The sequence below is a fragment of the Planctomyces sp. SH-PL14 genome (assembly GCF_001610835.1).
In the GTDB taxonomy this organism is placed as follows: domain Bacteria; phylum Planctomycetota; class Planctomycetia; order Planctomycetales; family Planctomycetaceae; genus Planctomyces_A.
On the sequence record NZ_CP011270.1, the window covers coordinates 3,895,489 to 3,953,159 of the forward strand.

The following is a 57,671-nucleotide window of genomic DNA, read 5'->3' on the forward strand; positions in this document are numbered from 1 at the left end:
CTCAGAATGGGTTTAACTTCAGTACTCCTCAAAGCGGCAACCGGCTCGCTATCTCAGTTGCGCATCGTCCAATTTATTTGGGGCTCAGAAGCCGCCAGGGGACTCCGTCGTTGCGACTTAAACCGAGACCACAGACGGTCGGTTCGAAGTGCTGATCTGAGAGCAGAATTGCAGCACTGCATCGGCAAAGTGTTCGTGATGCTCGAAGAATCCGTAATGTTTGGCAGGATCCTGCGTCTGCGACGTCGAGGCGGAGATTCCTTGTGCGATGACATCGCTGGCAGACTTTGGAGTCACGGGGTCTTGCTTCCCGGCGACAACCATTGTCGGAATTCTGATCTCAGCGAGCGTTGCCTTCGCATCATACGCCAGCATCCCAAGACACCCGCGGGCGAGAACGGCCGGGGAGCTGATGAGTGAGTAACGCGCGACAAAGTCCAACTTCGCGGCTGACTCCGTGCCCCCAAAGCCGCTCCACGCGATGGACCAATGGGTCGATCCGTTCAGGTAACTGAGACAGTTCGAAAGCCACACGAGGGGTGACAGAACGATCTGCAAATAGAGCAGCGGCACGATCACCGGCCGCTCGATCGCTGTCAGCAACCCGCTCAATGGCATGGTCCGAACGGGGTTTTTGTAGGTCGTGTGGACGAGGATCAGGCCGCTCACTCCCGCTCCCAGCATTTCGGGGAACAGCCGGCAGAACGTCAGGATGGTCATGCCGCCGATGCTGTGTCCGATCAGCGTGACCGAAGCGGCTCCGCTGATGTCAATCACCGCTCTCAAGTCCCGAGCGAATTTCTCCAAGCTATAGTCGTTGTTCGTCGGCCGTGTCGATCGTCCCGACCCTGGAAGGTCCCAGACCACAAGCCGAACAGCCGGGCACCGCTCACGCAAATAGGCCCACTCACGGCGATCGGTTCCCCAACCATGAGTCGCGACGACCGTCGGGCCGTCAGGAGGGCCGAAGGTTTCAATGAATAGCTCGGTGCCATCGTCCCGCTTAACACGATGTGATTCGCCTCCAACCATCGTTGGGACCGATTGGCCGGTTGGGCGCCAGAGCCGCGGATTGATCCATGAGCCAGCGACCGATAGCAGGAGTAGCAGGCATCCTGCGGTCAGGAGAGCAGTTTGTCGGTTCCATCCCGGCGTCCACCCCTTCGGAGGGCCCGGGGCGATCTCTCGCATCGGCATATCGGCATCGAGAACCGTTCCTTCGACAACGCGCACCTGGGCCGGCGAATTGATGTCGCGATACCACTCGCGCAATGACCAGGCGGCCAAGCCCACAATGCTGAAGGCCAACATGAGCCGCAGCCAGACGAAGAGAACCGATGCAGGTGTTTGCACGACAACCTCCGTTGCCACTTGAACCAGGAACTGCCTTGCCGGAAAGCACGTCGCGTACCTGGCTGTGCTCGCAATCTATTCGAGACACAGCGATGTCCCGCCCTGCCCCCACCTTCTACGGCAGTTCGTAACCGTCGCTGGCACGAAAACCATGCAAGAGTCGAACCATGGGCTGTTGACTACCATATCGCTTTTATGATGGGGCGCGACGACCTGCCATTCAGGAAGCCACCGAGATTGAAGTCTATGACGAGCTGGCAAGTCGTCCGACGTGATTGTGCTCTCACCCTCGTGAGTCCACTGAAACCGCCGCACGTCGATATCTGGATTCGCTCCCGGAGATTCCCTGGGATTCGAGGACGTTCTCGCGGTGTCATCGCCTTCTTGCGAGTCCACTGCTTGTAACCACCTATGCAGCGTCGACATCCACGCTTGAGGAAGTGCTGATGGTCCGGTGACAGCAGGTTGCTGATTGGCGCGACGGGTATGGCGATTGCTTGCTCGCGAAGCATTGCTCCGTTCTGTGTTTACGATGAGGAAACTGTTGTCATGTCGCTCGAAACTCTCGCCGACGCCTTCCACGACGAACTCCGTGACGTCCTGAGTGCTGAGAAGCAATTGGTAAAGGCTCTTCCCAAGATGGCGAAAGCTGCGAGCTCCGCGGAGCTTCGAGCCGCCTTCCAAAAGCATCATGAGGAAACGAAGGCGCAGGTGGAACGGGTCGAACAAGCTTTCGAGGAGACCGGCAAAGCGGCCCGCGCGAAAACCTGCGAGGCGATGGAAGGATTGCTGGCGGAGGCGGCCAGCATGATGGAGGAGGACGCCGCCCCCGAGGTCATGGATGCCGTATTGATCGCATGCGCCCAGAAGGTCGAACACTACGAGATCGCCACCTATGGGACGTTGTGCACCTGGGCAAAGCAGCTCGGTTACAGGAATGCCCACAAGCTGCTGAAAGCGAATATGGCGGAGGAAGTCGCGACTGACGAAGCGCTGACTGGCCTGAGCGAAACCGTCAATTCGGAAGCAGACGCTTAAGAAGCGGTTTCATCCGGTTCATCCTTGGCTGGGCTGGCAACCGGGGGAGTCGTGTTACCGGCAGTATTCATGGGGCTAGCCGCCGCCCGGTCACGCCTCCCCTTCAGCTTCCATGGAACGTCCCGCCGTTGGAGCGATAGTGGGGCGTCCAGTCCGCTGTGTTGTTGACGCGGGGATAGATCACGCGAAGGCACAGTGACAAAGCAAGGGTGTCGGGCGTATTCAAATGTTCGGATTACCTCAGTCCTGGTGTCAGGCACCAAGCAAAAATGGATGCTTCCGCGCCGGCCAGAAGCAGTAGGAGTTGCGAGGTGGAGTCGACGATGCGAGTCTGGCGCGGGCGGCCTTATCCCCTGGGAGCGACCTGGGACGGTAACGGTGTCAACTTTGCGATCTTCTCGGAAAACGCCGAGGCGGTCGATCTGTGCCTCTTTGACTCCGCGGACGCCACCGCTGAGTACCGCCGGATCCGGCTCACCGAGCGGAAGGATATGGTGTGGCACTGCTACCTGCCGGATGTCCGGCCGGGGCAGCTCTACGGCTATCGGATGCACGGCCCCTTCGATCCCGCGAACGGGCACCGCTTCAACTCGAACAAGGTCCTCCTCGATCCCTACGCCAAGGCGATCGGCCGCGACGTCCGCTGGGCCGACGAGCTGTTCGGCTACAAGTTCGACGACCCGAAGGCGGACCTCTCGATGGACGAGCGGGACAGCGCCCCTTTTGCGCCTCTCGGCCGCGTCATCGACACCGCCTTCACCTGGGGGGACGACCGCCCGCCGCGGACCCCCTGGCACGAAACCATCATCTACGAGGCCCACGTCAAAGGCTTCAGCAAACTCAATCCGCACGTTCCGGAAGAGATCCGCGGGACGTATGCCGGTTTCGCCTCCGAGGCGGCGATCCAGTACCTCAAATCGCTCGGCGTGACCGCGGTCGAGTTCCTCCCGGTCTTCCACCGCCTGGACGACCGGCATCTTGTCGAAAAGGAGCTGACGAACTACTGGGGCTACAACACGCTGGCGTTCTTTGCCCCCGACACGCGGTACTCCTCGACCGGGACGTCCGACGAGACGATCCGCGAATTCAAGTCGATGGTCCGCACGCTCCACACCGCCGGGTTCGAGGTGATCCTCGACGTGGTCTACAACCACACCTGCGAGGGGAACCAGATGGGGCCGACCCTCTCCTGGCGGGGGATCGACAACGCCTCGTACTACCGGACCGCTCCGGACGCCCGGTACTACATGGACTTCACCGGTTGCGGCAACACCTTCCTGATGCGGCAGCCGCGGGTCCTGCAGTTCATCATGGACAGTCTCCGTTACTGGGTCACGGAGATGCATGTCGACGGGTTCCGCTTCGACCTTGCCAGCACCCTGGCCCGCGAGCTCTATGAAGTCGACCGCCTGGGGGCGTTCTTCGACATCATCCACCAGGACCCGATCCTCTCGCAGGTCAAGCTCATCGCCGAGCCGTGGGACCTGGGAGACGGCGGCTACCAGGTCGGCAACTTTCCCTCCCTCTGGTCGGAATGGAACGGGAAGTACCGCGACAACGTCCGCAAGTTCTGGAAGGGCGAAGGGGGAACGGCGAGCGAGTTCGCGACGCGGCTGTGCGGGTCCGCGGACCTCTACGAATGGAGCAGCCGCCGGCCGTATTCCAGCATCAACTTCATCACCTGTCACGACGGTTTCACGCTCAATGACCTGGTGAGTTACAACGGCAAGCACAACGACGCCAACGGCGAGAACAACCGCGACGGCTCTGACAACAACATGAGCTGGAACTGCGGCGCGGAAGGGGCAACCGACGACGCCGCGATCAAGGCCCTTCGCGAGCGGCAGAAGCGGAACATGCTGGCGACGCTTCTGCTCTCCCAGGGGGTGCCGATGCTGCTGGCGGGGGACGAGATCGGCAACACGCAGAGCGGCAACAACAACGCCTACTGCCACGACTCCGAGCTGACCTGGATCGACTGGAGCCTGACCGACTCGCAGAAGGAACTCCTGGCGTTCACGCAGAGCGTCATCGCCCTGCGGAAGATCAACCCGGTCTTTCAGCGTCAGAAGTTCTTCCAGGGGCGTTCGATCCGCGGCCAGGAACACCGCGACATCGCGTGGTACTCGCCCGACGGCCAGTCGATGACGGACGAGGCGTGGAACGCCGGCTTCGTGCAGTGCCTGGGCCTCTATCTCGACGGCGAGATGATCGGCGAGATCGACGCCCACGGCGAACCGATCCGGGGCGAGAGCCTGCTGGTGCTGCTCAACGCCTACTACGACCGCCTCGATTTCACGCTCCCCGCCGTCACCGGCGCGTGCGGCTGGAAGACCCTCCTCGACACGAACAAGCTTCCCGAAGGGGACGAGCCGCTTCCAAGCGGCACGAAGTACATCCTGGGTGGCCGGTCCCTGGCAGTGCTGCGGCTGGTTCCGCCGCCGCAGGAACAGGAAGAGAAACGCGAGCCCGCGACCTATGTGGCGAGCGAAGTCATCGACAAGGTCCCGATTTTGCAGTCTGAACTGCCGCCGTCAGACACTCGCGGGGGGACCACAATTAATCAATAGTCGACTCAAGTCTCTCGCATGACCTCTGATGGCAGTTGAGTGGGAGGCATCAAATTGGGGCGTTGCTTGAACAAAACTGCGATCTGGACGTCCTCTCCGTAGCCGAGCACGGAAGTTCCGCTGTCTCCGCCGGCAAACCGTACGGGATGCCTTCGCTTCTGTGGGCGTGTGATCGGATTCGACGGGGATAAGCTGGCGCGCGGCTCATAGATTAGTTAGAGACGTACCCAAAACGTCGGTGTCGTGCCGTTGTTGAGCAGATGGACAGAGTGACACAGGAGAATCCTTGGGAACTGAAATTGCCTTCAAGTGGGGTCGCGGTGGACCTCACCAAGTTTGGCTTATCCATTGATGTCGTGTTTCCATTCGCCCAGGCAGTCACTGTGGCACTCCCTCTCACGCCCACCGTTTTTCGCGCTCCGAATGGCTTCATCGTGATCCGGCAACGGCAGTCCGGAATCGTTGCGACAGAGGTGGGAATCTTTGTCGCCCCTGAAGCCATAGACCAGCTGATCGCTGAGCTGCGAAGGGTGCAGAAAGAGTTGAACGACGATCAGGGCACAGGAGCGTCCAGCTCGTGAGCCGGCTAGCGCGCGATATGCCGTTTCGCAGGTCCTAGAGCCTTTTCACAATTCGTGTTCAGTAGCCGCAGTATCGGATGTAGTTCTGGCATTCGGACGGGGAGAAGCGGTCGAGGGCTTCTGCCAACGTCGTACACAGCGTCTCGAACGTCTTGGACGCCGCTTTGCGGAGCAGCGTCTTGAGCTTCGAGTACGCGTTCTCGATGGGGTTCAGGTCCGGTGAGTACGGAGGGAGATACAACAGCTTCGCTCCCGTCTGATGGACCAGTCTCTCGATCCGTTCATCCTTGTGAGGAGCGACATTGTCCAGGATGACGCATTCCCCCCGCTTGAGCGTCGGAGCCAGGGACTGCTCGACCCACGCGGCAAAGGCATCTCCCGTCATCGCTCCCTCCAAGACGAGCGGAGCGGAGAGTCCAGTGGTCCGGACGGCGCACAGGAACGTGAACGTCTTCCAGTGACTGAGCGGCTGATGGTCGACGACACGCTGCGAAGTCTCTCCCCACCCAGACATCCGCAACAGGCCCGTCTGGACGGCCGTCTCGTCCAGGAACACCAGCCGCTCGGCCGGAATCCGTTTCCGCAACAGAATGTCCCACCAACGACGACGCCGCCGAACATCCGGCCGCAGTTGCTCAGCGGCGTACAGGACTTTTTTTGAGGGTGATTCCCCACCGCTGGAGGGCCGTCCACAACGTCGCCAGGCAACCAGGCAGCTTGAGTTGAGTTCGGAGTTCTTCCAGGGTCGCTCCCGGAGTCGCTCGAATCGCCTGGAGGATCCGAACGCGGTGCTCTTCGAGCTTCAACTTGGGCCCGGTCTTTCCCGAGCGGGGTTTGAGCGTTCCCGTGTTCCGACGAAGAGCCAGGAGTTTGAACACGGTTCTGGTGGTGACGGAGAAAACCTCAGCCTATTTGGCGGGCGGGTCTCCGGCATCGCAGGCAGTCACGATTCTGGCCGCAGATCCATCGAGAGCGGGACGGGCATGGTGGTCCCAGACGTCCAGGTCCTTGACGATTCCTTCTATCGAGTGTGTTGTCTCCGTCACGCATCCGTCGTGCCGTGTCGGAAAGTGCTCGTTACAATGCCGCAAGTACAACATCGTCCTCGGCGTTGAAACCCTATGCCCGCTCGCACGAATCGCTTTCAGGAAATCGTCGGCTTCTTTATGCGGATCAAGTATCCGAACGCGAAGATTTCGATGTCCGAGATGGCCGTCTCAGAGTGCGAGGAACTCTCCGACTACGACAGGGAAATCGACTTCGTCGTCAGAACCACGGAGGGTGAGAAGACGATTCGGAGAGCAGTTGAGGCGACCGGCGCAGCTTCAGCCCTCCATGTGAAAAACTTCGATTCGTTTTTGGCGAAGTACTGGGGGCCATGTCGGCTTGAAAACATCGATCATGTCGTCTTGGTGACTCGGGAGGGGTATAGCAAGCATGTCAGAGACAAGGTGGCCGCAACGAACCGGAAAAGGGCCACGTCGATTACCCTGCTCACTTTGGACGGTGCCATCGAAACCGACTGGGCCAAAGTCTCGAACGGAACTGCAACGAGAACAGGGCCAATGCGGATCGAGCACATCCGAGTTGACGTCCCCATCGCCGGTGAAACGGAAGTCGATCCCGGTCGTATTAGAACCGTCAACACGAGGACCGGGATACTGACTGGGACACTGAGGCATTACCTCGCTCGCGCTTTGCCCGTGGTCCTTTCATCTCAGAGGCATGTCGTTCGACAGCTATACGCGAACGCGCATAGCTCCCCAACAGGCGAAGGACGTGTCCTCATCCTGGCGAACCTAGAACATGTCGGTTTCGTTTCGACCAAGGGAATTCACGCCCTCCCCCGAGCTTGGGTCACGCTACATACTCAGATCGACTCCGGATCGGCTGAGATTCGTGAGTGCGTACTTTCCGCTCCGGATGGCAATCAGGACCAGCTTGCATATCTGGAGATGAACGTCGGTAGGAACATGCTCCGGATTGCGATCCCGAAGTCCGATGGACCTCCACCGGCGATTCATCTGAAGCTTCCGGATTCCCTCCGTAGTCTTGCTGCGTCCTGCAAATGTGGAAGCGGAAAACGCGAATGCGACTGCTGCCGCCCAAGCCTGGATCGGTCTCTTCTCAACACCACGTGGTCGGCCAGGGTGAACACCAGTAGCCATGATCCTCTCCGGTGGAACAAGCATCACAAATCGAGCTGACTCCACGACTCTTTGCATGGCATTCGTAAGTCTCCTGTCCCCCCGGGCCTGGGTTTTCGGCTTGAACCGGAGGCAATAGAATCAGGATGCCATTCGTCCTCCGGACTATCGCATGGTTCTTGATCCTTGGAGGCCTCGCGACCGAGTTTGTTGCGATCTTCGCAATGTCGTGGTATCGGCTCCGACGTTCATTGCCTGGCACGCCCCTCAATTTCCAGACCGCAGGCTGGTTCGCATTCTACGTCGGTGTCGGCCTATTAATTGTTGCCAACGCGTTCGGATAGCCTCGATCACGTCTCAGCCCGCAAATGAGAAGGCCCTTCGACGTTCTCAACGAAGGGCTTATCGTTCCATCGAGTCGGGGTGACAGGGCGCCAATAGAACAGTTCTGGGTCGCCGTCAGTTACTTCGATCCAGTCATTCTCTCCGAATGATGGTCCGTTCCGCCGCTGTCAAATGAGGTGGAGAGCTCAGCTCTGAGCTCGGTATCGAGTCGGGCGGCGGGCCGACTGAAACGCGACCAGCACTCTTCTTCAGACCGTGCGTTCTTCGTCGAGTCGTCCTTGCATCGACCAACAAGTGCGGATGCGGCAACCGCCCAGCGGACTTTCCAAGACCACAGCCGTGCCCCTGTGATTTGTGAGGATTCTTTTGACCAGCGCGAGTCCCAGACCCGCCCCGCGGTCGGTCTCGTTCAGCCGGACGAACGGCTCGAACACCCGTTCGCGATCGGGTTTGGAGATGCCTGGGCCGTCGTCATCGACATCGATCGTCGTTTCCGTGGCCGAGACGCGGGCATCAACCTGGACCTGCCGCTGGCTGAAGCGTCCGGCGTTCGCCAGCAGGTTGCTGAGGACCCGCATCAGTCCGTTGCGGTCCGCCACCATCCGCACATTGCCGCGTGTCAGCTCGGGCCCGATCCGGAACTCCGTCGCGCGGCAGGTGAGGGATGCTTTTTCGATGAGCTCCTCGACCAGGGGGAGCAGTTCGACGCTCTCCGCCTCCGGCTGCGGGACGCCGGTCTCCAGGCGGACGTACTGCAGCAGCTCACCGACGGTGTCGTCGAGGTCCTGGGCCGCGGCGTCGAGCGACTGGAGCCGCGCGTCCCGCTCGGAATCGCTGTGCGCCGTGCGGATCAGATCGATGGCGAAGTGGATGCGGGAGAGGGGCGTTCGCAGTTCGTGCGAGACTGCCTGGAGCAGTTCGCGCTGTGTCCGGAGCAGCGCTTCGGTGCGGGCCGCCATGTCGTTGAAGGCCCGCGCGAGAGTCCGGGCGGAATCAGTCTGATGAACATCGACGCGGGCCGCCAGGTTGCCGTCGGCGATCTCAACCGCCGTCTGCTCCATGAGACGGAGCTGCCGGGCCAGGGGTCGCAGCAGGCTCGCGATCGCAATCGCCACGAGTAGCAGGACGGCCCCGATGGCGATCAGCATGTCGGTCTCGATTGTCCCGTCTCCGACCGGAACCGGCCCGAACTGGAGGGAGCCGGCGTCGCCGTTCCCGTCCCGGCCCAGCGGCGTCAGCACCGACAGCGTCCCCCCGTCCGAGACCACGAGATCGTCGCCGCGGGAGAGCCATTCCCGCACGATCGCCGTGGTCTTCTCGTCCGAAAGGTTCTGGATCGGATAGGGGAACCGCCGCCGCAAGAGCTCCACCGTGGCGTCGGCGGAGCCCCCCTGGAGTGACTTTCTCGCCAGACTGACGCCACCGCCCAGGGCTCTCTCGGTGATGCCGTCAAAGTCCGTGTCCATGCGGTACTTGCAGGCGAAGACCGTGATGCACAGCGCCAAGAACAGGAGCGCGATCACGCTGACGTAGAAGCGGATGAACAGACGGGTCATTGGTGCACCGACAACAGGTAACCGGTGTTGCGGATCGACTTGATCCGCTGCGGATCGACCGGGTCGTCCCCCAGCTTCTTCCGCAACCGCGAGACCCGCAGGTCGATCGAACGGTCCAGCCCGTCGTACTCGACGCCGTGGATCCGCAGGTAGATGTCGCCGCGGCTGACGACCTGGCCGACGTTCTCGGCGAGCAGCCACAGGAGATCGAACTCCGCGGAGGTGAGCCGGATCTCCTGTCCGCTCATCTGGACGGTCCGGCGCCCGGCATCGATCGCCATCGCCCCGATCGCGATGCGGTTGCCCCCCTGCGGCATGGCGGAGGCCGCGCTGCGGCGGAGGTGGGCCCGCAGCCGCGCCAGCAGGACCCGCGGCCGCACGGGCTTGGCGAGATAGTCATCCGCCCCCACCTCCAGCCCCACGACCTCGTCCACCTCGTCTCCCCGCGCGGTGAGGATCAGGATCGGGCCCTTGAAATCGGAGCGAACGGTCCGGCAGAGCGTGAGCCCGTCGAGGCCGGGAAGGTTGACGTCCAGGATCAACAGGTCGTGCGGCTCCGCGCGAATCCGTTCCGCCGCCCGGTCGCCGCGGGCTTCGATCGTCACGGAAAAGCCGTGCGGCGCCAGAAAGTCCGCCACCATCGAGGCGAGTTCCGAGTCATCCTCGACGAGCAGAATGCGCCATTCCATGGGAGACGATCGGCAGGGACGAGTGAAGACGCGGCGCGGATGTACCGCGGCGCGCGACGGAAGGAAGTCGTCATCTCGATACGGGCGAGACAGGACGGAGGAGGCGGGACGGACGAGATCGTGCAGACGACCGCACGGCCCCTCATTTTAGGAGTGAGAGAGATGGCGTCGAGACGGCTCTCCCGACTGGATACAGACGGATACACAACGAGACGCATTCCGAATTGAGCCACCTCTCCGGCACGCATACGTTCCGAATGTGGCACGGAGGCACAGCGGCCTCCTCGCCACGGTACCGGCTTCCCTTCGCCGCGTTGACGCCTTCGCCATCGCGACGGCCCGGTCCCCGGACACGCTCCGCGGGCCGCAAGCGCCGCGCTCAACGGATGCTGAGTGCCGGAATCCCTCCAAGGACGGACCGAATGACTTCTCCTTTGCCACGCTCTTCGCCCAGGCTCGGCCCGGTGCCGAGGCGGATCTCCGTCTGGAGCGTCGTCGGCGCCGCGCTCGTGCTGGCGGGCTGCGCGTCCCTGCGGGAAACGGCTGCCGGCGGCGACCGCGAGCGGAGCCCGGGAGTTGCGATCCCTGACATTGAGTCGATCGAAGAGGCCGACGAGCAGGGCGCCCTGGGAGCGATCCCGACGCGGAGCGCCGTGGCGGAGACCGACGGATCGTCTGCCTCCACCGACCTGCCCGACTTCGGCCACTCGCCCGAGTCGACGGAAGAGACAACGGAAGAGACGGAGCCGGGCGACGACGCTCCGCCCGATTCGGTCGCGTTCGGCGGAAACGATGGGCCGCTGGCCTCCCCAGGCCAGGAGCCAGGGCCTCTCGTCGGGCCCGGCGAGCCGGGACCGTTCTCTCTTCGCTGGCTCCGGAATCCCTTCGCTCCATATCACCCGGCACCCGTACCCCAACGAGGCGGCTTCTTCGACCCCATGGACCAGCTCACCGACTCCGACGGCAGACCGCCAGGCATCGACGGCCCCGATGGGCCTGGCGGTCCCGGTGGCCCGGATGGCGGTCCGGACGGCGGTCCTCCGGGGGGCTTTGGCGGCCAGGACGAGCCGGGCTACGCCGCGACCTGGTACCCCTCGGCGGCAGTCGCCGGACAAGGGACCGAACTGGGGGTCTTCCATCAGCGGCTGGGAGTCGACGTCCCACTCTGGTTCCAGGGGGCCGACGCCCTGATGATGAGCCTCAGCGTCGACGAAACGCACTTCTCCGGCCGCGCGACGTTGCCGGACACCCAGCGGGCGTTCCCCTCCGACCTCTGGAATATCCAGGTCGGCTTGAAGCACATCCACCAGTACGCCAACGGCTGGACCAGCATGCTGATGTTCGACGTCGGCTCGGCCAGCGACAAACCGTTCCAGGCCGTTCGCGACGTCAGCGTCCAGCTCGGCGGGTTCCTGATCATCCCGGCCAGGAACGAGCGGGACTCCTGGATGCTCGGCGTCCTGTACTCGCCGCTCGGCTCCCCCAGCTTTCCAATCCCGCTGATTTCCTATCACTGGAAGCCCTCCGACACGTTCGAGATGAACATCGGCCTCCCGTCCAACCTCAAGTGGCAGGCGACCGACCGGCTCAGCTTCGACCTCTCCTACTTTCCGATCCTGAGCATCGACGCCCTGGCGACCTACAAGCTGACCGAGCAGCTCCATCTCTACGGCGGATATCAGAACATCTCCCGCTCCTGGTTCCTGGCCGACCGCGTGCACAGGAACGACCAGTTCTTCGCCAACGAACGGCGGCTGAGCTACGACGACCGGGGCCGGGTCGTCGAGCAGGTCCAGAACTACCAGGAGTCTCTCAGTTCCAGCAGTAGTTCCTCAGGCGGTGGCTGCAGCGGTTCGGACGACATCAATGTGACAGTCCAGACGAGCTACAACGCCGACGGGAACGTCGCGACCCTGACGGCGGTGAACAGCCAAACGGGAAACCAGGTGACGACATACGTCTACGGGACCACGCTTGACACGTCGGACATCGCCACGAGCATGCTCAAGCGGAAGGAGATCTATCCCGACTCGGAGGATGACGACGACGTCATCACGTTCCGGTACAACCGCCAGTCCCAGGTGACGACCCGCACCGATCAGAACGGCACGGTCCATGCCTACGACTACGACCGCCAGGGCCGGATGGTCCAAGATCGGGTGACAACTCTGGGAGCTGGCGTCGACGGAGCGGTCCGGCGGATCGGAACCACCTACGACATCCGAGGCCTCCGGCACAAGATCACGAGTTACGACAACCCAACGGTCGGGGCCGGAACGGTCTTGAACGAGGTGCTCTCCGAGTACAATGACTTCAGTCAGCTTGTGACGGAGTACCAGGCTCACGAGGGAGCAGTGAACACCTCGACAACACCGAATGTCCAGTACAGCTACGCCAACGGTTCGAACAACACGATCCGGCCGCTGACGCTGGTCTATCCGAATGGTCGGACGCTGACCTACGACTACGGGGCGGCCAACGAGATGTCCGACGCCGCTTCGCGGATCGAGGCGATCGTCGATGACGACGACACGCGGCTGGTCGAGTACAGCTACCTCGGCCGAGGGACGTTCGTGGTGGCGGATGACACGGAACCGCAGGTGAAGTGGACGCTGGTCGACCTCGATGGGGACGACGACCCCGACACCGGTGACATCTACTCCGGTCTCGACCGATTTGGGCGAGTGAAAGACAACCGGTGGTACAACTACGACGCCGAAGAGGACGTCGACCGGCTGCAATACGGGTATGACCGGGCATCAAACCGTCTGTGGCGGAAAAACCTGGCCGCAACCGCTCTCGGGAAGGAGTTCGACGAACTCTACAGCTACGATGGGACCCATCGCCTGAAGGACATGGGACGCGGCCTGCTCAACGGGACGAACACGGCTCTGACGAGCCAGACGTTCGCGCAGTGCTGGACGCTCGACACGACGGGCAACTGGTCGGGCATGAAGGAGGCCGACACGGGCGGAGCTTGGACGTTGGAGCAGACCCGCACAGCGAGCGAGGTGAACGAGATCACCGGCATCACCAACACGGTCGGGAGCGCCTGGGCACAAGCGGTGTACGACCGGGCGGGGAGTATGACCGAGATGCCCCAGCCGAAGACGCCGACGGACGCCTACCAGGCGACGTATGACGCCTGGAATCGCATGACCAAGATCGCCGACGATGAGGAGGTTGTCAGCGAGTACCAGTACGACGGACGGCGGTTCAGGATTGTGACAATCGAGGCTCCCGAAATGCCTCCCTCCTCTTCCAGTTCCAGCCTACCCGCCTACATCACCCGGCACGCATATTTCACGGCTCGATGGCAGTCGATCGAAGAGCGAGTCGAGCCATTCACAACAGCCGTCCGACACCACGTGTGGAGCATTCAGTACATTGACGCACTAATCCTGCAAGACTTCGGCGACAACGGCGCTGAGACATTTGCGGAACGGCTATATGGAAGCCAAAGCGTGGAGTGGGACACATGCGGCTTGTTTGACGCCACAGGCGAGGTTCGAGAGCGGTTTGCATATTGCCAGTACGGATCTATCGACGTATTGACTCCTGAATTTGCCCCTCGTCTATTTTTGCAACCAAGCTGGAATACTCTTTTTCGAGGCTATTCTTTAGACCGCATTACCGACCTATACAGTGTACGGCACCGCAACTATTCCACAGCATTAGGGGGGTGGCTGCAGCGAGACCCTCTGACATACACAGATGGGACCTCACTTTATCGTGCATATTTTGTCCCCTCGGACGTCGACCCATTCGGATTGGCAAAAAACATATGCACACGAGCCACGACCCCTACAGAGGGGGCATGGGGTTCTTTTCGTTCCGTGGGAGCGACAGGCACAGTGCAATTGGCGGGTGTTGTTGATCGCCCTGGGGTTTTGACCCAAGGAGAAGCTGCTGCCACACAGATCGGTTGCGTCGCAGAGAGAAAGGTTACCGCCGAGTACATTTGTCATCCTTGCTGCTGGAGGACTCCACCGAAGGGCAATCGGGTGACTCTTACCCGCATGCAGCACTCACGAATGTATCCTATTGCCGTTGGTCTGGAAGCTGACATCTTTGTTGAAGGAGCGTCAGTCGGAATACCTGTGCCTGGGTTGCCACAAGGAGTGCCAGGCCCCGGTATAACAGTTTTTGAGCACTTTGCAGACAGAGGCCAGATTAACGCCGACGCAAAATGTGGCACAGTGAACAAAGGGATTATTGTGCCACTTGAGCCCACACTGCAGTTGCTTCCGGGCACAATGAGTTGCACCGCGGGAAGTGACAACCTAACACCCGAATATCCGGCAATGGAGATCCCTCAGTAGTGATTTGTGCACAAGCCCCATTTGAGCAGGAGCAGGGTATGCGGCAACGAACACGTGTGATTCTAAAAGTTGCGTGTTGGACATTCTTGGTCACCGTTGCCTACGTCCTTAGTATAGGCCCTGTGTATTGGCTCGGGTTTCGGGGTTTTTTTGGCAAAGGAGCCATATGGTGGCCGTCAGTGTTTTACTACCCGCTCTGGGCAATTAAAAATCATACATGGCAACAATGGTTAAAATGGTACGTGCATGTTGGCATGTGACAGTGAATCGCCAGCGATCTTGTCGGGTACGCGTCATTGTGAGGGCATGTCATCGGTCGGCCGAGTGGCCGAGGCGGAAGACGCTGGTAATGCTCCAGAGGGCCGTAAGGGAAATTTATCGGAAATGAGACGCAAAGGATTTGGCAAACCGATGCAATTTCAGCGGGCGTGAGCGACGCGTCCCGAAGGCATCATGAAAAGTACGGCGATGGATGATACCCTTTCTGAAGGGAGCGTGATCAGCATGCGAACCGATCAAGAACTGTCGTCGCTCTTTTTCTGCCACCGGGGTTAGTTGGGTGGTTTCCTCCCTCGTATCCGTTCACAGGCCTCGACTGACAGCATGGCGTCTGATTCGCCAACTAACGCGGAGACCGACGTCCGGATCAACGGTTGTTGGACCACGCCCGCTCTCCATTTCATCATGGGCCGCTCCCCACCGCGACCCATTCGTCGTGGGAATGGAACCCGGTGTGTGGCGATGAAGTGCATCTCCAGTTGAGGATCGATCCGGATGGAATGGTTTCTGCTGCACATTTCGAGGGCCGGGGCTGCGTTGTCAGCCAAGCGAGCGCATCGATGCTTTGCGAGATGATTCAGGGGCAGGCCGTTTTCGATTTGCAGAAGCTCGATGAACAGCGGGTGATACAGGAGATCGGCATTCCCCTCTCTCCTGTCCGGAGAAACTGCGCTCTGCTGGCTCACCGTGCCCTCCTCTCCTTACTGGCTTCCCTTCGCGAAGGATCGACTTCAAACGATGCTCAGTGAGATTTGCGTCATTGGATTTCCGTCCCGCGTCGGGGGAGCGGATACAGAACTGGACCACCAGATCCGCGCCTGGCAGGCGTTGGACGTCAAGGTCCATCTCATCCATACGGGGCCAGTCGACGACAACCTCCGTTCCATGAAGATGGAGGACCGTGGCTGCGTGATCCATGCCCCCTGCGACTGGGGGGCGTGTCGCGGAATGCACGTCATTTCGTACTGCAACGGCGAGTTTCTCAAGCACCTGGAAACGATCCGCCGGTTCGCGAAATCGACGACATTCGTCAACTGCATGACCTGGCTGTTCGACGCCGAGAAGGAAGCCCACCGCAAAGGGCTGATTGACTGTTTCCTCTACCAGACCGACCACGCCCGCGAGAAGGTCCAGAACGACCTGAAGGGGATCAACGAGAGGTTCCGCTGGCAGAAGGTCCGCCCCTACTTCCACCTGGACGATTTTCCCTACCACGCGGACCGCCCCGACGACCGCTTCCGGTTTGCCCGCGTCTCCCGGGACGACCCCGGCAAGTTCCACCCGTCTCAGATGTGGGTATATGAAACGATGGTCGCTCCCGTCCTCAAAGAAGGGGTGATCCTGGGGATCAACGACCGGATCCGGGAGAAAATCGGCAAAGAACCGAACTGGATCAAAGGGATTCCCGCTGGCGGTGCACCGGCTCAGGAGGTGTACCGGATGGCACACTGCGTCATCCAGATGGCCGAGACCTACGAAAACCTTCCCCGCGTCGGCTTCGAGGCGATGGCGAGCGGCTGCGTCCTGATCGTCGACGACCGCGGCGGATGGCGGGAGGAAGTTCTCCACGGCCAGACGGGGTTCCTCTGCGGCAATGAGCGAGAGTTCGCTTACTACGCCTCGCGAGCCGCATTCGAGCGGGCGGAGCGCCGCCAGATGGCGGAGCGAGCGCGGACTTGGCTGGAAGAGCAATGGGGAATGGAGCAAGCGAAGTTAGGCTGGTCCGAGTTTTTCTCGATGCTTGAGTCTCTTTGGCCGCAAGGAATCTATGCCTCTCCCCTTTGTTTCATGTCTGTGCCCCACGTACCGTCGGCCGAGGCTGCTGCAGAATGCCGTTGCCTGCTTTCTTGCCCAAGACTACCCGTCCGCTTGCCGCGAACTGCTGATTTTGGACGACGCAGACCAACTACCGGACAGCTCCGGCGAAGGATGGGCGATTGTCGCCCTCAAACGCCGCTTCCGCTCGCTCCCGGAAAAATTCAACACCTTGGCCGGTCTGGCGCGCGGAGAGATTCTCGTCGTCTGGGAGGACGATGATATCTACCTGCCGTGGCATGTTTCCTCGCATGTGCGGGCCTTGTCTACGGCGAGTCTTTCGAAACCCTCGCGCGTCCGAAGCCTGTATACCGGTTCGCTGCGTGAAGAGCCGGCGTCGGGGCGATTCCACGGATCGATTGCCTTTACCCGAGCCGCGTTTGAATTGGCAGGTGGTTGGCCGATCACTCGTCGCGGGGATTTTGACATCCAGTTTCTGAAGCGTCTCGATTCGCTTGGGCAAACCGTAGACCCCTGCAAACTCTCGACGCCGTCGTACGTGTTTCGCTGGGGAAGCACACAGAGTTACCACGGCCAGGCATTCATGGCCGGACCACGGGATCCGACATGGTACGACCGCTGCGAGGCGCAGGGGCATGACTTGCAAGGGGCATCGTTCACCCCGAATTTTGACGAAGAGACTCGGGGCATTCTGAACCAAGTCCATGGTGAGACTCTGGTCGCCGCAAACGATTCACTATTGCAACCTTTGGACGACCGTATAGTGAAGAATCTTAACTCTGTCGACCCGTGAGGCCGAGGGATGATTCCGACGAGAGACGCAGGCCCATCATTTATGAGGCGATCGAGAATCGAGCGAGAATTGTTGATCATAGGGCATCCTCGATCGGGAACAGGGTACATGGCCAGGCTTCTGGGAACGCTTGGGCTTGATGTCGGCCACGAAGAAATGCACGAGCATGGCATCTCCTCTTGGATGTTCGCGGCGACAACCGACGGTGTGCCCTTTTCTACCGATGGAACCGCTCGGGCTCAGTTCGACTTTCGCCACGTCATCCATGTTGTGCGTGATCCACTGCGAGTGATTTCTTCGACCGTTTTTACAGAGCTTCCAAACCGGAAAGTCTTCGGCTACATGCGCCGCTTCATCGCTCTGGGATCTTCGGGCGGCCGGATTGAACAAGCGTGCCGGTCCTATCTCGGCTGGAACAAGCTGATCGAGTCGCAGTCGCCCGACATTCGAGTGCAAGTTGAAATGGCGCCTGACGTGCTTCCGGAGTTCCTTCGAAAAGCCGGCGTGGAAATCGTGCCATCGGCCGTCCGTGAGCTTCCGCCAACGAACTACAATTCTCGCCCGCATCCGTCACTCTCCGGTAGCAAAATACGATCCGCAATTCCTCAAGAACTTTGGGAGGAATTGGTCGAGTATGCCCGCATGATCGGATACGAGATTACCGCCGATTGACCGGCACTTTCGTCGTTCGCTTGTCCGACAACTGTGAGCTGTAGTCTATGGCGACGGCACCAATCCCCTGCTTCATCACCAACCGAGATCTGCTGACGACTCCTCAGGACATGGTGGAGCGGCTCAAAGAATGCGATTGCGTTGGAGAGATCGTCATCCTGGATTGTGGATCGACATATCCTCCACTGAAGGAGTGGTACGCTTCCTGTCCCGTGAGAGTCGAGTTTCTTTCAAACTTGGGCAGCCAGGCGCTTTGGCGGTGGGGAGGTTTTCCTGGAAACGGCTTTTACTTCGAGTCCGACTCCGATCTGGATCTTTCAGACGTTCCCAAAGATTTCTTGCTTCGACTGATGGAAGGGTTCGCCAAGTATCCCCATGTCAAGAAGGCTGGGCTCTCACTTCGAATCGATGACCTGCCGGATGACTTTCCTCTCAAGAAGCATGTCGTCAATCACGAAAGACAGTTTTGGTCCAAGCCGTTGGATGAGTTTTGGTTCGAGGCTGACATCGACACGACCGCCGCTTTGTACCGAGGGGGCACAGGTTGGGGCGGATATGGTCCCTCGCTCCGGTCGGCACCTCCATACACCGCCCGGCACGTCCCGTGGTACATGTCCGCAGAAGCGGCGAACGGTTGCCCGGACTGGTGCTGGTACTTGGCGAATCACGATCAACGGATGACACATTGGAGTGGTATTTTGCGACGGATCACTGGTCCGAACGGACAAACCTGACTGTCGCTTGCCCCCCTTTCCGTGTTTTCGAGGAAAGCGCGGGCAACAATCTCATCCCAATCACCTCCAGCCCCGAACGGCAGGGCTCCTCTCTGCTGAAGCTGTTGGCGGCGCAGTCGTCCGCACGTGCCGGTAAAGCTGTTTGTTTCACTCGTGGGTCTGGCCGTCTCCGTCCGTCGCGTATAGGGCTCGCAACCGGGGTTCCCTGTACGCGACGGACGGAGACGGTCCAAACGACGCAGAGATTTCCCTCTCAGCATTGGTTCCGCCTTCTGTTGCGGGAAGAGCGGGCTTCTGGACACGTCGCCCCCGGGTCCTGCTTTATCTCGCGGCACGCGGCATGCTTTCCGAATGACCACCGATGGCGCAGGAGGTTTTTCATCTGCCATACGTGAAAGGATTACACCGATGGGCAAATCGCCGTCGAAGAAGTTGCAAGGGATCGGTACCGATCCGGTCGCCAAGCCGCTCCAAGAGCGAGCGTCCCGAAAGATCGTCGACGAGTCGATCGAGCACTGGGAGCGGCGGGTCTGGAAGAAGGGGGTTCCTGAGATCGTGACCGTGCTCGCGAAGGCCTTCGCCTACATGGCGGAGGACTACTTCAAGTTCTTCCAGATTCAGCGTGAAGGGCACTTCCACCAGCTTCGCACGTTCACGACTTCCGAATGGGAGTCCCTCTACCTGAACCCGAACAGGGCCGGACGCTTTGTCCGCCGGAAGTGTGGTCGGTCAGTTCGCTCACTGCGCACTCTGCAGGTGGGCGTCCGGTGGTTCCTCCATCGCTGGAACCAACTCAATGCTCTCAATCGCATGGTGTTCCTGTTTCGCCTCATGACAGACAAAGCGCGGCACCTCGCCAGCTTGGAGACATGGGGGCTCCCCCTGCGGGTCGAGTTCCAGAAAGGGCTGCGCGAGATCGACGCCGACGACGGCAGTGGGTTCGAGCATCTCGACCGAGCCGAATCTCAGTTCTTCGTAACAGTTTGGCTTCCGTCGATGCTGCTCCTCGGCAAGTGTCCGGCGAAGCTGTACGAGCTGGCAGCGGCGGGGGAGCTGTCGGCTGCCTGTGAACTGCTCCGGCTCGATCCGTTCGCTGTCCAATTGCCGGTGGTCGAGCACTTCTACCGGGAACTTCTCCGAGAGAATAACCCGGCCAGGTTGGAGGCGTTCCGGCTCGCGCAGACTGAGTCTGTCGACCTGCCCAGCGGGCGAGCCAAGTTCAAGGAACAGTTCGCCGCCAAAGTGATCGCCCTCTCCCAACGCTGGTGCGAGATCGTCGGTGATTCCAAGGCGTGTCTCGATCCCGTCGACCTGTGGAACCTCTTCGATCTGATCGCCAAGGAACGGGGAAGAGGGAACGACTCCGTGGATCTGAAGAACTACGAGACGTTCCGCAAACATGTGCGGGACAGTGAGATCGAGCTATCGACAGAAGGCTGGGACATTTTCCGCTGATTCTTGTCCCGGGCTAAGTGGCGGGAGCAGGGCACGCTCCCGCCACGATGGCAAACGAAAAGAAGAGAGCGAGGTCCGAGACCCCGACGCCGGGGGAATGCTTCCACGTCGCCGCGTCCGGTGAGGAGCGACGAGCGTCCAAGCGAGGAGCGAGCGAGCCGGTCGCGGCGAGCCTGTGGGACTATCCGGCTGGTAGAAGCCCCAGTAACACCTACCCCCAGAGTAGTCAGGGGACATCGGGGCTGGTACCTCTGGCCGGTCGTCTTGGCTCGTTCGTCTCCGGGGGATTGGACTGGTTTGAGGGCTCATTCTCAGTCTCCTTCGATCCCATCACCCGAAGTCGCCTGATTCGGGAACTCGACGCGGTCAAGGCCCGTTGCCAGGAAACCGGCGTCCCAGACGAGTATGTCCGATTGCTGGGATGCGTCGATGTCCGAGTGCATCGGCTGGGAATCAACCGCGGCGGAGAGCGGGGAACTCACTACGCCTATCAGATCTCCTACGCCGGGATCACGATCGGCCTGGGCGATTGGAACGCCGAGGAACGTCAGGCCGACAACCTGTTCGTTCGGATGACGGGCGAAACCTGTCTCCTCAAGGGGGCCTGGCAGGGTTACGACCTCGTTCGCGAACTGGTTCAGCAGCTCAGCGGAAGGATTCTCCGAGAGCGTTTGACGCGCGTCGATCTCTGTCTCGACGTTACCAATGTCGCAGCCGCCGAACTTCAGCATTTGGTCGAAGCGGGTCACTTCATCACACGGTTCAAGGCGGTTCATCCACAGACCGAGCTGGTGGCCGGCCGGAGAACCGGATTCACCGCCGGGAAGAGTCCCCAGCGTCTCATCTGCTACGACAAGCTCCACGAGCAACGGAACTCGTACAACGACTTGTACCGCCAGACACTGATCACGAGGCGATACGGGGGTGTCGAACCGGAACATGCTCTTCGCCTGGAAGCCCAGTGCAGCCGGGCTTTCCTGCTGGAGAAGGGAATCGACTCGCCGGCGGACTTGCGAGTCAAAGCCTCCCACCTCTTCCATCACGTCTGCACAGACAAGTTCCGGATTACGGATCGGCCAGTCGACCGGGCTTCCAAGAACCAGTCCCGGGCCGCGATGCACGACCTGTGGACAGCGCTGGTCACAGCCGGGGAAGTGGTCTTTGGCAAGATCGACGGCGAGCTGATTCCCGTCGACCGGTCACTCATCAGTCCTATTCGGGTCTTCAAGCAAGGATTCGGATGCTTCGTCTCCGGCTTCAAGCAGATGGGGGTGCCGATCACCCGCCGGGCCGAGTTGGTAAGGCATGTCGTGAAGGCCGTCGACGGTGTGATGGACTCATCCGAGAAGTGGGCCGATTTCTTTGACGAGTATCGCTTGTTGCTGGAGGAGTGCAGCACATGAGCGCCACGCCTTCGCCTTCTCCGTCGGCTGCTGTTCCGATGCCCGCGGGCGCTCCCTCCTGGGTGACTGCGGATCTCATTGCCCACACTCTGCGAGTCTGGCAACGGTACTACGCCGAACCGTTGAAGCCGGAGGACGCCCTGGCGATGATCCTGGGTGTAACAGAACTGAATCGGGTCATCAGTGAAGGGTCTGGAGCATGAAGCGTTTCGTCGCACTGGCACGGGTCAGCAGTCGCGAACAGGAACGGGAGGGGTTTTCGCTCGAGGTCCAGGAGGAGGCGCTCCGTCGGTACGCCCTTCAGCATGGAGGCGAGATCGTCCGGTTTTTCAAGATCGCTGAGACAGCCAGCAAGACCGATGAGCGGAAAGCGTTTCGCGAGTTGGTCCGGTACGCGAAGCAGAACGCCCCGGGCCTCGACGGGCTCTTGTTCTACAAGGTCGACCGAGCGGCGCGGAACCTGTTCGACTATGTCGAGCTCGAACGGCTCGAATCTGAGTACAACGTCCCGTTCATCTCAGTCAGCCAGCCGACGGAGAACACTCCGTCTGGCCGAATGATGCGGCGGACGATGGCCAATATGGCCAGCTTCTACACCGAGCAGCAGTCGGTGGATGTCCGGGAAGGACTCGCCCGGCGGGTGCAAGAAGGCTGGTTCGTCGGGAAAGCTCCGTACGGTTACCGGAACGTCCGCAAGGACGGCCGCAGCGTCGTTGAGGTCGATCCACACGCGGCCGACAACATCCGGCGGATGTTCCACCTCTACGCCTACGAGCCGCTGACGCTCGACAAGCTCATCGATCGTCTGACCGAGGAGGGCCGAGTCTACCGCCTGCCGGCGATGCCGTTCGCCAAAGGCTCGGTCCACAACATCCTCCGCGACCGGGCCTACATCGGAGAGGTCGAGTTCCGGGGCAATTGGTATCCGGGGAAGCAGGAGCCAATCGTCGACCGTGGAACCTGGGATCGAGTTCAGGCCATCGTCCGCGGCTGCGTCTATCACAGCCACGAGATGACCTACGCAGGCGAGTTCATGACGTGTGGTCATTGCGGACACCCGATCACGGGCGAGCGGAAGACGCGTCAGACAAAGAACGGCACGCGGGAGTACGTTTACTACCGTTGCTCGCGATACACCGCCGTAGGTCACCCCCGCACGCGGGTACCCGAAGCCGAGTTCGACCGGCAGATCCTTGAGCTCTTCCGCCGGATGAAGATTCAGGATCCGGAGGTCGTCGAATGGTTCCGCGCCGTGCTGCGGTCGCAGTCCAAGGACGCCCAGGAGGAGAGCCAAGCGCAGAACTCTGAACTCCAGCGCCAGCGAACGCTCCTCATCACTCAGCAGAGCCGTCTCATCGACATGCGGATCGCAGAGGAGATCGATCAAGAGACGTTCGCCCGGAAGCAGACTGAGCTACGCGACCGACTGGCTTCGATCACACTGCAGCTGGAGGTCGTCGACCGGTCGCGATCGGAACTGGCCGACTTGGCGGTGAAAGTGTTTGAACTTTCGCAAACGCTGTCTGAGAAGTGGCTTACAGCGGACTACGCGACGAAGCGGCGAATTCTCGAAATCGTCTGTTTGAACTGCCGCCTCGATAGCGGAAGTCTTTGCCCGCAAATGAGAAAGCCCTTCGACGTTCTCGCCGAAGGGCTTCTCGTTCCATCAAGTCGGGGTGACAGGATTTGAACTTGCGGGACAGATCGGGGCGCGACGATCTCCGGTCCCGCACGCGTCAATCCGATAACGCTAGTAAGAATTGGCTCTCCAACCACTTCAGACCTCTCGTCAGCAACGTTGTAGGAACGGTGGTGTAGTGCCGATCCGACATCGACTTTGGCGCGTGGTCGAGGAAGACTGCCTCGATGCCATTGAACTCAGCGTTGTCTCGCAGAAGTGAGGCGCTGGTTTTCTTCAGGCTCTTGAAGTCCCCGGTTTGCCCGAGGGATTTCCGAAGGCGTTCGAAGGCGACGCGGATCGGATCCCGTCGAACGAGCTTGCCGTTCCTGAGTTCCTCGCCTCGAAGAGTCTTCCCATTCGAGGAAAGCAGCAAATGGTTCGGATCGTCAGATCGTAGCTTCTTCAAGAAGCTGAGCGTGATGCCCCACAGCTTGTACGTGACCGTGGGAACCCGCTCGAAGTGGATGGTCTTTCCTCGCTTGCGAGTCAGTGTTCCGGCGTCCCAATCGACGCTCTCAGGCTTCAGCGTGCTGATGTCAACCTGCGTCATTCCGCAATTCAGGGCCAGGAGGATGTAAAGCTTCAGGTCCTCGGGAGCCGCTGCGAACAGTTCGCGGATCTGTTCCACAGTGTAGGTTTTGATGACGGGCGGTTCCCGAGTGATCCGCAGAGCCCGGGACGTCAAGTTCTTCGGGAGCTGGGTAAGAACGTCTGTCTCGTGGAGCCAGCGAATGAACATCTTCGCCGTCTTGAAGATGTCCGCCGCATATGTCTTCGTGAAGCGTTTTCCTTCGCAGTCCTGCAGCAACGCCTGATGGAGATCATCGACATGCTTGCCCCCGACTGTCGAAGTATCAAGGCCTGGGCCGAGCTTTCTCTGCATGTACTGCAAGTGCCGGCGGATGTTGTCGGCAGCTGTGGGAGTGATCCCCGACTCACGCCGCTTGATGACGTATCTGTCGACGAATGCCTTCAAGGTGGACTCGGGAGGCGTCTCTTGCGCGGGCTGGACGCTGGCGGCGGCGAGGCGATCCTTCCAGATCACACTGCTGATGTACCTCTCGACAATTCGTTCCAGTTCCTCTTCGCGATCCTCGGCAACGCCCAGTTCGTCAACGAGATCGACTGCAGTTGAGCGCGCAACCTTGGCCACATCGGACTGGGCGAGCGGTGCCTGGATCTGACCAATCCGCAGCCCAAATCGACGAACTGGGTAATCTGTCCGCCTGCTGACTCCCGGTGGCTTCCGGCTGTTCATTCGCCGATGGAGGTCATCGATCTTTGCCGCAGCGACAATCGCTGCCGATTGGTCTTCCACCGTTCGTGCGGCAAGAAGAACTCGCTCCCACTCCGCGATGGCTCGTTCGTACTCCGCTCGATGTGGTTTTTCGAATGCCATGTGAGCGTCAATCAGTAGCTTCTGACGCTCAAAGTCCGCCAAGGCCTTGGAGTAGGCCTCCGCGTCAGACTTTCCATTCCCTCCATCGAAGTACAGGATCCGCCCCTTGTACATCTTCTTCCATCGCCCACGTCGTGCCGCTCCAGTCTGCCACGTCAGCTTGAATCTCTTTCGTGCCATCTCCCCGTGTTCCCCAGCGCGAATTGATACAAAACTCGGATACAATTCTTCGCAGGAAGTGCCAGCTTCTGTATCACTGACCTCAAGAATCCCTGACGATTTTTGCATTTCGCACGCCGTTGGCGTGCCCTGCTTCGGACGGCCCGCTGCCGGGGGCTGCGGATTTCTTTTTCGCCGATGCGGCCGCTGTTGGCCGTTCTTCGAGCGGGTGTGCCCATCGGAAGACGACATCGCACTGAACAGAACAGCCCGCTTTCAGAACTGGAATGTGACCGTTCCGCCCGGGCCGGTCAGGAATTCGAACTCATCGTCGCGCCAGCCCCGTGGGGGATGGGGCTTGAGGATGCTGCCGATGAAGGCCGAACGGGAGACCTTGAACCGGGCGTCGCCGGGACCGGAACGCCGGTTTCCTTCCGCCGTCGTCGAGAGCGTGACCTGGTAACGCGAATCGGTCGCCACGACGTAGACCTCGATGGCGTTCATCGGAAACGTATTCTTCACGCCGAAGGAACTCGACGGGAACGGGATCCGGATCTGGGCGGTGCCGGAACGCTTTCCCTGAACCAGCGCGCTCGGGAAGTCGAGCGACGTGCTGGGGAGCAGGATCCCATCGGGGCGGGAGATCCCATCCCTGTCCTTGTAGGAGTAGACCACGAACTGCAGTGGCTGCAGCGAGTCCCCCGCATCGACGACTTCGTAGTCGACCGCCAGCAGCTTGTCCCCGGAGTAGTTGCTGGGATTGGGAACCTCCCGCGGCTGCGAGAGCCGGATCCAGGGGTCGGAATAGCGTCGGCGGTACGGCAGGAGGAAGGTGGCCGGGCCCACGGTCTGGATGATCGTCTCCCCCTCATGGTCGCCGAACAGGTTCTCACGCGGGCCGCCGGGCGCGACGGGCCAGCGGCGGGGTGTCGCCCGGGGACGAACAACGGCCGGCTCGGGCTTTTCCGCGGGGGTTCCTTCGGCCCGGATCACGACGGGAGCGGGCGGGGGTGCGGAAACCGGACCCGGCTGCCGGAGCCACTGCACCAGTCCGCCGATGACCACAATCGCGACGACAATTCCCAGTCCGAGCCAGCTGTTCCCCCCCGACCGGGAGCCGGAGCGGGAACGGGTGGTGGAAGAGGAACTGCGGCGCTTCCGGGTCTCACGGCTCATGGGAACTCGCGACAGACGAGGCGGCTGGACGGGTGCGAGGGGACGGAAGGAAGGGTTGCTGTCGCGCGAGCATCCGGAACGACCGCGATCGAGTCGCCGCTCCATCGCGGAAGGGGGCACGGTCGTCGACGAGTCCCAACCGGTGGCTGAGGGCGGTATAGTGTAGCGGTTTCTTGTCGCCGGTTTTCTCTTAGCGCGAGTTTCATGTGTCCCGACTGAACACCCTGTGTTGCCTGCTGTTCCTCGCCGCCTGGGGATGCGAAAAGCCCGTCTCGCCCCCGCCCCCTCCTCCGCCGCCCCCCGAGCCGGTGGCGGCCGCTCCCGCCGCGCCGATGCCGCCGGCCGAGCCGGCCAAGGTGATTCCCGACATCCCGTGGCGGATGGTCGACAAGAACAAGGCGATGGCCGAGAACCCCAAGCTGACGGAGGCGGAGAACAAGATCGTCGTCGGCGATCCGGTGACCGTGGCCGGGAGCGCCTACTTCACCGCGATCTCGCAGTTCACGATCACCGCCCTCAAGCACGACATCGACCTCTGGAAGGTCCAGAACGACGACAAGAACCCGACGTTCGAGGTCTTCAACGGCATGCTCAAGATGCACAACGTGCCGCTGAAAGGCCTCAAGCCGTGGCAGACTTATGCCTACGACGAGAAGGATGGCACGATCACGATCTTGTCCGATCCGGATGTGAAGGCTGAGGCGTACAAGAAGGTGGGGCTGCCGGTGGAGTAAACGCCGGGAATCGCCCGCCTCATGAAGCTGTTCCGTCTGGAGCAGCCACATCACTTCCAAGGGGCGGACGATCCTGAGCAGCGTGACTCTCTTCCGCGAAGTGGCTCTCGCCCAGTGCGTCCGCCGCCTGTTGAAAGGGGTGCGTACAGGGGATGTCGTTTCTCCGCCTCCTTTGGTTTTCGAGAACGGTCGAGCCAGCTTTGGCGGCGAGCCGGCGGACTTTTACGCCGTTGGAAGCGACCTCGAGTTCTTCGTTCCCCAGGTGGTCTGCGAGATCCACCCGGAGTTCGGCCCGCGGCCCTTCGACGGTGTGTTCTGCTACGAGATGAGGAAGACGGCCCCGCTGCAGTTGTCCTACATCGGTTCGGTGATCTTCATCGACAGTCAGCGGCTCGCGGCTTTCCATACGGAACTGCGGGTCGCCCGGCATGCCGATCTCGTCGACTGGTGCCTCTGCCGCGTGGGCGAAGTCGACTCGCGCGGACACATGAAGGACTACGACTACCACTCCGGTCCCACGGCGAAGATTGCCCAGACCATTATCAATGCCGGACCACAGATGCGGTGGCGGTGGTCGGTCGAGTATGGCGAGCGGCAACCGTCGAGCGTGTCGGAGGAGTCGTAGCCGCGTCCTCAGAAGAACGGGAAGAGCGTCCTGGCGTTCGCTTCGGTGAGGGGTGAGCCGTACTCGCAGGGCTCGAAGGCCTCGACGTAGCGGATCGCTTTCCCGCGCTCGGAGCCGTAGGTCTTTACGAGCAGGTCACGGTACAGGTCCGCCATCGGGGCGATCCGTTTGCGGAACTCGCGGCCGAGGTAGGCCTTTCGCTCCGCCGGATCGGTCGGGAGCGGCTCGCTGAAGAAGCCGGTGTAGGGGAGCCACTCGTAGAACTGCGAGACGTGGCAGTCCATGGCGTCGACCATCTGGTCGAGGACCGGCTCGACGTCGACGACGACGAGGGGGGAGAACGGGTAGGGCCGCTGGAAGTGGTCCGCGAGGTAGGCGATGACCGGGTTGCGGCGGAGGGCTTTGACCTCAGGGACGATGGGCGGGACGGTCACCATGTAGGCGGCGTCGCAGACGAGCTGGGACGTGGCGCGGTGATCCGGGTGGTAGTCGTTGGGGCGGTGGGTGAGGATCAGGTCCGGGTCGTAGCCGCGGATGAGGGCGATCATTTCGAAGCGGGCTTCCACGGTGGGTTGGAGGTAGCCGTCGCGGAAGCGGAGGACGTCGTAGGAGATGCCGAAGACGTTGCCGGCGTTGGCGGCTTCCTGTCGGCGGCGGGTGGCGAGGGGTTCGCCGCTCATTTCGTGGTGGCCGGATTCGCCGTTGGTGACGCTGATCCAGCGGACGTCGTGGCCGAGTTTGCGATAGAGGGCGGTGACGCCGCCGGCTTTGAGGTCGCAGTCGTCGGGGTGGGCGCCGATGATGAGGATCTTGAGTCGCGAAGCAGGCATGTCTGGCGGGGATGATGTGGGGGGGAGCGAATGAAGCCGAGCGACCGGGTCCGATCCGCGGAGGGAAGCGAGCGCATTATTGGGGATGAAGAGAAGGAGTGAAAGCCGGGTCCAGGGGGTACCCCTGGTGGGGAGTGCAGAGGGGCAACGCCCCTTTGCCCGCCGGAGGCCCGTCTCGTAGGGGCCTCTCTGAAGGAGCACATGCCCAGGCGCAGACAACGTGTCGGATGCCAGGCCGAGCGGTGAGTCCTCAACGCCGGTACCACAAAGGGCTCGTCCGTTGCCTACCACGGTTCCTCACAGGAGTGCCTCCGGCGGCAAGGGGTTACCCCCCTTGACCCCGGCGGCCGTAGCACGTTGGGTTTGAGGTGGCACAGCCGTGCCGGCAGGCGCACGGTTTGATTTGACCCACCGACCGACCACAATCGCACGGACACCCCCATCCGCCCTCCCCGGCTGACACGGTTCATGGCTGAGAAACGCGACTTCGACGACTTCCTCGAAAAGTTCCACCGCCACCGCGAGGTCATGGTCGAGGAACTCGGCAAGGTCGTCGTCGGCCAGGAAGCGGTCGTCGAACAGATCTTCGCCGCCATCTTCACCGGCGGACACTGCCTCCTCGTCGGCGTCCCCGGACTCGCCAAAACCCTCGTCGTCAGCACGATCGCCAAGATCCTCGACGTCCAGTTTCGACGCATTCAGTTCACCCCCGATCTGATGCCCTCCGACATCACCGGGACGAACGTCCTCGAAGAGTCCGACACCGGCAAACGGGAATTCCGCTTCGTCAACGGCCCGGTCTTCACCAACATCCTCCTGGCCGACGAAATCAACCGGACCCCGCCCAAGACCCAGGCCGCACTCCTCCAGTCCATGCAGGAACGCGAAGTCACCGTCGGCGGCGTCACCTACGCCCTCCCGGAACCGTTCTTCGTCATCGCCACCCAGAACCCCATCGAGCAGGAAGGGACCTACCCCCTCCCGGAAGCCCAGCTCGACCGGTTCATGTTCAACATCAAGGTTGACTACCCCAAGCTCGAAGAAGAGGAACGCATCCTCGCCTCGACGACGAGCGGCGAGCGACCCGAAGTCCGCAAGGTCCTCTCATCCAAAGCGATCCTGTACCTGCAGAAGCAGATCAACCAGATCGAGGTCGGCCCGCTGACCATCAACTACATCGCCCGGCTGGTCCGCGCCACCCGCCCCGGCGACGGAACGGCTCCCGCCTTCGTGAAAGAACTGATCGACTGGGGAGCGGGCCCCCGAGCCGGACAATACCTCATCCACGGAGCCCGGGCCTTCGCCGCGATGGATGGCCGGGCCGCGGTGTCGTTCGAGGACGTCCGCCGCGTGGCGATCCCGGTCCTCCGGCACCGCATCGCCCCGAACTTCCAGGCCCAGGCCGAAGGGAACTCGAGCGACGACATCATCCGCCGCCTCCTCGAAGCGGTCCCCGAACCCTCCGTCCCGAAGTACGAACGCCGGTAGACCAAAAAAGAGTTAAACACCAAGACACCAAGGCGGCACCAAGGACACAAAGGGGTTTTATCCGCGTGATCAGGCCTTGGTGCTCTTTGTGACTTCTTGGTGCCTTGGTGTTTAACGAATGGCCCCCAACTGGAGAGGGGACCGGCGTAGAATGAGGCAGAGGTTGTCCTGACGCGCCCCGAGGGACCGCCATGAGCGACCCGTCGTCCGTTTCCACTCTCTCCCCGGCCGAGGCTCCCTGGGTGGAGGGGCTCACGATCGATCTGGTCCTGCGACGGACCGCCGCGGACCATCCGGATCACGATGCCGTGGTCTTTGTTCACTCGGGAGAACGATGGACGTGGCGGGCCTTCGAACGAGTGGTCGATGAGGCGGCGCGGGGGCTCGTTTCCCTGGGACTGCAGCGGGGCGACCACTTCGGCGTGTGGGCTTCGAACGTTCCCGAGTGGGTCATTCTCCAGTTCGCTGCGGCGCGGGCCGGGGTGGTGCTTGTCACGGTCAATCCCGCTTATCGGACGCGCGAGTTGGAGTTCGCACTGGCTCAGTCGGAGGTCCGGGGGCTGGCACTCATCGGCCGGTTCAAGACGTCGGACTTCGTGGCGATGCTCGATGAGATCGACCCGGCGCTGCGTGGTTCGCCCGCCGCGGGGATTCGGAGCGCGAAGCTGCCTCGGCTGTCGTGGCTGATCGGGCTCCGCGGGGCGGAGGTTCCCGGGTTGCTGCCGTGGCGGGAGCTTCTGGCGGCGGGACAAAGTGTCACGGATGAGCAGATGGCCGAGCGGGCGGACTCGCTCGCACCCGGCGATCCGATCAACCTGCAGTACACCTCCGGGACGACCGGGAACCCCAAGGGGGTCCTGCTCACACACCGCAACCTGCTCCTCAACGCCTTCTATGCCGGGGAGCGCCAGCGGCTGACGGCGGCGGACCGGATCTGCATTCCGGTTCCGCTGTATCACTGCTTCGGCTGTGTCCTGGGAACGCTTGTCGCCATGGTCCGCGGGGCGGCGATGATCTTTCCTTCGGAGAGTTTTCATACGCGGGAAACGCTCCATGCGGTCTCGGCCGAGCGGTGCACGGCGCTCTACGGCGTCCCGACGATGTTCATCGCGCAGCTGGAAAGTCCGGACTTCATCGTTGCGGACACGTCGTCGCTCCGGACCGGGATCATGGCCGGGAGTCCCTGCCCGATCGAGCTCATGAAGCGGGTCACGAGCGAGATGGGGATCCGGGAGATCACGATCGGCTATGGGCAGACTGAGGCCTCGCCGCTGATCACGATGACCCGCGCGGACGATCCGCTGGAGCTCCGCGTCAGTACGGTCGGGCGGACGCTGCCGGGAGTTGAGGTCCGGATCGTCGATCCCGCGACCGGTGACGAGGTGCCGGACGGGACGTCGGGTGAGCTCTGCTGCCGCGGGCACAACGTCATGACCGGTTACTACAACATGCCGGAGCAGACGGAGCAGGCGATCGATCCCGAGGGGTGGCTGCACACGGGCGACATGGCGCTGCGGCGGCCCGACGGGTACCTGCGGATCACGGGGCGGCTCAAGGACATGATTATCCGCGGGGGCGAGAACATTTCGCCGCGGGAGATCGAGGAGGTGCTGCATCAGCATCCCGGGATCGAGGACGCCTATGTCGTCGGCGTGCCGGATCACCGCTGGGGGGAGGAGGTGCTGGCTTGTATCCGGCTGCGGAGCGCCGTGAACGGTGCCGCGGCCACGACGGCGGAGGAGATCCGGCAGTTCTGCGGACAGCGGCTGGCGCACTTCAAGGTGCCGCATTACGTGCGGTTCGTGGATGGCTTTCCGACGACGGTTACGGGGAAGATCCAGAAGTTCCGGCTGCGGGAGGAGGCGATCCGCGAGCTGGGATTGGAGGAGGAGGCCGGCGAGGAAACGGCGTGAGGCCTCCTCAGGAATCTCCTATCCGTGTTCATCTGTTTTTATCTGTGGCTAATTCTTTCTGCCACAGATAAACACAGATTAAGGCAGTGCGTCTTCGCTGCGTCTTGAAGGCGCTGATGCAACTCAAGAAGTGGGCAGGTCCAACAGGCTTTTCGCGACCTCGCGGATCGCGGCGTAGTCGTTGTCGCGGCGTTCGCTGAGCAGTTCGCCCACACGCCGGGCCGAGTGCGACAGGAAGAGGAACGCGGCGCGGCGGCCGGACTCTCCCGCCGTGGAACCGTTTCCACTGTGCCCCAGCTCGTGGTCGAGACGGCTCAGGACACAGGCCTGCGCGAAAAGCTCCATCGCGGCGGCGGCGATCGGCTCCTGGGCAAGCTGCCGGTCGACGATCTCCTCCCGGTGATCCATCAGGGCCTTCTGCGCCGCGAGGCCGAACTGCCGGATGAGCCGGCTCAGCGTCCGGGCGTGCGGTACGAGGGCCGGAGCGTGGACCGCCACGTCGGGCGACTCCATCCGGCGGGCGAGCTCGTGCCAGGTGAAGCGGCTCAGGGTCCCCATCTCGCGGAGCGGGTGATGGAGGGCGTCCCACACCGACTTCAGCTCGACGCCCGGGGCCCGAAGACCGACGAGGGCGATGAACGATGTCAGGACTTCGTTGGCCCCCTCGCCGATCTGGTTGATCCGCGCGTCGCGGAGCATCCGTTCGAGCGGCCGGTCCGTGAAGTAGGCGGCCCCGCCGTGGATCTGGAAGGCGTCGTTGACGATCGTCCAGAGCCGCTCCGTGCTCCAGACCTTGAGCATCGCCGTTTCGAGCATGTACTCGATCGGCTCGCCGCCCGCGGCCCGGTCGATGAGGCCGGCCGTGACGGTCGTCATCGCCTCCATGGCATAGGTCCAGGCCGCCATCCGGGCCAGCTTCTCCTGAACGAGCTCGAACTCGCCGAGCTTCTGGCCGAACTGCTCGCGGGTCCGGGCATGCTCGACGGCCAGCCGCAGACAGGTCTTGGCCGCGCCGGTGCAGCAGGCTCCGAAGGTCGTCCGTCCGAAGTCGAGGACGGTCAGCGCAATCTTGAGCCCCTTCCCTTCGGGGCCGAGGATCTGGCTCCGGGGGACCCGCATGTTCTCGAAGGCAAGCTTCGCCGTCGCGGTCCCGCGGATGCCGACCTTGCTCATGCGGGGCTCGATCACGCGGAAGCCGGGCATGTCGGGAGTGACCAGGAACGCCGTCACCGGCTTCGACTTCCCTTTGCCCTGGCCGGGGGTCCGGGCCATCACCGTCAGGACGTCGGCGATCGCGCCGTTGGTGATGTACCGCTTGTCGCCGTTGAGCGTGAAGAACTCGCCCGACTCATCCGGAACCGCGGTCGTCTGCACATTGGCGGCATCGGAGCCCGCCTGAGTTTCGGTGAGGGCGAAGGCGGCGAGCTTCCGGCCGCTCACGAGATCCGGGAGCCACCGCCGCTGCTGGTCGGGGGTGCCGAACAGGAGGAGCGACCGCATTCCGATCGAGTGGTGCGCGTTGACGAGGATTGACGTGGCGCTACACCGGCCGCCGAGCTCTTCGAGGACGCGGCAGTAGGCCCGCTGCGTGAAGCCGCGGCCGCCGAGCGATTCCGGCGCGGTCATTCCCAGGACGCCGAGGCGGCCCAGGCCGTCGATGACGTCGCGGGGGATGTCGGCCTCGCGGTCGATGGCGGCCGGGTCGAGGTGGGCGTCGCAGAACGCTTTCAGTTCCGTGAGGGCCTGGCCGATCCGCGACTGCTCCTCGGCGGAGGAGCGCGGGTAGGGGAGGAACAGGTCCCCGGCGAAGCGGCCGTGAAACAGCTCCTGGGCGGCGCTCCGCCGCGGGGTCTCGGAGAAGAGGAGGTTTTCGGCCTCCCGCATCTGCTCCTCCCGCCGCTCCGCCTGCTGGGCGTCCTTGTCGCTCGTCGTGCCGCTCATGATGACCTCGTGGAGTGTCGCCTTCGGAGCCGCCAGCCTCATCGGAATTGTACGCCGCCGGCCGCTCAGGAGGTGGGTCCCGCAACCACCGGATCGGCCGCGGTTCCGACCAGCGGACCTTCCTCGAAGTCAGCCGCCCGTCGTTCCTGCTCCCGGAGGAGCCGCCGCCGGGTCTTGCCGGAGGTGGTCTTCGGGAGGGCTTCGATGAACTCCAGCTCGCGGGGACACTTGTAGGGCGCGATCCGGTTCCGGACGAACTCGCGGATCTCCGTGGCGAGCGGATCGTTCGCCTCGATCCCCGCCCTCAGGACGACAAACGCCTTCACGACCATGCCGCGGGTCGCGTCGGGGCATTCGACCGCGGCCGCTTCGAGGACCGCCGGGTGGCAGCAGAGGCAGCTTTCGACTTCGAACGGCGAGATCCGATAGCCGCTCGCCTTGATGACGTCGTCCGCGCGGCCGCGGAACCAGAAGTTCCCTTCGTCGTCGGTCCGGACCACGTCGCCGCTGACGTACCACTCGCCGCGGAAGATCTCCGCCGTCAGCTCGGGCTTCCGCCAGTACTCCTTCATCATCCCGGGGTGTGAGTCGCGACGGACGCAGAGGATCCCTTCCGCTCCGGGGGGGACCGGCTGGAGGTCTTCGTCGAGGAGCTCGATGACGGTCCCCGGACCGGGACGGCCGCAGCTCCCGGGGTGGACCGGGCGGTCGATCCGGTTAAAGCAGTAGACCATGCACTCGCTCATCCCGATCCCGTCGAGCGGCGTGACGCCGAAGGTCCGCCGGATGGCGTGGAACGTGTCGGCGGGAAGCGGCTCGCCGGCCGAGGCGGCGTGGCGCCAGCGGGAGAGGTCGAATTCCTCCGCGGCTTCGTCGGCCGCCGCGGCCATCATCATCCGGTAGACGGTCGGCGGGGCGGTGAAGTTCGTGATCCGGTAGCGGTCGAACAGGCCGAACCAGACCGCCGGGTCGAACCGCCGGGCCATGGCGTCGTAGAGGACGATCGTCACGCCGCTGCGGAGGGCGTAGAGGAACGTCGAGGCGACCGGCAGGAGCCAGCCGAGCTCCGACGGGCAGGCGACAATGTCCCGTTCGCGGTAGTCGTGCCAGTAGCGGATCAGCGAATCGTACGAGAGGGGATAGCGGTGGCGGTGGACCACCCCTTTGGGGTCCCCCGTCGTTCCGGAGGTGTAGGCGAGGAACGCGGGATCGCTCGAGTGCGTGTCGACCGGTTTCCATTCACCAGCCGAGTGTTGCGGCGCGAAGTCCTCGCGGCAGAGCTCGTGAAAGTTTTCGTAGGCGGGCACCCGGAGGTCGGTTTCGGGGTAGGGGATGACGATGACCCGTTTGAGGTCGGGGCAGCGGTCCGCGACCTCTTCGACCGCGGCGAGCAGGTCGGTCGTGACGATGGCGGCGAAGGCGCCCGAGTCCCGCAGCCGGTACTCGACCTCGGGGGCCCGGAACTGCGTGCTGGAAGGGATGAAGATCCCGCCCGCTTTCGCCACCGCGAGGGCCGCGACGTAGAACTCGGGGAGGTTAGGGAGCCGCAGGAAGACGCGGTCGCCGGGCTGCAGGCCGACGTGCTGGAGCGACCGGGCCAGGTTCGTGCTCAGGCGGTCGAGCTCTCCGTAGGTCACGGACCGCTTCGCTCCTTCGGCGTTCTCCCACAGCAGGGCGGGCTTGTCCCCCCGGCCGCCGCGGACGTTGCCCCCTGTCAGGGCTTCGCCGAGGTTGTACCGCTCGGGAATCGACTGCCAGGGATCCCATTCGGTCTCGTTCGCCGCGACTCCGCCGGTCGGATGCATGGCTCATTCCTCCAAGGAGTGTTCGTCCGGTTCGCTGGCCGGGCCACTGTCCATCGATGTCTCGAAGACCCAATCCCGCAGGGCATCAAACCCTTCGTTGCGGGACGCGCTGACTTGCAGGACCGGCACCTCCCGGTGTCCGGGCCGGTGTCGGGACAGGTTCACGGCCTCGTGGACCTCGGCGGCGAGGCGGTCGCTCCCCGGGAGGTCCGACTTCTGGATCACGACGAGGTCGGCGACTTCCAGCAGCCCCGCTTTCTCCCACTGGACCGAGTCCCCGGTCTCGGGCTGCAGGACGACGACGACCTTGTTGGCGAGCCGGCGGACCGCGACGTCCCCCTGGCCGATCCCGACCGTCTCGACGAGGGTCAGGTCGAAGCCCGCTTCGCCCAGTGCAGTCCGCATTTCGCCGAGTTCCGGCGTCACCCCCTGCGAGCCGCTCGGCACCGCGAGGCTGCGGACGAAGAGGTCGCGGTCGGGGAGGAGCTCTGCCATCCGGATCCGGTCCCCCAGCAGCGCTCCGCCGGTGATGGGACTCTCGGGATCGCACGCCAAGACCGCGACCCGCTTGCCGGCGGGGCGTCCCTTGAGAAGCCGGCAGAGGAGGGAGCTCTTTCCCGCTCCGGGGCTGCCGGTGATGGCGATGCACCGCGAGGGCTGTCCGTTCCCGTTTGTCGCCGAGGGCGCGTCGCCGGCCGCGATTGCGCTCAGCCGCCGCGACATCTCGACGCGGGCCCGTACCTCCGCGGGCGCTTCGTCGGTCGATAGGTCGGCGAGCGGGACCTGAGCCTTGAGGGCTTCGGCGATGGCGGTCACGGAGGTTCCGGGACCGAAGACGCCACGGACGCCGTGTTCTTCGAGCGCGGCCACGTCCCGTTCCGGAATGATCCCTCCGACGACGATCCCGACGTCGCCGCAGCCCCACTCCCGGAGCGCCGCCGCGACGCGGGGGACGATCGTCAGATGGGCTCCGTTGAGGAGGCTCAGGCCCAGCCAGTCGGCGTCTTCGTCGCAGACCGCCTGGGCGACCGCCTCTGGACGCTGCCAGAGGCCGCCGTAGATGACGTGGAAGCCGGCGTCGCGGAGGCCGCGGGCGACGACCCGGATCCCCCGGTCATGCCCGTCGAGGCCGACCTTGGCGAGGACGATCCGCGGCGGAACGCTCCGGCCGGTCGACGTGCGGGGAAGATGTTTCTCGAGAGGAACGGCTGTCGCGGGCGCCACGATCTTGCTCCTCGTCCGTTGTGGGAAGGGTCCGGGTGGCTCGCGTCACTCCCGATCGAGCGCGTACCGGGTGAACTCGTCGGCCAGTGCGTCCATGATCTCCCCGACCGTCGCGCGGGCCGCGGCCGCTTCGAGGAGCGCGGGGAAGACGTTTTCGCCCGGCGACCGCGCGGACCGGCGAACGCGGTCGAGGGCTCGCTCGACGTCCGCTCCGCTGCGGTCCCGCCTGATCCGTCGTAACGATTCGACCTGTTCGGACTCGACGGCAGGGTCGATCCGGAGAAGTTCGATCGGCGGCTCCTCGGGCTCTTCGAAGCGGTTCACTCCGACAATCACCCGCTCTCCGTGCTCGAAGAGCCGCTGCTCCGCGTAGGCCGCCTCGGCGATTTCGCGGCGGAAGAATCCGGAGTCGACCGCCGCCAGCATCCCGCCGCGGTCTTCGATCTGCCGGAAATACTGGCGGGCCTGGTCGTGCATCGCGTTCGTGAGCGATTCGACGAGGAAGCTTCCGCCGACGGGGTCGACCGATTCGGCGACGCCGGTCTCGTGCGCGAGGACCTGCTGGGTCCGGAGGGCGAGCGTGACGGCGTGTTCCGACGGGAGGGCGAGGGTCTCGTCCATGCTGTTCGTGTGGAGCGACTGGCAGCCTCCCAGGACCGCGGCGAGTGCCTGGTAGGCGACGCGGACCAGGTTGACCTCGGGCTGGCGGTCCTGGAGGGTGCAGCCGGCGGTCTGGGCGTGGAAGCGGAGTTTCCAGGAGGCGGGATCGCGGGCGCCGAACTCGTCGCGCATCATCTCGGCCCACAGTCGCCGGGCCGCGCGGTACTTGGCGATCTCTTCGAACAGGTTGTTGTGGGCGTTGAAGAAGAAGCTGAGGCGGGGGGCGAAGGTGTCGATCGCGCAGCCGCGGCGGAGGGTTTCCTCGACGTAATGCCGTCCGTCGGCGAGCGTGAAGGCGAGTTCCTGGAGGGCGGTCGAGCCCGCTTCGCGGATGTGGTAGCCGCTGATCGAGACGGTGTTCCACTGCGGGACCTGGGCGGTGCAGAACTCGATGAGGTCGACGACGAGGCGGACGCTCGGTTCCGGGGGGAAGACGATCTCGTTCTGGGCGTGGAACTCTTTGAGGATGTCGTTCTGGATGGTTCCGCGGAGCCGTGTCCAGTCGCAGCCGGACTCGCGGGCGGCGGCGAGGAAGAAGGCCATGAGGATGGCGGCGGGGGCGTTGATGGTCATGGAGACCGAGACCTCTTCGAGGGGGATGCCTTCGAAGAGGCGTTGCATGTCGTCGATGGTGTCGACGGCGACTCCGAGCTGGCCGACTTCGCCGCAGGAGCGGGGGTCGTCGCTGTCGAGGCCCATGAGGGTGGGGAGGTCGAAGGCGGTGCTGAGGCCGGTCTGTCCTTTGGAGAGGAGGAAGCGAAAGCGTTCGTTGGTTTGTCGGGGTGTTCCGAAGCCGGCGAACTGCCGCATGGTCCAGAGGCGGTCGCGGTACATGCCGGGGTGGATGCCGCGGGTGAAGGGGAATGTCCCGGGCTGGCCGATGGCTTCGGCGAAGGGGATGGCGAGTGTATCGGCCGGGGTGGAGAGGCCGGGTAGGGTCGTGGGGGGAAGCGTTGGGCCGGTTCGCCGGTTGTCGAGGGTCGCGGGTGTCATGGGGGACCTCCGCCGCTTCGGAGCGAGATGGCTGTTGCATTCAATCGAGAGTTGCCATCGCGCGAAGCGTCACCGGCATTTTACGCGGCGAGGGGGGTGGCGGGTGAGCATTTTCCGGCAGGAGCACCGGGTCCAGGGGGTACCCCTGGTGGGGAGTGCAGAGGGGCAACGCCCCTTTGCCCGCCGGAGGCCTGGCCGTCGGGAGATGTCTGAAGGAGTGAGTATCCAAACGCGGACACCGTGCCGTATGCCCCCTCACCAACCTGCGGGGACTCAGACCGCGCGTGGAGTTCTCAACGCCGGTGCCACAAATCGGACGTCCGTTGCATACCACGGTTCCTCATGGAAGCGCCTCCGGCGGCAAGGGGGTGAGACCCCCTTGACCCCGGCTGCCGTCGCACGTTGGGTTTGAGCGATCGCAGCCGCGCCGGCAAGGACGGTGTTCGTAACGCAACAAGGCCCGGGGTTGGCCCGGGCCTTGTCGTGATGGATGGTGATGGAGCGCAATCAGCGTGTATCGACTCGAACGGAGAACCGCCTTCCCTCATCGCGGCGGAAGTGCCGGACCCCCGCCCCCCTGCATGTAACGGATCAACTCCAGCTTCTGAGCCGCCGGAGCGGTCGCATTCGTCTCGATCGGATAGTTCGGCGTGACGTACAGCGGACCCAGCGCCTGCGGAGGAACCGTCTGCTGATAAACCGTCGGCACCGCTTCACTCACAAAGACCGGCTCGTTGTAAGAAGCCGCCCCGAACTGCCGCTGCTGATCCATCGGCACACCGCCCAGCGTACTACCGGCATTCAGACGCTTCTGAGCGTTGAGCTGCGACTGGATCTCCACCAGCTGCCGCTGGATCCGCTCGTTCTCCGCCTGCGAGTTCATGTTCCGGTAATAGCTGTCCGGCGGAACGACATTCTGCGGGAACTGGTTCGAACGGTTCAGATTCGCCTGCTGGGCATAACGGTGCCACCACTGCTGCGAATAAGGCATCGTCGACGGCATCCCCGCCGCCGCGGCCGTCTGCGACTGGCCGAACACGTGGTGGTAATTGTACGGACGGAAAGAGTGATAGCCGTGGTAGTACGGCATCTCCTGAATCCAGCCGTGCTTCCACTTCTCCTGGTCGTCGTACGGATAGAGCGGCTCGGTGCTGCCGATCGACGCCCCGCCGACATATTCGTTCGGAGCGCCACCACCGTAACCGTTCTGCGCCGCGTCGACGTATCCGTTCGGCATTCCACCGACGTATCCGTTGCCGCCCGGATAGACCTGGGCGCCGGCGTAGTTCTGAGCGGGAATCGGTGCTCCGGAGAAACCCTGGGCCGGGATCGGAGCGCCTGTGAAATCCTGAGCGAAGACCGCCGAGCCCGACAGGCAGGCCAGACAGATCGCGATCGTTGCCTTCTTGGCCATCCTGCGGTCTCCTTCGACGGGAGGTACAGATCAATGTACCTCACCGGGTTGGTCGGGGCCGGCCTCACCTGCCGCACCCCAGAAAGTCCTGCCTCTTGAATCGGCGGGCGACTTTGGTGAAGCAAATGAACTCGTGCGAGAATCCCGCAAAACCGACACGGCAGGTCCGGAATGTCGCATGGTGCGGGTTTTTCCGAGGAAGGCCGTACACAACGATCGGCCCGGCTGAATAGACTCTTCGGGAGGTGGGGCGACACGCAGCGATCGCCGGGCGGTGCGCCCAACGTCTGTCCGCCCCAGGAGTTCGATCTCAGGAGCCCGATGATGGTCCGGTCTGTTCGCCCCTTTGCCGCAGCCCTGCTGCTCACTTTCGCGGGGACCTCCGCCTGGGCTCAGCGTCCGCTGATCCTGACGACGCCCGCCCCCGGGATCCCCGTCGCCCCTGCCACGTTTGCCGGCCCCGAGCCGACGCCGGCCGGGCTCCCCGCCGCTCCGCAACCGGGCTTCGCCCCCATGCCGACCATCAGCCCCGCGCCGACGGTCAGCGAAGAGATTCCGATGCCGGCCGCCTCCTCTTCGGTGCCGGTTCCCATGGTCGCTCCGGCTCCGGTCCCCGCCGGAATGCCGACCCCGCAGGCCGCCTGCTGCGGCGCCACCGCCGCCGTCGCCGCCTGCTGCCCCGCTTCGCCGGCCCCCTGTGCCGCCGCAGCTCCTGTGGCAACCTGCGGATGCGCCGTCGGCGGGGCGGCCAGCTTTGCGGCCCTCGCCCCCACGGCCCTCTATCCCGGCGGCCCGAACTCGTCCTGCTGCGGCGGAGCGGCGGGCGGCGGATCCATGGGGCTGATCGACAACACCCGCTTCTACGGCGTCGGCAGCTACGGCCCGACGTCTTATGCCAGCCCGTACGGGATTCCCGGACAGGTCGTCTCCTTCCCGAACCTCTCGCCCAACGCTCTCTACGCAGGCGGCTACGCCAACGGTGGATACGGCGCGGCGGTCTCCGGGGCCTGGCCGACGCACTACGGAGACTTTGCCGGAGCGTCCGCCGCCGCCGGATTCCCGATGGGGATCGGCTACGGAGGGACGGCGGGCGAACACATCCGCAACCCCTATTACAGCGACCGCCGGCCGTGGTACTCCCCCGGTCCGGGAGCCCGGACGGTCTCGATCGTCTGGTAGGCCCGGCGCCGCGCGTCGACGAGCGGAGGTGGAAAAACTCGCCGTCGTCCGGACGGCCTGTAGCGGACGTGCATGATTTTGCGTCATGCCCCATTCCGCGTCTCGACATCACGATTCCCCAGAAGTGGCCGTGCACAAATCACTTGTGTCACGGCCACTTTTCTTTTGGGGCTTTGCGTCGTCTGCGGGAACCCTGCCGACTGTAACGCCGGAGACGGGTCGGGGATCACCCGTGGTCAACTTCGCACACAGCGGGGAGTGAAGACCCGAAAGCGGGGACTTGAGGGCCGACGATACGAACACACGACTGTGTGTCATGGAATGACGGGCAGTCGGGCATTTGCCACAAGAAATGCCGTACCCGCGGACCCGTTTCCGTCGCGTACGAGCTTGTTGCTTGTGCGGCGAGTTCGGGTCACGGATGACAGGAGGCGACAGGATGTCGGCCAGAAACTCAGGTGTCGGAACGGACGCGACTCCCCCAGCCTCGTCGGGATGTCGCACGCGACGTCACACTTGGCGGGTCTTTGTCGCGACGTTCATCACGGCCTTGCCGCTGACCGGCTTGGCCCAGCCGCTGCCGGATCCCGTTCTCGCTCCCGGCCAGCCGATGCCGACCCTCTCCCCCGCTCCGATCCAGGCGATCCCTGGTCCGGGGGGACAGATGGTCCCCATGTCGCCGGTGCCGACCCCCGCTCATCTTCCCGCGACAAACGGCGGACCGCTCACGCCGGTGCCGACGCCTTCGTCCGACCTGGGCCTCTCGAACGGCAATCAGTCGGTCCCGATCCGGCCGTTCGCTCCCGTCGGCCCGTTCGAGCCCCGGCCGCCGATGGACCGCCGCATCGCCGGCATGCCGACCAATACACAGAAGCTGGAAGTCATCCACCACCGCAGCCAGCTGGTCATCACCAAGGACGCCGTCGTCCGGATGGCCTGGTCCGATCCGACGATCATCGACATCGTCCAGTTCAGCGAGAAGGAGTTCTCGATCCTCGGCTCCCGGATGGGGACGACCGACCTCTGGCTGTGGTTCAAGGACCAGCCCGAGCCGCTGATGTACACCGTGACGGTCATCCGCGACCCGAGTCTCGAAGACCGGCGGCGGATCGACTACGGCCGCATCGAGCGGAAGCTGGCCCTGCTGTATCCCAACAGCAAGGTCTACCTGATCCCGCTCTCCTACAAGATCATTGTCCGCGGCCAGGCCAAGGACCCGCAGGAAGCGTCCAACATCATGAGCGTGGTCCGCGGTGAAGTCATCGCGGAAGAAGGCCGGATGGGGATGGGCTTCGCCGGGTTCTCCCAGGGCGACGTGGGGGCCGGCGGAGGATTCGGTGCCGGCGACCTCAACGGCGGAGCCCGGACCGGGGGAGACTTCTACTCCGGCTACATCGTCAACGAAATGCAGGTTCCGGGCGAATACACCGTCCAGGTCCGCGTCCGGATCGCGGAAGTCCGCCGCTCGATGCTCCGCCGCTGGGGCATGAACATCAACGTGTTCTTCAACGATGCCCGGCACGTCATCACGTCTGGCCTGGGCGCGGTCCCGATCCTCTCGGGCGTGTTCGAGAACGGCGAGATCTCGGTCCTGGTCGACGCCCTCAACCAGAACGGCTCGGCCCGCGTCCTGGAAGACGCCACGGTCGTGACGATGAGCGGCGAGGCGGCCGCGTTCCTCTCCGGGGGTGAGTTCGCGGTTCCGACCACGATCCTCGGCGGTGGAGCGGTCGGAGCGGCGACGACCAGCTTCCGCGGCTTCGGGACCTCGGTCATCGCGACGCCGACCGTCATCGACGACGACCTGATCCGGATGCAGATCATCCCCGAACTGAGCTCGATCAACAGCGGCAACTCGGTCAACGGAATCTTCGGCCTGAACGTCCGCCGCGTGCAGACACGCGTCGAGCTCCGCGAAGGGCAGTCGATCGTCATCGGCGGCTTGTTCAGCCGGGCCGAACGGGGTGAGAACAACCACATCCCGCTCCTGGGAGAAATCCCGGCGGTCGGTTCGCTGCTCTTCAACCAGAAGCGGGTCACGGAAGACGAGGTCGAGCTCCTCATCATCGTGACGCCGGAGATCGTCCGGCCGATGGACGCCGACCAGGTCCCGCCGCTCCCCGGCTTCTACATCACCCATCCGGACGACATCGACTTCTGCTACTTCAACCGCATCGAAGGGCAGCCCGACCTGTCGAACTACCAGCTCCTGCCGTTCGGCAACGGCAACGGCGTGGGACAGAACGTGGGTTACAACTTCTATCAGCCGAATCCGCAGAACGGTGCCCTGTCGCCGCCGGCTCCGGGGAACATGAATCCCGCCGGCACTCCGAGCGGCTACCCGGCCCAGGGCGGCTACCCCGCTCAGGGCGGATATCCGGCCCAGGGTGGTTATCCCGCTCCGAACGGCTATCCCGCGGCAGGCGGCTACCCGGCACCCGGCGGCTATGCCCCGCCCCCCGCGCCGGCCGCCTACGGCCCGATGGTTCCCGAGTACGGACCGACTCCGGCTTACCCGCAGCCGACTCCGGCCTCGCCGATCTCGAGCAACGCCGCCCGGTCCGCGAACACGGCGGTCCAGCCCGGTCACTCCGCGTACCGGCAGCCGACGGTCCAGCAGGCGTCCGGAACCTACCGGCCGACGGTCCGGTAGTCCGACGCGGGGCCGCCACGGCGGTCCGAATAAGAACAGTCCAAACGAGAACGTCCCGCACGCCGTCCCCCGACACGATCCACTGCGAATCGCGAGCCCGGCTCCTGATCCGCCTGTCCTGATTCGAGGCCATTGATGTCCATGACCTGGAAAACCGCCACGCTCGGAGCGCTGGTCGTCACCGCGGTTGGGGTCCCCGGCTGTCATCATCACCGGGCCTGGAAGTCCCCGGGCTCGTGCAACAGCTGCCAGACGAGCGGTGCGCAATGCGAGCCGTGCGGGAACAGCTGCGAACCGTGCGGAAACGGCTGCAAGCCGGGCTGCAACGACGGTTGCAAGACGGGCTGCTGTCACGGCGGGTGCATCGACAACTTCTTCCTGCACATCAGCGCCAAGCTGCATCACCGCCGGTCGGGCGCGATTCCCGACACGCTCCCGCTGGGGAGCACGGTCCGGTCGCACTACCAGGTGATGGAGACCAACGCGGAAGCGGCGGACTTCATCTTCCACCAGCACGACTTCATCGGGGAGACGGCTGAGCTGACGTCCGACGGCAAGGACAAGCTGATGGAGATTCACGCCCGGATGAACGCCCAGCCGTTCCCCGTGCTGGTCGAGCGGACGACGAACAATGCCGATCCGGAACTCGACGCGCTCCGCCGCAATCTCGTCGCCCAGATCCTGACCGACTTCGGCCACATGGACGCGCAGCACCGGACCGTCGTGGCGACGCCGTACAGCAAGGGTTACATCACGCCGGAGGCGGAGAACACCTACCGCCGCTATCTGAACGGGTCCAACGGGTTCAACAACAACAACTTCGGCAACAACACCGGCGGCGGTGGATTCGGAGGAGGGGGAGGATTCGGGGGAGGATTCTGATCTCCCGGATCGCGGTCTCCTGGCCGCAGCCTCTTCGCCATTGCACAGGGCTCTCCTAAAGAGGGCCGTCGCACAAGGGCGGATTCACGAAGGACCGAGTCACTCCGGCCTTCGTGATCCGCCCTTACGTGTTTCCGGGCCGCGGTTCGTCCTGGACGAGCCGCTTGCCGAGGCTGAGGACCGGGTCCTGCTGAAAGCCGATGCGGGCGTAGAAGGCGAGGGCCTCCTCATTGTCGGACCGGACCTGGAGGTTGATCTTGGGGCAGCCGAGGGCCCGGAGCCGCCGTTCGGCCTCGTCCATGAGGGCCCGGGCGATGCCGGACTTCTGCCGCTCGGGGAGGACGCCGAGGTAGTTGATCCAGCCGCGGTGTCCTTCGTAGCCGGCCATGACGGTGCCGACGATCGTTCCTTCGTCCTCGGCGACGAGGAACAGGTCCGGCTGCACCTGCTTCTTGCGGGCGATGTCGCGGGACGGATCGTTCCACGGGCGGGTGAGGCCGCAGGCCCGCCAGACGTCGATGACCTGGGCTTCGTCCGCGTCTTGAAACTCCCGCACCCGCATGATGTTCCTTCTGCTGAAAGCGCGCCTCGCGGCGCGGCGACCCGTTCCGGCCTCAAACCGGCACTGTAACGCCCGCGCGAGGCTTTGCTGCGGCAAGCCGGTTGTGCCGATCGGCCGCGGATCGTCTCTGGACTTGCGAATGCCGTTGCGGTTCGCGTTTGATTGCGGGTCGGGACCATTTTCTCAGCCGGAGATGTCGATGCCGAACATTCAGTGGATCGAGGAGAAGGACGCCGAAGGGGCTGCGGCCGCGGGGTATGCGGCTTACTTCCGCAAGCGGACGGACCGGACGACGGTGGCGCCGATCATCAAGTGTTTCAGTCACCGGCCGGACTTCATGCAGCAGGTGATGGAGTTCAGCTGGGGGCTGCATTTCTGTGACGGGCATCTCACCGAGAAGGTGAAGGAGATGATTGCGACCGTGGTCTCGGGGCAGAACCGGTGTCCGTATTGCATGCACTCGCACGCCTATTTCCTGAACGAGCATGGCGCCCCGGATGAGGCGGTGGCTTGCCTGGGGCGGGGGGAGATTGATGCCGCGCCGATTACAGACGCGGAGAAGGTGCTGATGCGGTATGTGAAGAAGCTGACGAACGAGTCGTACCGGTCGACGCCGGCGGATGCTCAGGGTTTGCGGGACGCAGGCTGGGCGGAGCCGCAGATTGCGGAGGCGGTGTATATCGCGGCGCTGTTTGCGTTCTTCAATCGTGTGGCGAATGCGTTTGGGTTGGCGGATCCGCAGTATTACCAGATGGAGAATCGAACCGATCCGTTGGCGGGGTTCTTGAAGCCGGTCGGCGCCGAGTGACCGCGCCCTTGCCGGCACAGCGATGCCACCTCAAACCCAACGTGCGACGGCAGCCTGGGGTCAAGGGGCCAAGAAACAACACAGGCCCCCTTGCCGCCGGAGGCACTTCTATGAGGAACCGTGGGACGCAACGGATGTCCCCTTTGTGTCACCGGCGTGGAGGACTCACCGCTCGCTTTGTAATCCTCGCGGGTTGATGTGGGGGCATACGGCACGGTGTCCGCGCTTGGACACGCACTCCTTCAGACATCTCTCGACGGCGAGGCCTCCGGCGGGCAAAGGGGCCTTGCCCCTCTGCACTCCCCACCAGGGTGCCCCTGGACCCGGTATGGGGTGCGGCGCTTCGCATCGACGGGAATTGATGCCTCTCTTAGACTGAACGGAACCTCCTGGAGCGAGCGCTATGCCTCCTTTGTCACGCCGCGACTTCTTCCACTGGGCCACCTCCGGACTCGGCGGAGCCGCACTCGCCTCCCTCCTCAACACACCCTCCCTCCAAGCCGCCGGCTCGCCCCCCGAAGCCCGAGATCCCTGGCCACACCACCCAGGCAAAGCCCGCCGCGCCATCCACATCTGCCTCTGCGGCGGACTCAGCCAGGTCGACTCCTTCGACTACAAACCGACCCTCGAGACCTACCACGGCAAAAAGTTCGGCGGCATCGAGTCCGCCGACGTCTTCTTCGGACAGATCGGCCTCCTCCGCCAGAGCGACTGGGCCTTCCGACAACGCGGCGAAGCCGGACTCTGGGTCTCCGAACTCTTCCCCCACCTCGGCGACGTCGCCGACGAACTGACCATCATCCACTCGATGTTCGCCGAGACATCGAACCACACCCCCGCCACCTTCCAGGAAAACACCGGCTTCCGACTCAACGGCTTTCCCACCGCCGGAGCCTGGCTCTCCTACGGTATGGGGGCCGAGACCGAAGACCTCCCCGCCTATGTCGTCATCCCCGACAACCGCGGCATCCCGGCCGGAGGATCGATCAACTGGAGCAACGGCTTCCTCCCCGCCCGGCATCAGGGAGTCATCCTCCGCAGCCAGGGGAAGGCGGTCGAAGACCTGTTCCCCGCCCGCGACATCCCCAAAGAGACCGAAGCCGCCTCCCGCGATCTGCTGGCGGCCATGAACCGCGACCACCTCGACCGCCACGACGGAGACGACGCCCTCGCCGCCCGCATGCGGAGCTACGAACTGGCCGCGCGGATGCAGCTCGCCGTCCCCGAAGTGACCGACCTCGACGGCGAAACCGCCGCGACGCACGCGCTCTACGGCCTCGACCGGGACGAAACGCGCGACTTCGGACGGACCTGCCTCCTGACGCGGCGGCTGCTGGAGAAAGGGGTCCGGTTCGTCCAGATGTACTCCGGCGGCGCGTTCGGCTCGCCGCGGATCAACTGGGACGGACACGAGGACATGAAGCAGAACCACGGCCAGGAGGCGCTACGGATCGACCGGCCGATCGCGGGACTCCTCCGCGACCTCCGTCAGCGGGGAATGCTCGAAGACACGCTCGTCCTGTTCACGAGCGAGTTCGGACGGACCCCCTTCACGCAGTCCGCCTCAGACGTCCTGGGCAAAGGCCGCGACCACAACCAGTACGGGTTCACGACCTGGATGGCGGGCGCGGGACTCAAGCACGGAATCGCGTACGGCGCCACCGACGAGATCGGCTGGAAGGCGGTCGAAAACCAGGTCCACTGGCACGACTTCCACGCGACGGTGCTGCACCTGCTGGGACTCGACCACACGCGGCTGACGTTCTACCACAACGGAATCGAACGGCGGCTGACGAACGTGCACGGGGAAGTCGTTCACGGACTGCTGGCGTGACATGACATCAGGCCAAATTCCAAAGGAGCGTCTACTTAGAACTTCGTCAGCAACGCTCCACCAGTTACGAACGAACCGGCTTCTTCAATGTGATGCGGTTCGATCTGCTCACGATCCTCTAGGTCCGCAATGGTTCGGGCGACTTTGGCGAGCCGGTCCATCGAGCGTGTCGACAGGCTCGTACTCTCGATGAACCGCTTGTAGCTGGACAATCCATCCGACGTCAGGTCGCAGTACTCCAAGACATGACCGCCGGGGATCGCTGCGTTACACGGAATCGATGTTCCATTGAAACGCTGATGCTGACGTTGCCGGGCCTTCTCGGTCTGCGCGCGCATGCGAGCAGAAACACCTTCTTCCGTCGGAGCGAAGCGCTCATCAACGCTGAGTCGATCCATGTCCACTTTCAGATCGATTCGATCAAGGATGGGGCCACTTAGCTTCTTCTGATACTTGTCAACCTCACCCTTTCGACAAGTGCACTGTGGGGTGCCGAAATAACCGCATGGGCACGGGTTCATCGCGGCGACAAGCGAGAATCGACATGGGTAGCTGACCGTGGCGTTGACTCTTGAGATAGTCACTTCACCGGACTCCAGAGGCTGGCGAAGTGCCTCCAGCGTTGAGCCGCTGAATTCCGCTAACTCATCAAGAAAGAGCACTCCCAAATGAGCCAACGTGATTTCGCCCGGTCTCGCAACACCGCTGCCCCCTCCGACGAGAGACTGCTTCGAAGCGGAGTGATGTACTGTCCGCATAGGACGACGAGTCACGGCCAGGCCGTCTCGCGACAGGGCGTCGCAGGCGGAGTAGATCTTGGTGAGAAGAACCTTTTCGTCATCCTTGAGCCGCGGCAAGATGCCGGCAATAGCACCTGCGATCAGCGACTTGCCCTCACCTGGAGGACCAATCATGAGGAGATTGTGCCCTCCCGATGCGGCGATCATCGCCGCACGTTTAGCACGGGCCTGTCCGCGGACCTTACCGAAATCCACGGCTCGATCGATTGCATTCTCGAACTCAATTGGCTTCGAGAGAGCATTCTCCAGCCCCTTCCGTCCTCCAAAAAACTCCACCACCTCTTCCAGCAAAGAAACGGGAAACACGCCGCAACCTTCGTGTCCCGGCTTGGCGAGAATCAGAGCGCATTCTTTCTCATTCCCCGTAGGCACAATTAGCTTCTGACCGGGTTTCGCCTCGTAGGCAAGGGACAGCGCGCCAGGCACACGTCGCACCTCGCCATGGAGGCCCAGTTCCCCCATCAAGAGGTAGTCCCCCTATTTGTGTTCAGCAAGATCCGGTAACAAGCCGGCGGCCTGAAGCATGATGATCGCGAGAGGAAGATCGAGCCATGTGCCGTCCTTAGGCAGGTCTGCGGGCGCAAGATTGATCAGGATCTCAACCTGCGGCTCGGGAACTCGGAGTTTCGCAAAGGCGCCGGAGATTCGAGACAGAGCTTCGCGCACGACGCTGCCGGCCATCCCGGAGATCTCTACAGCATTTCTCCAAGGACAAGGCTCGTCGAAAACGGAAACAGCTCGGGCCTGCAGCTCAATCACTCGTCCTTCGATTCCGAAGACGACTCCGCCATTCAAAGAGTGATCGCGATTCAGTAACTCAAGAAGTTCTCGCTTCGAAAGAAACGGTCGAAACAAAGTCTTGTTGACTGCCATGGCCCTTGCTCGCATCAGAAGAGAGTCAGCACCATTGAGAATGGTAAACCAGCGGACTGACCTGTCTCAAACTGAGCCCGTGGAGGTCGAGACGCCGGTGAACGGAGTTCTTCACTCGGTCAGGTTCGGAAGCCCGAGCGTGCGGCCGTAGAGCCGCGTCAGGTCCGCGCGGTTCATTCCGTAGGCTCGCGTCAGGCTGTCTTCCCACTCGAGACCTTCCTTGATCCCGTTGAAGAAGAGCTTGAACTGCTCCGGGTTGATCTTGAGCAGGAGCTCCACCATCGAGCTGGCGATCCCGTACTGGTCGCGGTTCAGCCCTTCCAGGTCGTAGAACGGTCCCAGCCGGCCCGCGTTCGTGACCACTTCCGCCCCCGCCCGCTGGCGGCGGCCGATCTCTCCCGCTTTCCCTTCCTTCGGGACGATCGCCGCCGCGACCCACTCCGCGATCCCCTCATTGACCCAGGTGGTGACGAAGGTCGAGGTCTTGACCCGATGGATGTAGCCGTGGGCGGTCTCATGGACGAGGACCGCGGCAAAGAAGTCCGGATTCTCTCCCCGATAGCAGGAGATCGTCACCGCCCCGAGCGTGTTGGCGTGGCAGATCCCCTGGGCGCCGACGGCGTTGGGGTTGTCCATGAACCGCGTCTCGTATTCGTAGAAGTCCCCCCGGTTCGTGAAACAGACGACCGGACACTTTCCCTGCCAGACATTCGTCCCGGGCTTGATCCCGAACGCCTGCCCCAGGAATTCGTACATCTTGTCGAGGTGTGCGGTGAACGGAGCGGCCTGGCCGGCCGGCATATCGGTGAAGAAGAGGAAGTACTTCGTTTCGTGAAGCTGCATCGGCAGGCGGCCGAAGTGCTGCCCCACCTTCTGCAGCTCCTCCTTCTGCTTCGTCGTCTCCTTGCCGATCTCCTCCTGCGAGAGTTCCCCCCAGAACTTGTGATACTGCGTCTTGGCCAGCCGGCTGCTGATTTCTTCTGTCCGGGCCGCGAGGTCGTCGAGGACGTACATCTTCTGCGTCGGCAGGTAGCTCAGCGGATAGACGACCGACTCCGCCTCGATCTGAAACACTTTCTCGGCGTTGATCTTCCGCGACGTCTTGCCGTTCAGCAGGACGTCGATCGACCGGAACCGGTCCGCCTGCTTCCCCGTCACGAACTTCTTGATGACGACGTTCTCTTCCTCGTCGCCGTTTCTCATGAGCAGCTTGACCGTCTGGCCCTGGAGAGCCTTCAGCTGCTCCTCATCGAGGGCGTGCTCGAACGCCGCCCGCTCGACCGGGTCCTTCCCGGCCGTGGCGGACGAGAGCGCCAGCGAATTCTGCGCGGACTTCTGCTGACCCTGCGCCCAGAGGGGTGTTCCTGAGAGACATCCGCACAGCACGAGAGAACCAAGCCAGAAGCGCCGCATGAGACCAATCCTAACCGGGCCCGGAAATCGACCGCCCTTCCTCAAACAGCCTACCCGCCCTCCGCTGACAATTCGATGTTGCGCGGCTCGGACGGAAGCCCGGAAGAGGCCGGACAGTGATCGTTCGACGGGCGACGTGGCGTTCCGGAGACCTCAATCGTGGGGCTTTGGACCATAATTCCTTGCCGACAGCCTCTCCGGATCACCGGCATAGCACTTGCCAACGCTGCTTGGGCCGAGGAGGAGTGCAATGCGTGCCGGACTGGGAGTGACGTGGCTGATGCTGGCGGCGATGACCGCCTGGGGGGCGGAGAAAGCGACGCCCAAGCTGCCGGACCGCTTTCAGCCGACCGATACGTCCCGACTCATGGGATCCCCCGATCCGCTGCCACTGGAAGCGGTCCGGGCGTTCCCCAACCTGACCTTCGAGCGGCCGGTCGAGCTGACCGCGCCGAACGATGGCTCGCACCGCAACTTCGTGCTGGAGCAGAAGGGGCGGATTCTCGTCTTCGATGATCGCGACGACGCCAAGGGGGCGGCGACGTTCCTCGACCTGCGCGATGTCGTGCTCTCCAAAGGAAACGAAGAGGGGCTGCTCGGTCTGGCCTTTCATCCGCAGTACCGGGAGAACGGCCAGTTCTTCGTCTACTACTCGACGAAGCCCAGGGCGTCGGTGATTGCGCGGTTCCGCGTCCAGAAGGACGATCCGAACAAGGCCGACCGGGACTCCGAAGAAAGACTGCTCGTCATTCCGCAGCCGTACGAGAACCACAACGGCGGCAGCATGCGGTTTGGCCACGACGGATTCCTGTACATCGGCCTGGGGGACGGCGGCCTCCGCGACGATCCGCACAGCAATGCTCAGAACCGGGGGACGCTGCTCGGCAAGATCCTGCGGATCGATGTCGATCATCCGTCCGACGATCGTCCCTACGGGATCCCGAAGGACAACCCGTTCGTCGGCAAGGCGGGAGCGAAGGAAGAGATCTGGGCCTATGGCTTCCGGAACCCGTGGCGGATCGCCGTCGACCGCCGCTCCGGGGAGCTCTGGACCGGAGATGTCGGGCAGGACCGGTTTGAAGAGATCGACCTTGTCCGCCGCGGCGGCAACTACGGATGGAACATCCGCGAAGGGTTCCATGACTTCGAGCCGAGCGATCCCGAGAAGCCGGCGGACCTGATTGAGCCCCTGGTCGAATACTTCCGGACGGACGGTCAGTCGGTGACCGGAGGAGTGGCTTATCGCGGCCCGTCGCTCCGGGAGTACGACGGGGCGTACTTCTACGGCGACTACCTCACCGGCAAGGTCTGGGTGATCCGCCGTGAAGGAGAGCGAGTTTCCGAGAATCCGCAGGTGGCGGAGACGAATCTGCAGATCGCCGCTTTTGGCGAGGACGCCCAGGGGGAGATGTACCTGTGCGCGTTCGACGGTGGCCTGTACCGGCTCGCGCCGTCGGGCAAGGATCGGAAGGCGATCGCTGCCGCGTTTCCGCGGAAGCTGTCGGAGACGGGGCTGTTCCGGTCGGTAGCCGGGAATGAGCCGGTGGAGAGTCTGATCCCGTACGAGGTGAACGTTCCGTTCTGGTCCGACTTCGCCGTGAAGGAGCGGTTTGTTGCCCTGCCGAAGGCGGGGTCCATCACGTTCCATGAGCGGGACAAGTGGGAGTTCCCGGTTGGGACTGTCTTTGTGAAAACGTTCTGGATGCACCAGGACCGGGTCCGCATGGAGAAACCGCGACGGCTGGAGACCCGGCTCTTCGTTCACTCGCCGGAGGGGTGGAAGGGGTACACCTACGTCTACAACGACGACGAGACGGAGGCGACCCTACTGGAGGAAGGCGAGACGCGGCCAATTGAGATCGAGACGGCGAAGGGGACGATTTCTCAGCCGTACTACTTCCCCGACCGGGCCGACTGCATGGCCTGTCATACGAAGGGGGAGGGGTTTGTGCTGGGTCTGAACACGCGGCAGATGAACCGGACGCTGACGTGCGGTGAGGGGTCGGCCAATCAGATCGATCTGTTTTCGAAGCTGGGTTTATTCAAGAGCGTTCCGGACAAGCCCGCGAAGGAGCAGGACGCTTTTCCGGAGTGGGGATTTGGGAACTGGGATCGGAGTCCACAACACGGCTCCGGTTCGGCCCCGAAATCCTCCCCCCTGGGGGACACGGACGTCCTCGCGCGGGCCTGGTTGGAGGTGAATTGTGTTGTGTGTCACCGGCCGTCGGGGATTGCGCCGGGGAACCGGGACTTCCGGTTTCATTCGCCGCTGGAGTCGGTGAATGTGGTGGACAAGCCGCCGGGTCAGAGGCGGCGGTTGCCGGAGTCGTGGCGGCTGGTGAAGCCGGGGGAGCCGGCGGAGTCGGATTTGTTCCAGCGGATTGCGCATCGTGGTGAGCGGCAGATGCCACCGCTGGCGACGCGAGTGGTGGATGAAGATGCGCTGCGGATCATCGAGAAGTGGATCCGCGAGTTACCACAGAAGGCCCCATAGAGCCGGGTCCAGGGGCACCCTGGTGGGGGATGCAAGGGGGTCACACCCCCTTGCCCGCCGGAGGCTTTGGCCGTCGAGAGATGCCTGAAGAAGATCGTGTCCAAACGCGGACAGCGTGCCGTATATCCCCACACCAACCCGCTGGGAGCACAAAGCGGACGCCCGTTGTGTTCCACGGTTCCTCATGGAAGCGCCTCCGGCGGCAAGGGGTGAGACCCCCTTGACCCCGGCTGCCGTCGCACGTTGGGTTTGAGCTATACAGCGGTGCCGGCAAGAGCGGTTTAGAGATCGTCGGCCAGTGACTTCGCTTCCGCCGTCTTCGTCCGCTCCAGATACAGCTTCTTGTGCGACAAAGCGAACGTCGCGTAGCTGTCCGTCCCATAAACCTCAAGCTGGGACGCCTTGTTCTCCCACGTCAGCGTCCGCTTGGCGTCATCGCTTCGCGTCGGCGGCCCATACTTCTCCGTGAAAGCCCGCTTGATCAGGCTCTCGGCCCCCGGACCGCGAACGGTCCCGTAGATCCGGACCAGCTTGTCGTCTGCAAACCCGTAAGCCAGCTGCTCGATCGGCAGTCCCGCCGCGGTCAGCTTCTTGTACTCGGGACGCTCAAACTCACCGACGATCGCGCACGCCTTCATGTCGCCGACCATCTCGACGACCGGAATTGTCCGCCGGTTGCCATACCGGTCGATCGTGTCCCGCTTGTGCCGGGTCAGAACCTCCTCCAGCGTGGTCTTGCCGATCACGTCCCCTTTGAACGCGTATCCAGCGGAGCTCCCCCAGCAGCCGCTCATCCCGAGCGCTGTGGCGAGAATTCCAATGACCACCGCTGTCTGCCGCATGGGCGACACCCCTTCCGTGCGACTTTTTCCTTTCTGTCATATCGGCGTCCGCCCGCCCCGAGACGCCGCCCAATTCCGCGGGAACAACCACCCATTCGCGAACCGCTCACACAACCGAGACAGCTTTTCGCTCTTGCCCAGCCGGCAAAGTTTGACAGGGGAGGCGGAAGGCTTAAGGCCGAAGGGGGAAGGAAGAGGTTTTTCGCAAGGTTTTTGGAGGGACTGTGAGGATGTCGGTACGGCGGAAATCGCACGGAATGCCCCTCCGGTCTCTCTACCTTCAGCCTTCCGCCTTCCGCCTCAAGCCTCCCCCTCTCCCCCCGCTTGAATCCCCTTCCGCTCAGCCGTAGCATCGGCGACCTTTGATTTTCCGTGCCTTTGCGTTTGCGGGGAGCCTCGCCACTCATGTCCCAGCCTGGTTCAAGCGAAAGTATCAAGAGCGTCCTCCACGAGACGCGCCGGTTCCCCCCGCCTGCCGATTTCACCGCCCAGGCCAACATCTCCTCCGAAGAGCAGTACCAGGAGATGTGGAACCGGGCCAAGGACGACCCCGCCGGCTTCTGGGGGGAGATCGCCACCGAGACCCTGAGCTGGTCCAAGCCCTTCGACAAGGCGTGCGAAGGGACGATGCCGAACACGAAGTGGTTCGGCGGCGGCCAGATCAATGCCTGCTACAACTGCGTCGACCGCCATGCCCTGACGTGGCGGAAGAACAAGGCCGCGATCATCTGGGAAGGGGAACCGGGCGATACCCGCGTCCTGACCTACGGCGACCTCCAGCGCGAAGTCTCGAAGTTCGCCAACGTCCTCAAGCAGCTCGGCGTCGAGACCGGTGACCGCGTCACCCTCTACATGCCGATGATCCCCGAGCTGGCGATCGCCATGCTGGCCTGCGCCCGGATCGGCGCGACGCACTCGATCATCTTCGGCGGCTTCTCCGCCGACGCGGTCGCCGACCGCAACAACGACGCCCAGTCCAAGGTGGTCGTCACCGCCGACGCCGGCTGGCGGCGCGGTAAGGAAGTCCCCCTCAAGTCCGCCGTCGACGAGAGCCTCAAGAAGTCGACCACCGTCGAAAAGGTGGTCGTCGTCCGCCGCACCGGCTCGCCGGTCAACATGGTCCCGGACCGGGACTACTGGTGGCACGACCTGATGGCCAAGGCCTCCGCCGACTGCGAGGCGGTTGCGGTCGACGCCGAGCATCCGCTCTTCATCCTCTATACGTCCGGCTCGACCGGAAAGCCCAAGGGGGTCCTGCACACGACCGCCGGGTACCTGCTGGGCGCCCAGATGTCGACCCGCTGGGTCTTCGACCTCCGCGAAGAGGACACCTACTGGTGCACCGCCGATATCGGCTGGATCACCGGCCACAGCTACATCTGCTACGGCCCGCTCGCGAACGGCGCCAGCGTCGTCATGTACGAAGGGGCGCCCAACTGGCCGGACAACGGCCGGTTCTGGGAGATCATCGAGAAGTACAAGGTCAGCATCTTCTACACCGCCCCGACCGCGATCCGCGCGTTCATCAAGTGGGGGGACGAGTGGCCGAACAAGCATGATCTGTCGTCGCTGCGGCTCCTGGGCTCGGTCGGCGAGCCGATCAATCCCGAAGCCTGGATGTGGTACCACAAGGTCATCGGCGCGGAGCGGTGCCCGATTGTCGATACGTGGTGGCAGACCGAGACCGGCGCGATCATGATCAGCCCGCTTCCGGGGATCACCAGCACCAAGCCCGGCTCCTGCACGCGTCCGCTGCCGGGGGTCGTTCCGGACATCGTGACCAAGAGCGGCAAGTCGCTTGGCCCGAACGAAGGGGGTCTGCTGGTCATGAAGCAGAGCTGGCCGAGCATGCTCCGCACGCTCTACGGCGACCACGACCGGTATCTCAAGACCTATTTCAGCGACATCGAAGGCTGCTACTTCGCCGGGGACGGAGCCCGCCGCGATGAAGACGGGTTCTACTGGGTCATGGGCCGCGTCGACGACGTGCTGAACGTCTCGGGTCACCGGCTCTCGACGATGGAGGTCGAAAGCGCTCTTGTCTCGCATCCGCTCGTCGCCGAGGCGGCGGTCGTCGGCTTCCCGCACGAGATCAAGGGGGAAGGGATCTGCTGCTTCGTGATCCCGAAGGGGCAGACGCCGGAAGACGCCGCCAAGCAGGACCTCATCAACCACGTCCGCAAGCAGATCGGCGCCCTGGCGACGCCGGATCAGATCCGCTTCACGAGCGCCCTGCCCAAGACCCGCAGCGGCAAGATCATGCGGCGCCTGCTCCGCGACATCGCGGCGGGCAAGGAATCTCAGGGCGATACGACGACGCTCGAGGACTACACGGTCCTGGCGAAGCTGCGGGAAGAGGACGAATAGTCCTTCCGGCGCGGCGTCAGAGACGCGCTAGAGGCGCTCGACGAGCTCGTATTCCCACAGCCCTCCCGGTCCCGTGGCCCGCTCGAAGCGGTAGCGGGCCGCGAGGACGCGGGATGCCTGGAAGCCTTCGCCATCGACCGGGGCGGCGACGAACTCCGCTTCGCTGCGGGTGAGGATTTCGAACCGCAGCTCCGTCCCCCGCGCGTCCGCCAGCCAGTACTCCTCGACCCCGGCGTCGAAATACGCCTTGCGAAGACGCCGGGTGTCCTTGGCGACGGAACTGGGACTGACGACCTCGACGACGAGGTCGGGCGGGCCTTCGATCTCCAGATAGCTCCCGGGCTTTCCGGCCGCCGCGGGGATGAGCCGTACCCGTCCCGACTCGATGGCCGTGTGGGACACGACCACGACATCCGGCTCGACGCTGAGGTCGATATCGGGGCAGCTTACGCGAGTGTTGTCGATGAAGACGTGGCCGACGCGAGTCGCCTTGAGGCGAAACCGGATCACGGCCCCCAGTTCGGTGTTCGGGGCGGAGTGGTAGAACAGGTTGTCGGGACTGCTGTCCACCTCGATCGATCCGTCGACGTAGTCGATCCGGCCCGATTCCGGAAACTCCTCAGAGAACGCCCACTGGCGAAACGCCGCGAGCGAGTCGATCCCGTACGGGATGCGAAGCTCGTCTTCGAAGAGAATGCTCGCAGTCATGGGCGTCACGCGAAATGGCGGTCTGTTGTCCCCTCGGGATTCTATCCCGCGCGGAGGACGTGAGCCTACCCGGGAAGCTGGGGTGGCTCCCCCTGGACGTCCGGCTCCTTAACCGACCCAGCGAACCGGGTCGGTCTCTTTGCGGCTGGGCCAGCAGGTGATCTTCGCGAACTTCTCCGCGATCTGGACCGCCAGCCGCTCGACGCCGGGACGCTCGGTGGCGTAGTGGCCGAGCAGGACGAGCGCCGTCGGACCGGAGCGGGCCTCCAGGCACGCGTGGAACCGGGCTTCTCCCGTGATCAGGACGTCGCATCCCGCCCGGACCGCGTCCGGCAGGAACTCCGCCCCGCTCCCGCAGGCGATGGCGACCGACTGGACCGGGTAGTTGAGATCCCCCACGACTTTCGCGGCGGGCGCGGAGAGGAGCTTTTTGGCCCGCGCGATCAGCTCGCGAAGGGCGATCGGCATGGCCAGCCGGCCGCAGCGTCCCCCGCCGACCGC

The 57,671-nt window shown here is 63.4% G+C and carries 44 protein-coding genes (1 of these 44 running past the window's edge); 25 read left to right on the forward strand and 19 right to left on the reverse strand.

The features are described from left to right. Positions 1-117: 117 nt before the first annotated feature. Positions 118-1,353 carry an alpha/beta fold hydrolase gene (locus tag VT03_RS15105; RefSeq protein ID WP_082846235.1) on the reverse strand — a complete coding sequence of 412 codons (1,236 nt, stop codon included), beginning with the start codon at positions 1,351-1,353 and terminating at the stop codon, positions 118-120. Between the two features lie 549 nt (positions 1,354-1,902). On the opposite strand from VT03_RS15105, the gene VT03_RS15110 reads away from it, so the two are divergent. The 3 genes from VT03_RS15110 (at position 1,903) to VT03_RS15120 (ending at position 5,542) form a co-directional block, all read left to right on the forward strand. Continuing rightward, positions 1,903-2,391 carry a ferritin-like domain-containing protein gene (locus VT03_RS15110; protein WP_075093741.1) on the forward strand — a complete coding sequence of 163 codons (489 nt, stop codon included), beginning with the start codon at positions 1,903-1,905 and terminating at the stop codon, positions 2,389-2,391. Positions 2,392-2,714: 323 nt separating this feature from the next. Continuing rightward, positions 2,715-4,961 carry a glycogen debranching protein GlgX gene (gene glgX / locus VT03_RS15115; RefSeq protein ID WP_082846786.1) on the forward strand — a complete coding sequence of 749 codons (2,247 nt, stop codon included), beginning with the start codon at positions 2,715-2,717 and terminating at the stop codon, positions 4,959-4,961. Positions 4,962-5,230: 269 nt separating this feature from the next. After that, positions 5,231-5,542, forward strand: a complete 312-nt coding sequence (locus VT03_RS15120) for a hypothetical protein (RefSeq protein WP_156514517.1) — start codon at positions 5,231-5,233, stop codon at positions 5,540-5,542. Between the two features lie 58 nt (positions 5,543-5,600). On the opposite strand, the gene VT03_RS15125 is transcribed toward VT03_RS15120, so the two are convergent. Further along, positions 5,601-6,254, reverse strand: a complete 654-nt coding sequence (locus VT03_RS15125; protein WP_082846236.1) for an IS630 family transposase — start codon at positions 6,252-6,254, stop codon at positions 5,601-5,603. 409 nt (positions 6,255-6,663) lie between these two features. Between VT03_RS15125 and VT03_RS15135 the strand changes: the two genes are divergently transcribed. Next, on the forward strand, positions 6,664-7,749 hold the full coding sequence (locus VT03_RS15135; protein ID WP_075093746.1) for a hypothetical protein: 1,086 nt from the start codon (positions 6,664-6,666) through the stop codon (positions 7,747-7,749). A 533-nt stretch (positions 7,750-8,282) separates the two neighbouring features. Here VT03_RS15135 and VT03_RS15145 read toward each other — a convergent pair. After that, positions 8,283-9,590 carry an ATP-binding protein gene (locus VT03_RS15145; RefSeq protein WP_075093748.1) on the reverse strand — a complete coding sequence of 436 codons (1,308 nt, stop codon included), beginning with the start codon at positions 9,588-9,590 and terminating at the stop codon, positions 8,283-8,285. Then, entirely contained in the window at positions 9,587-10,279 is a 693-nt protein-coding gene (locus VT03_RS15150; protein WP_075093749.1) for a response regulator, read from the reverse strand. The genes VT03_RS15145 and VT03_RS15150 overlap by 4 nt, the downstream gene beginning before the upstream one ends. A gap of 653 nt (positions 10,280-10,932) precedes the next feature. Between VT03_RS15150 and VT03_RS15155 the strand changes: the two genes are divergently transcribed. The 10 genes from VT03_RS15155 (at position 10,933) to VT03_RS15185 (ending at position 23,403) form a co-directional block, all read left to right on the forward strand. After that, positions 10,933-14,601: a DUF6268 family outer membrane beta-barrel protein gene (locus VT03_RS15155; protein ID WP_156514518.1), complete on the forward strand. Its 3,669-nt coding sequence runs from the start codon at positions 10,933-10,935 to the stop codon at positions 14,599-14,601. A gap of 656 nt (positions 14,602-15,257) precedes the next feature. Next, positions 15,258-15,629, forward strand: coding sequence for an iron-sulfur cluster assembly scaffold protein (locus VT03_RS15160; RefSeq protein WP_197489343.1), 372 nt, complete (start codon positions 15,258-15,260; stop codon positions 15,627-15,629). Next, positions 15,619-16,917 carry a glycosyltransferase gene (locus VT03_RS15165; protein ID WP_075093752.1) on the forward strand — a complete coding sequence of 433 codons (1,299 nt, stop codon included), beginning with the start codon at positions 15,619-15,621 and terminating at the stop codon, positions 16,915-16,917. The genes VT03_RS15160 and VT03_RS15165 overlap by 11 nt, the downstream gene beginning before the upstream one ends. After that, positions 16,868-17,449 carry a hypothetical protein gene (locus VT03_RS33520; protein WP_156514519.1) on the forward strand — a complete coding sequence of 194 codons (582 nt, stop codon included), beginning with the start codon at positions 16,868-16,870 and terminating at the stop codon, positions 17,447-17,449. The genes VT03_RS15165 and VT03_RS33520 overlap by 50 nt, the downstream gene beginning before the upstream one ends. Positions 17,450-17,557: 108 nt before the next feature. Next, on the forward strand, positions 17,558-18,121 hold the full coding sequence (locus VT03_RS15170; protein ID WP_075093753.1) for a hypothetical protein: 564 nt from the start codon (positions 17,558-17,560) through the stop codon (positions 18,119-18,121). Between the two features lie 47 nt (positions 18,122-18,168). Beyond that, the gene (locus tag VT03_RS33525) at positions 18,169-18,855 is read left to right on the forward strand and encodes a hypothetical protein (RefSeq protein ID WP_156514520.1); all 687 of its coding nucleotides are present in this window, start codon (positions 18,169-18,171) and stop codon (positions 18,853-18,855) included. Between the two features lie 408 nt (positions 18,856-19,263). Then, a complete protein-coding gene (locus VT03_RS15175) occupies positions 19,264-20,310 on the forward strand; it encodes a hypothetical protein (RefSeq protein ID WP_075093754.1) in 1,047 nt (348 codons plus the stop codon). 437 nt (positions 20,311-20,747) lie between these two features. Continuing rightward, positions 20,748-21,713 (forward strand): hypothetical protein, encoded by a 966-nt coding sequence (locus VT03_RS15180; protein ID WP_075093755.1) that lies wholly within the window; start codon positions 20,748-20,750, stop codon positions 21,711-21,713. After that, positions 21,710-21,916 (forward strand): hypothetical protein, encoded by a 207-nt coding sequence (locus VT03_RS33530; RefSeq protein ID WP_156514521.1) that lies wholly within the window; start codon positions 21,710-21,712, stop codon positions 21,914-21,916. Before VT03_RS15180 ends, VT03_RS33530 begins: the two co-directional genes overlap by 4 nt. Then, the gene (locus VT03_RS15185) at positions 21,913-23,403 is read left to right on the forward strand and encodes a recombinase family protein (protein WP_075093756.1); all 1,491 of its coding nucleotides are present in this window, start codon (positions 21,913-21,915) and stop codon (positions 23,401-23,403) included. The genes VT03_RS33530 and VT03_RS15185 overlap by 4 nt, the downstream gene beginning before the upstream one ends. 46 nt (positions 23,404-23,449) lie before the next feature. Here the strand turns inward: VT03_RS15185 and VT03_RS15190 are convergent, their stop codons facing one another. Together VT03_RS15190 and VT03_RS15195 are read right to left on the reverse strand one after the other, a co-directional pair. Continuing rightward, entirely contained in the window at positions 23,450-24,973 is a 1,524-nt protein-coding gene (locus VT03_RS15190) for a hypothetical protein (protein WP_156514522.1), read from the reverse strand. Positions 24,974-25,228: 255 nt separating this feature from the next. After that, complete coding sequence (locus VT03_RS15195; RefSeq protein ID WP_075093758.1) at positions 25,229-26,128, reverse strand: hypothetical protein; 900 nt, start codon at positions 26,126-26,128, stop codon at positions 25,229-25,231. Positions 26,129-26,334: 206 nt separating this feature from the next. Between VT03_RS15195 and VT03_RS15200 the strand changes: the two genes are divergently transcribed. Then, the gene (locus VT03_RS15200; protein ID WP_075093759.1) at positions 26,335-26,862 is read left to right on the forward strand and encodes a hypothetical protein; all 528 of its coding nucleotides are present in this window, start codon (positions 26,335-26,337) and stop codon (positions 26,860-26,862) included. A gap of 82 nt (positions 26,863-26,944) precedes the next feature. After that, entirely contained in the window at positions 26,945-27,487 is a 543-nt protein-coding gene (locus VT03_RS15205; protein WP_156514523.1) for a hypothetical protein, read from the forward strand. Positions 27,488-27,495: 8 nt separating this feature from the next. Here the strand turns inward: VT03_RS15205 and VT03_RS15210 are convergent, their stop codons facing one another. Further along, positions 27,496-28,317, reverse strand: a complete 822-nt coding sequence (locus VT03_RS15210; protein ID WP_075093761.1) for a PIG-L deacetylase family protein — start codon at positions 28,315-28,317, stop codon at positions 27,496-27,498. Positions 28,318-28,785: 468 nt separating this feature from the next. On the opposite strand from VT03_RS15210, the gene VT03_RS15215 reads away from it, so the two are divergent. Together VT03_RS15215 and VT03_RS15220 are read left to right on the forward strand one after the other, a co-directional pair. Then, complete coding sequence (locus VT03_RS15215; protein WP_197489344.1) at positions 28,786-29,805, forward strand: AAA family ATPase; 1,020 nt, start codon at positions 28,786-28,788, stop codon at positions 29,803-29,805. Between the two features lie 191 nt (positions 29,806-29,996). Continuing rightward, complete coding sequence (locus VT03_RS15220; RefSeq protein ID WP_075093762.1) at positions 29,997-31,718, forward strand: AMP-binding protein; 1,722 nt, start codon at positions 29,997-29,999, stop codon at positions 31,716-31,718. A gap of 123 nt (positions 31,719-31,841) precedes the next feature. Here VT03_RS15220 and VT03_RS15225 read toward each other — a convergent pair whose 3' ends face one another. The 5 genes from VT03_RS15225 to VT03_RS15245 form a co-directional block, all read right to left on the reverse strand. Further along, the gene (locus VT03_RS15225; protein ID WP_075097137.1) at positions 31,842-33,659 is read right to left on the reverse strand and encodes an acyl-CoA dehydrogenase family protein; all 1,818 of its coding nucleotides are present in this window, start codon (positions 33,657-33,659) and stop codon (positions 31,842-31,844) included. Positions 33,660-33,724: 65 nt separating this feature from the next. Then, on the reverse strand, positions 33,725-35,464 hold the full coding sequence (locus tag VT03_RS15230) for an acyl-CoA synthetase (protein WP_075093763.1): 1,740 nt from the start codon (positions 35,462-35,464) through the stop codon (positions 33,725-33,727). Positions 35,465-35,467: 3 nt separating this feature from the next. Beyond that, a complete protein-coding gene (locus tag VT03_RS15235) occupies positions 35,468-36,688 on the reverse strand; it encodes a cobalamin-dependent protein (protein ID WP_075093764.1) in 1,221 nt (406 codons plus the stop codon). Between the two features lie 45 nt (positions 36,689-36,733). Then, entirely contained in the window at positions 36,734-38,341 is a 1,608-nt protein-coding gene (locus tag VT03_RS15240) for a methylmalonyl-CoA mutase (RefSeq protein ID WP_082846237.1), read from the reverse strand. Positions 38,342-38,885: 544 nt separating this feature from the next. Next, a complete protein-coding gene (locus tag VT03_RS15245) occupies positions 38,886-39,755 on the reverse strand; it encodes a hypothetical protein (protein WP_075093765.1) in 870 nt (289 codons plus the stop codon). Between the two features lie 324 nt (positions 39,756-40,079). Between VT03_RS15245 and VT03_RS15250 the strand changes: the two genes are divergently transcribed. From VT03_RS15250 to VT03_RS15260, 3 genes are all read left to right on the forward strand, one after another. Next, a complete protein-coding gene (locus VT03_RS15250) occupies positions 40,080-40,934 on the forward strand; it encodes a hypothetical protein (protein ID WP_197489345.1) in 855 nt (284 codons plus the stop codon). Positions 40,935-41,373: 439 nt separating this feature from the next. Next, the gene (locus VT03_RS15255; RefSeq protein ID WP_197489346.1) at positions 41,374-43,587 is read left to right on the forward strand and encodes a type II and III secretion system protein family protein; all 2,214 of its coding nucleotides are present in this window, start codon (positions 41,374-41,376) and stop codon (positions 43,585-43,587) included. A gap of 135 nt (positions 43,588-43,722) precedes the next feature. Next, entirely contained in the window at positions 43,723-44,469 is a 747-nt protein-coding gene (locus VT03_RS15260; RefSeq protein WP_075093768.1) for a hypothetical protein, read from the forward strand. A gap of 124 nt (positions 44,470-44,593) precedes the next feature. Here VT03_RS15260 and VT03_RS15265 read toward each other — a convergent pair whose 3' ends face one another. Further along, positions 44,594-45,031 carry a GNAT family acetyltransferase gene (locus tag VT03_RS15265; RefSeq protein WP_075093769.1) on the reverse strand — a complete coding sequence of 146 codons (438 nt, stop codon included), beginning with the start codon at positions 45,029-45,031 and terminating at the stop codon, positions 44,594-44,596. Between the two features lie 199 nt (positions 45,032-45,230). Between VT03_RS15265 and VT03_RS15270 the strand changes: the two genes are divergently transcribed. Together VT03_RS15270 and VT03_RS15275 are read left to right on the forward strand one after the other, a co-directional pair. Then, complete coding sequence (locus tag VT03_RS15270) at positions 45,231-45,839, forward strand: carboxymuconolactone decarboxylase family protein (RefSeq protein ID WP_075093770.1); 609 nt, start codon at positions 45,231-45,233, stop codon at positions 45,837-45,839. A gap of 403 nt (positions 45,840-46,242) precedes the next feature. After that, positions 46,243-47,673 (forward strand): DUF1501 domain-containing protein, encoded by a 1,431-nt coding sequence (locus tag VT03_RS15275; RefSeq protein ID WP_197489347.1) that lies wholly within the window; start codon positions 46,243-46,245, stop codon positions 47,671-47,673. Between the two features lie 35 nt (positions 47,674-47,708). Here the strand turns inward: VT03_RS15275 and VT03_RS15280 are convergent, their stop codons facing one another. The 3 genes from VT03_RS15280 to VT03_RS15285 all read right to left on the reverse strand — a co-directional run bounded on the left by VT03_RS15280 (position 47,709) and on the right by VT03_RS15285 (position 50,759). Further along, positions 47,709-48,935, reverse strand: coding sequence for a YifB family Mg chelatase-like AAA ATPase (locus VT03_RS15280; protein WP_082846240.1), 1,227 nt, complete (start codon positions 48,933-48,935; stop codon positions 47,709-47,711). Between the two features lie 15 nt (positions 48,936-48,950). Further along, entirely contained in the window at positions 48,951-49,346 is a 396-nt protein-coding gene (locus VT03_RS32750) for a magnesium chelatase domain-containing protein (protein WP_197489348.1), read from the reverse strand. A 111-nt stretch (positions 49,347-49,457) separates the two neighbouring features. Next, a complete protein-coding gene (locus tag VT03_RS15285) occupies positions 49,458-50,759 on the reverse strand; it encodes a hypothetical protein (RefSeq protein WP_075093772.1) in 1,302 nt (433 codons plus the stop codon). Positions 50,760-51,009: 250 nt separating this feature from the next. Between VT03_RS15285 and VT03_RS15290 the strand changes: the two genes are divergently transcribed. After that, entirely contained in the window at positions 51,010-53,253 is a 2,244-nt protein-coding gene (locus VT03_RS15290; RefSeq protein ID WP_075093773.1) for a PQQ-dependent sugar dehydrogenase, read from the forward strand. 281 nt (positions 53,254-53,534) lie between these two features. On the opposite strand, the gene VT03_RS15295 is transcribed toward VT03_RS15290, so the two are convergent. Further along, complete coding sequence (locus tag VT03_RS15295; protein WP_075093774.1) at positions 53,535-54,095, reverse strand: hypothetical protein; 561 nt, start codon at positions 54,093-54,095, stop codon at positions 53,535-53,537. A gap of 405 nt (positions 54,096-54,500) precedes the next feature. Between VT03_RS15295 and acs the strand changes: the two genes are divergently transcribed. Further along, positions 54,501-56,462 (forward strand): acetate--CoA ligase, encoded by a 1,962-nt coding sequence (acs, locus tag VT03_RS15300; protein WP_075093775.1) that lies wholly within the window; start codon positions 54,501-54,503, stop codon positions 56,460-56,462. A 27-nt stretch (positions 56,463-56,489) separates the two neighbouring features. Here acs and VT03_RS15305 read toward each other — a convergent pair whose 3' ends face one another. Both VT03_RS15305 and VT03_RS15310 read right to left on the reverse strand, forming a co-directional pair. Beyond that, complete coding sequence (locus tag VT03_RS15305) at positions 56,490-57,170, reverse strand: Uma2 family endonuclease (protein WP_075093776.1); 681 nt, start codon at positions 57,168-57,170, stop codon at positions 56,490-56,492. A gap of 108 nt (positions 57,171-57,278) precedes the next feature. Further along, a protein-coding gene (locus tag VT03_RS15310; RefSeq protein ID WP_075097138.1) for a Nif3-like dinuclear metal center hexameric protein crosses the window boundary here: on the reverse strand, positions 57,279-57,671 show its final stretch. 405 nt of this gene lie beyond the right edge of the window; the window shows 393 of its 798 coding nt (coding positions 406-798); the start codon falls outside the window, past its right edge; it ends in the stop codon at positions 57,279-57,281.

Bases quoted from the DNA above. Each gene is read 5' to 3' on its own strand.
- VT03_RS15110 (WP_075093741.1), top strand. From the start codon at position 1,903: ATGTCGCTCGAAACTCTCGCCGACGCCTTCCACGACGAACTCCGTGAC.
- glgX (WP_082846786.1), top strand. From the start codon at position 2,715: ATGCGAGTCTGGCGCGGGCGGCCTTATCCCCTGGGAGCGACCTGGGAC.
- VT03_RS15135 (WP_075093746.1), top strand. From the start codon at position 6,664: ATGCCCGCTCGCACGAATCGCTTTCAGGAAATCGTCGGCTTCTTTATG.
- VT03_RS15145 (WP_075093748.1), bottom strand. From the start codon at position 9,590: ATGACCCGTCTGTTCATCCGCTTCTACGTCAGCGTGATCGCGCTCCTG.
- VT03_RS15150 (WP_075093749.1), bottom strand. From the start codon at position 10,279: ATGGAATGGCGCATTCTGCTCGTCGAGGATGACTCGGAACTCGCCTCG.
- VT03_RS15165 (WP_075093752.1), top strand. From the start codon at position 15,619: ATGCTCAGTGAGATTTGCGTCATTGGATTTCCGTCCCGCGTCGGGGGA.
- VT03_RS15170 (WP_075093753.1), top strand. From the start codon at position 17,558: ATGGCCAGGCTTCTGGGAACGCTTGGGCTTGATGTCGGCCACGAAGAA.
- VT03_RS33525 (WP_156514520.1), top strand. From the start codon at position 18,169: ATGGCGACGGCACCAATCCCCTGCTTCATCACCAACCGAGATCTGCTG.
- VT03_RS15175 (WP_075093754.1), top strand. From the start codon at position 19,264: ATGGGCAAATCGCCGTCGAAGAAGTTGCAAGGGATCGGTACCGATCCG.
- VT03_RS33530 (WP_156514521.1), top strand. From the start codon at position 21,710: ATGAGCGCCACGCCTTCGCCTTCTCCGTCGGCTGCTGTTCCGATGCCC.
- VT03_RS15185 (WP_075093756.1), top strand. From the start codon at position 21,913: ATGAAGCGTTTCGTCGCACTGGCACGGGTCAGCAGTCGCGAACAGGAA.
- VT03_RS15190 (WP_156514522.1), bottom strand. From the start codon at position 24,973: ATGGCACGAAAGAGATTCAAGCTGACGTGGCAGACTGGAGCGGCACGA.
- VT03_RS15195 (WP_075093758.1), bottom strand. From the start codon at position 26,128: ATGAGCCGTGAGACCCGGAAGCGCCGCAGTTCCTCTTCCACCACCCGT.
- VT03_RS15210 (WP_075093761.1), bottom strand. From the start codon at position 28,317: ATGCCTGCTTCGCGACTCAAGATCCTCATCATCGGCGCCCACCCCGAC.
- VT03_RS15215 (WP_197489344.1), top strand. From the start codon at position 28,786: ATGGCTGAGAAACGCGACTTCGACGACTTCCTCGAAAAGTTCCACCGC.
- VT03_RS15220 (WP_075093762.1), top strand. From the start codon at position 29,997: ATGAGCGACCCGTCGTCCGTTTCCACTCTCTCCCCGGCCGAGGCTCCC.
- VT03_RS15225 (WP_075097137.1), bottom strand. From the start codon at position 33,659: ATGAGCGGCACGACGAGCGACAAGGACGCCCAGCAGGCGGAGCGGCGG.
- VT03_RS15230 (WP_075093763.1), bottom strand. From the start codon at position 35,464: ATGCATCCGACCGGCGGAGTCGCGGCGAACGAGACCGAATGGGATCCC.
- VT03_RS15240 (WP_082846237.1), bottom strand. From the start codon at position 38,341: ATGACACCCGCGACCCTCGACAACCGGCGAACCGGCCCAACGCTTCCC.
- VT03_RS15245 (WP_075093765.1), bottom strand. From the start codon at position 39,755: ATGGCCAAGAAGGCAACGATCGCGATCTGTCTGGCCTGCCTGTCGGGC.
- VT03_RS15250 (WP_197489345.1), top strand. From the start codon at position 40,080: ATGGTCCGGTCTGTTCGCCCCTTTGCCGCAGCCCTGCTGCTCACTTTC.
- VT03_RS15255 (WP_197489346.1), top strand. From the start codon at position 41,374: ATGTCGGCCAGAAACTCAGGTGTCGGAACGGACGCGACTCCCCCAGCC.
- VT03_RS15260 (WP_075093768.1), top strand. From the start codon at position 43,723: ATGTCCATGACCTGGAAAACCGCCACGCTCGGAGCGCTGGTCGTCACC.
- VT03_RS15265 (WP_075093769.1), bottom strand. From the start codon at position 45,031: ATGCGGGTGCGGGAGTTTCAAGACGCGGACGAAGCCCAGGTCATCGAC.
- VT03_RS15270 (WP_075093770.1), top strand. From the start codon at position 45,231: ATGCCGAACATTCAGTGGATCGAGGAGAAGGACGCCGAAGGGGCTGCG.
- VT03_RS15275 (WP_197489347.1), top strand. From the start codon at position 46,243: ATGCCTCCTTTGTCACGCCGCGACTTCTTCCACTGGGCCACCTCCGGA.
- VT03_RS15280 (WP_082846240.1), bottom strand. From the start codon at position 48,935: ATGGGGGAACTGGGCCTCCATGGCGAGGTGCGACGTGTGCCTGGCGCG.
- VT03_RS32750 (WP_197489348.1), bottom strand. From the start codon at position 49,346: ATGGCAGTCAACAAGACTTTGTTTCGACCGTTTCTTTCGAAGCGAGAA.
- VT03_RS15285 (WP_075093772.1), bottom strand. From the start codon at position 50,759: ATGCGGCGCTTCTGGCTTGGTTCTCTCGTGCTGTGCGGATGTCTCTCA.
- VT03_RS15290 (WP_075093773.1), top strand. From the start codon at position 51,010: ATGCGTGCCGGACTGGGAGTGACGTGGCTGATGCTGGCGGCGATGACC.
- VT03_RS15295 (WP_075093774.1), bottom strand. From the start codon at position 54,095: ATGCGGCAGACAGCGGTGGTCATTGGAATTCTCGCCACAGCGCTCGGG.
- acs (WP_075093775.1), top strand. From the start codon at position 54,501: ATGTCCCAGCCTGGTTCAAGCGAAAGTATCAAGAGCGTCCTCCACGAG.
- VT03_RS15305 (WP_075093776.1), bottom strand. From the start codon at position 57,170: ATGACTGCGAGCATTCTCTTCGAAGACGAGCTTCGCATCCCGTACGGG.